47 protein-coding genes and 1 pseudogene are annotated in these 56,627 nt (G+C 74.3%); 17 read left to right on the top strand and 31 right to left on the bottom strand.

The genetic code is table 11. The annotated features are described in order from the left end of the window. Positions 1 to 14: 14 nt before the first annotated feature. Entirely contained in the window at positions 15 to 1,019 is a 1,005-nt protein-coding gene (gene gap, locus K4S16_RS07435) for a type I glyceraldehyde-3-phosphate dehydrogenase (protein ID WP_149258129.1), read from the bottom strand. A gap of 223 nt (positions 1,020 to 1,242) precedes the next feature. On the opposite strand from gap, the gene K4S16_RS44255 reads away from it, so the two are divergent. The 4 genes from K4S16_RS44255 (at position 1,243) to K4S16_RS46380 (ending at position 6,396) form a co-directional block, all read left to right on the top strand. After that, entirely contained in the window at positions 1,243 to 1,974 is a 732-nt protein-coding gene (locus tag K4S16_RS44255; RefSeq protein ID WP_160160864.1) for a hypothetical protein, read from the top strand. Then, positions 1,971 to 3,260: a hypothetical protein gene (locus K4S16_RS44250; protein ID WP_160160863.1), complete on the top strand. Its 1,290-nt coding sequence runs from the start codon at positions 1,971 to 1,973 to the stop codon at positions 3,258 to 3,260. Before K4S16_RS44255 ends, K4S16_RS44250 begins: the two co-directional genes overlap by 4 nt. Continuing rightward, the gene (locus K4S16_RS07425) at positions 3,250 to 4,458 is read left to right on the top strand and encodes a hypothetical protein (RefSeq protein WP_149258127.1); all 1,209 of its coding nucleotides are present in this window, start codon (positions 3,250 to 3,252) and stop codon (positions 4,456 to 4,458) included. The genes K4S16_RS44250 and K4S16_RS07425 overlap by 11 nt, the downstream gene beginning before the upstream one ends. 75 nt (positions 4,459 to 4,533) lie before the next feature. Next, on the top strand, positions 4,534 to 6,396 hold the full coding sequence (locus K4S16_RS46380; protein ID WP_149258126.1) for a heparinase II/III family protein: 1,863 nt from the start codon (positions 4,534 to 4,536) through the stop codon (positions 6,394 to 6,396). Positions 6,397 to 6,858: 462 nt separating this feature from the next. On the opposite strand, the gene whiA is transcribed toward K4S16_RS46380, so the two are convergent. From whiA to uvrC, 4 genes are all read right to left on the bottom strand, one after another. Next, positions 6,859 to 7,839, bottom strand: a complete 981-nt coding sequence (whiA, locus tag K4S16_RS07415; RefSeq protein ID WP_149258125.1) for a DNA-binding protein WhiA — start codon at positions 7,837 to 7,839, stop codon at positions 6,859 to 6,861. A gap of 61 nt (positions 7,840 to 7,900) precedes the next feature. After that, positions 7,901 to 8,869, bottom strand: coding sequence for a uridine diphosphate-N-acetylglucosamine-binding protein YvcK (gene yvcK / locus K4S16_RS07410; RefSeq protein WP_149258124.1), 969 nt, complete (start codon positions 8,867 to 8,869; stop codon positions 7,901 to 7,903). A 52-nt stretch (positions 8,870 to 8,921) separates the two neighbouring features. Then, entirely contained in the window at positions 8,922 to 9,800 is an 879-nt protein-coding gene (rapZ, locus tag K4S16_RS07405; protein WP_149258123.1) for an RNase adapter RapZ, read from the bottom strand. Beyond that, positions 9,797 to 11,788, bottom strand: coding sequence for an excinuclease ABC subunit UvrC (gene uvrC, locus K4S16_RS07400; RefSeq protein WP_149258122.1), 1,992 nt, complete (start codon positions 11,786 to 11,788; stop codon positions 9,797 to 9,799). Before uvrC ends, rapZ begins: the two co-directional genes overlap by 4 nt. A 171-nt stretch (positions 11,789 to 11,959) precedes the next feature. On the opposite strand from uvrC, the gene K4S16_RS07395 reads away from it, so the two are divergent. Next, positions 11,960 to 13,129: a mechanosensitive ion channel family protein gene (locus K4S16_RS07395; RefSeq protein WP_235036642.1), complete on the top strand. Its 1,170-nt coding sequence runs from the start codon at positions 11,960 to 11,962 to the stop codon at positions 13,127 to 13,129. Positions 13,130 to 13,194: 65 nt separating this feature from the next. Here K4S16_RS07395 and K4S16_RS07390 read toward each other — a convergent pair whose 3' ends face one another. The 3 genes from K4S16_RS07390 to K4S16_RS07380 all read right to left on the bottom strand — a co-directional run bounded on the left by K4S16_RS07390 (position 13,195) and on the right by K4S16_RS07380 (position 17,578). Next, the gene (locus tag K4S16_RS07390; RefSeq protein ID WP_149258121.1) at positions 13,195 to 13,635 is read right to left on the bottom strand and encodes a Rieske (2Fe-2S) protein; all 441 of its coding nucleotides are present in this window, start codon (positions 13,633 to 13,635) and stop codon (positions 13,195 to 13,197) included. A gap of 53 nt (positions 13,636 to 13,688) precedes the next feature. Further along, entirely contained in the window at positions 13,689 to 16,526 is a 2,838-nt protein-coding gene (gene uvrA / locus K4S16_RS07385) for an excinuclease ABC subunit UvrA (protein ID WP_149258120.1), read from the bottom strand. A 260-nt stretch (positions 16,527 to 16,786) separates the two neighbouring features. Continuing rightward, positions 16,787 to 17,578, bottom strand: a complete 792-nt coding sequence (locus tag K4S16_RS07380) for an MBL fold metallo-hydrolase (protein ID WP_149258119.1) — start codon at positions 17,576 to 17,578, stop codon at positions 16,787 to 16,789. 68 nt (positions 17,579 to 17,646) lie between these two features. On the opposite strand from K4S16_RS07380, the gene K4S16_RS07375 reads away from it, so the two are divergent. Beyond that, positions 17,647 to 18,411, top strand: coding sequence for a maleylpyruvate isomerase family mycothiol-dependent enzyme (locus K4S16_RS07375; protein WP_160160862.1), 765 nt, complete (start codon positions 17,647 to 17,649; stop codon positions 18,409 to 18,411). A 27-nt stretch (positions 18,412 to 18,438) separates the two neighbouring features. On the opposite strand, the gene K4S16_RS07370 is transcribed toward K4S16_RS07375, so the two are convergent. From K4S16_RS07370 to K4S16_RS07360, 3 genes are all read right to left on the bottom strand, one after another. Further along, the gene (locus K4S16_RS07370) at positions 18,439 to 19,137 is read right to left on the bottom strand and encodes a Crp/Fnr family transcriptional regulator (RefSeq protein WP_149258117.1); all 699 of its coding nucleotides are present in this window, start codon (positions 19,135 to 19,137) and stop codon (positions 18,439 to 18,441) included. 105 nt (positions 19,138 to 19,242) lie between these two features. Further along, the gene (locus K4S16_RS07365) at positions 19,243 to 23,058 is read right to left on the bottom strand and encodes a tetratricopeptide repeat protein (RefSeq protein WP_149258116.1); all 3,816 of its coding nucleotides are present in this window, start codon (positions 23,056 to 23,058) and stop codon (positions 19,243 to 19,245) included. Between the two features lie 4 nt (positions 23,059 to 23,062). After that, entirely contained in the window at positions 23,063 to 23,551 is a 489-nt protein-coding gene (locus tag K4S16_RS07360) for a hypothetical protein (RefSeq protein WP_149258115.1), read from the bottom strand. 197 nt (positions 23,552 to 23,748) lie between these two features. Between K4S16_RS07360 and K4S16_RS07355 the strand changes: the two genes are divergently transcribed. The 5 genes from K4S16_RS07355 to K4S16_RS07335 all read left to right on the top strand — a co-directional run bounded on the left by K4S16_RS07355 (position 23,749) and on the right by K4S16_RS07335 (position 27,688). Next, complete coding sequence (locus K4S16_RS07355) at positions 23,749 to 24,414, top strand: MBL fold metallo-hydrolase (RefSeq protein WP_149258114.1); 666 nt, start codon at positions 23,749 to 23,751, stop codon at positions 24,412 to 24,414. A gap of 71 nt (positions 24,415 to 24,485) precedes the next feature. Further along, positions 24,486 to 25,091, top strand: coding sequence for an AAA family ATPase (locus K4S16_RS07350; RefSeq protein ID WP_149258113.1), 606 nt, complete (start codon positions 24,486 to 24,488; stop codon positions 25,089 to 25,091). A gap of 102 nt (positions 25,092 to 25,193) precedes the next feature. Continuing rightward, positions 25,194 to 26,279 carry an S-(hydroxymethyl)mycothiol dehydrogenase gene (locus K4S16_RS07345; protein ID WP_149258112.1) on the top strand — a complete coding sequence of 362 codons (1,086 nt, stop codon included), beginning with the start codon at positions 25,194 to 25,196 and terminating at the stop codon, positions 26,277 to 26,279. Continuing rightward, entirely contained in the window at positions 26,279 to 26,908 is a 630-nt protein-coding gene (locus tag K4S16_RS07340; protein ID WP_149258111.1) for an MBL fold metallo-hydrolase, read from the top strand. Before K4S16_RS07345 ends, K4S16_RS07340 begins: the two co-directional genes overlap by 1 nt. A 51-nt stretch (positions 26,909 to 26,959) precedes the next feature. Continuing rightward, positions 26,960 to 27,688: a hypothetical protein gene (locus tag K4S16_RS07335; RefSeq protein ID WP_235036641.1), complete on the top strand. Its 729-nt coding sequence runs from the start codon at positions 26,960 to 26,962 to the stop codon at positions 27,686 to 27,688. A gap of 22 nt (positions 27,689 to 27,710) precedes the next feature. On the opposite strand, the gene K4S16_RS07330 is transcribed toward K4S16_RS07335, so the two are convergent. Together K4S16_RS07330 and K4S16_RS07325 are read right to left on the bottom strand one after the other, a co-directional pair. Then, a complete protein-coding gene (locus K4S16_RS07330) occupies positions 27,711 to 29,312 on the bottom strand; it encodes an adenylate/guanylate cyclase domain-containing protein (protein ID WP_149258110.1) in 1,602 nt (533 codons plus the stop codon). A gap of 74 nt (positions 29,313 to 29,386) precedes the next feature. Continuing rightward, positions 29,387 to 29,881, bottom strand: a complete 495-nt coding sequence (locus K4S16_RS07325; RefSeq protein WP_149258109.1) for a helix-turn-helix domain-containing protein — start codon at positions 29,879 to 29,881, stop codon at positions 29,387 to 29,389. Positions 29,882 to 29,974: 93 nt separating this feature from the next. On the opposite strand from K4S16_RS07325, the gene K4S16_RS07320 reads away from it, so the two are divergent. After that, the gene (locus K4S16_RS07320; protein WP_149258108.1) at positions 29,975 to 31,369 is read left to right on the top strand and encodes an MFS transporter; all 1,395 of its coding nucleotides are present in this window, start codon (positions 29,975 to 29,977) and stop codon (positions 31,367 to 31,369) included. Here K4S16_RS07320 and K4S16_RS07315 read toward each other — a convergent pair. Genes K4S16_RS07315 through K4S16_RS07305 form a run of 3 tightly spaced genes read right to left on the bottom strand, consistent with a single transcriptional unit; the run spans position 31,366 to position 34,062 of the window. Beyond that, entirely contained in the window at positions 31,366 to 32,763 is a 1,398-nt protein-coding gene (locus K4S16_RS07315; protein WP_149258107.1) for a VWA domain-containing protein, read from the bottom strand. The two genes, K4S16_RS07320 and K4S16_RS07315, sit on opposite strands and share 4 nt — an antisense overlap. A 1-nt stretch (position 32,764) precedes the next feature. After that, on the bottom strand, positions 32,765 to 33,634 hold the full coding sequence (locus K4S16_RS07310; RefSeq protein WP_149258106.1) for a MoxR family ATPase: 870 nt from the start codon (positions 33,632 to 33,634) through the stop codon (positions 32,765 to 32,767). After that, a complete protein-coding gene (locus tag K4S16_RS07305; protein ID WP_235036640.1) occupies positions 33,631 to 34,062 on the bottom strand; it encodes a hypothetical protein in 432 nt (143 codons plus the stop codon). The genes K4S16_RS07310 and K4S16_RS07305 overlap by 4 nt, the downstream gene beginning before the upstream one ends. 128 nt (positions 34,063 to 34,190) lie before the next feature. Between K4S16_RS07305 and K4S16_RS07300 the strand changes: the two genes are divergently transcribed. Then, the gene (locus tag K4S16_RS07300; protein ID WP_149258105.1) at positions 34,191 to 34,529 is read left to right on the top strand and encodes a hypothetical protein; all 339 of its coding nucleotides are present in this window, start codon (positions 34,191 to 34,193) and stop codon (positions 34,527 to 34,529) included. 303 nt (positions 34,530 to 34,832) lie between these two features. On the opposite strand, the gene K4S16_RS07295 is transcribed toward K4S16_RS07300, so the two are convergent. From K4S16_RS07295 to K4S16_RS07245, 11 genes and pseudogenes are all read right to left on the bottom strand, one after another. After that, entirely contained in the window at positions 34,833 to 37,013 is a 2,181-nt protein-coding gene (locus K4S16_RS07295; protein WP_149258104.1) for an acyl-CoA dehydrogenase, read from the bottom strand. Positions 37,014 to 37,089: 76 nt separating this feature from the next. After that, complete coding sequence (locus K4S16_RS07290) at positions 37,090 to 38,094, bottom strand: TerC family protein (RefSeq protein WP_149258103.1); 1,005 nt, start codon at positions 38,092 to 38,094, stop codon at positions 37,090 to 37,092. A gap of 226 nt (positions 38,095 to 38,320) precedes the next feature. After that, entirely contained in the window at positions 38,321 to 39,514 is a 1,194-nt protein-coding gene (locus K4S16_RS07285; protein ID WP_200841740.1) for a glycosyltransferase family 4 protein, read from the bottom strand. Beyond that, entirely contained in the window at positions 39,507 to 41,123 is a 1,617-nt protein-coding gene (gene murJ / locus K4S16_RS07280) for a murein biosynthesis integral membrane protein MurJ (RefSeq protein WP_149258102.1), read from the bottom strand. The genes K4S16_RS07285 and murJ overlap by 8 nt, the downstream gene beginning before the upstream one ends. Before the next feature lie 94 nt (positions 41,124 to 41,217). Continuing rightward, entirely contained in the window at positions 41,218 to 42,267 is a 1,050-nt protein-coding gene (locus K4S16_RS07275) for a hypothetical protein (RefSeq protein ID WP_235036639.1), read from the bottom strand. Between the two features lie 4 nt (positions 42,268 to 42,271). After that, positions 42,272 to 43,228, bottom strand: coding sequence for a copper transporter (locus K4S16_RS07270; RefSeq protein WP_149258101.1), 957 nt, complete (start codon positions 43,226 to 43,228; stop codon positions 42,272 to 42,274). Next, the gene (steA, locus tag K4S16_RS07265; protein ID WP_149258100.1) at positions 43,225 to 44,463 is read right to left on the bottom strand and encodes a putative cytokinetic ring protein SteA; all 1,239 of its coding nucleotides are present in this window, start codon (positions 44,461 to 44,463) and stop codon (positions 43,225 to 43,227) included. The genes K4S16_RS07270 and steA overlap by 4 nt, the downstream gene beginning before the upstream one ends. Before the next feature lie 185 nt (positions 44,464 to 44,648). Continuing rightward, positions 44,649 to 46,355, bottom strand: coding sequence for a DNA repair protein RecN (gene recN, locus K4S16_RS07260; protein WP_149258099.1), 1,707 nt, complete (start codon positions 46,353 to 46,355; stop codon positions 44,649 to 44,651). A 211-nt stretch (positions 46,356 to 46,566) separates the two neighbouring features. After that, positions 46,567 to 47,454: pseudogene (locus K4S16_RS07255) on the bottom strand (NAD kinase); the annotation flags it as partial. Between the two features lie 112 nt (positions 47,455 to 47,566). Next, a complete protein-coding gene (locus tag K4S16_RS07250) occupies positions 47,567 to 48,370 on the bottom strand; it encodes a TlyA family RNA methyltransferase (RefSeq protein WP_149258097.1) in 804 nt (267 codons plus the stop codon). After that, positions 48,363 to 48,611, bottom strand: coding sequence for a hypothetical protein (locus tag K4S16_RS07245; RefSeq protein WP_149258096.1), 249 nt, complete (start codon positions 48,609 to 48,611; stop codon positions 48,363 to 48,365). Before K4S16_RS07245 ends, K4S16_RS07250 begins: the two co-directional genes overlap by 8 nt. A 114-nt stretch (positions 48,612 to 48,725) precedes the next feature. Here K4S16_RS07245 and K4S16_RS07240 point away from each other — a divergent pair, with 114 nt between their 5' ends. Continuing rightward, positions 48,726 to 49,067 (top strand): SCP2 sterol-binding domain-containing protein, encoded by a 342-nt coding sequence (locus K4S16_RS07240; RefSeq protein ID WP_149258095.1) that lies wholly within the window; start codon positions 48,726 to 48,728, stop codon positions 49,065 to 49,067. Positions 49,068 to 49,095: 28 nt separating this feature from the next. Here K4S16_RS07240 and K4S16_RS07235 read toward each other — a convergent pair whose 3' ends face one another. Together K4S16_RS07235 and K4S16_RS07230 are read right to left on the bottom strand one after the other, a co-directional pair. Beyond that, positions 49,096 to 50,097 carry an HAD-IIA family hydrolase gene (locus tag K4S16_RS07235; protein WP_149258791.1) on the bottom strand — a complete coding sequence of 334 codons (1,002 nt, stop codon included), beginning with the start codon at positions 50,095 to 50,097 and terminating at the stop codon, positions 49,096 to 49,098. Positions 50,098 to 50,153: 56 nt separating this feature from the next. After that, the gene (locus K4S16_RS07230) at positions 50,154 to 50,597 is read right to left on the bottom strand and encodes a tetratricopeptide repeat protein (RefSeq protein WP_149258094.1); all 444 of its coding nucleotides are present in this window, start codon (positions 50,595 to 50,597) and stop codon (positions 50,154 to 50,156) included. Between the two features lie 72 nt (positions 50,598 to 50,669). On the opposite strand from K4S16_RS07230, the gene K4S16_RS07225 reads away from it, so the two are divergent. Continuing rightward, on the top strand, positions 50,670 to 52,019 hold the full coding sequence (locus K4S16_RS07225; protein ID WP_149258093.1) for a DUF1015 family protein: 1,350 nt from the start codon (positions 50,670 to 50,672) through the stop codon (positions 52,017 to 52,019). A gap of 7 nt (positions 52,020 to 52,026) precedes the next feature. Continuing rightward, positions 52,027 to 52,965 (top strand): MBL fold metallo-hydrolase, encoded by a 939-nt coding sequence (locus K4S16_RS07220; protein ID WP_149258092.1) that lies wholly within the window; start codon positions 52,027 to 52,029, stop codon positions 52,963 to 52,965. 24 nt (positions 52,966 to 52,989) lie between these two features. On the opposite strand, the gene K4S16_RS07215 is transcribed toward K4S16_RS07220, so the two are convergent. Together K4S16_RS07215 and K4S16_RS07210 are read right to left on the bottom strand one after the other, a co-directional pair. Next, positions 52,990 to 54,162 carry an alkaline phosphatase PhoX gene (locus K4S16_RS07215; RefSeq protein WP_235036638.1) on the bottom strand — a complete coding sequence of 391 codons (1,173 nt, stop codon included), beginning with the start codon at positions 54,160 to 54,162 and terminating at the stop codon, positions 52,990 to 52,992. A gap of 105 nt (positions 54,163 to 54,267) precedes the next feature. Beyond that, positions 54,268 to 55,236 (bottom strand): hypothetical protein, encoded by a 969-nt coding sequence (locus tag K4S16_RS07210; RefSeq protein WP_235036717.1) that lies wholly within the window; start codon positions 55,234 to 55,236, stop codon positions 54,268 to 54,270. Between the two features lie 6 nt (positions 55,237 to 55,242). Here K4S16_RS07210 and K4S16_RS44975 point away from each other — a divergent pair, with 6 nt between their 5' ends. After that, positions 55,243 to 56,532 carry a hypothetical protein gene (locus tag K4S16_RS44975; protein ID WP_200841826.1) on the top strand — a complete coding sequence of 430 codons (1,290 nt, stop codon included), beginning with the start codon at positions 55,243 to 55,245 and terminating at the stop codon, positions 56,530 to 56,532. Positions 56,533 to 56,627 lie beyond the last annotated feature (95 nt).

The raw sequence follows: 56,627 nt of genomic DNA, 5'->3' as shown, positions 1-56,627 counted from the left end.
GGTGGCGGCTTCGGTTACAGCTGCGAGCCGACGAGCTTGACGAGGTCGACGAGGCGGTTGGAGTAGCCCCACTCGTTGTCGTACCAGCCGACGACCTTCACCTGGTCGCCGATGACCTTGGTCAGGCCGGAGTCGAAGATGCAGGACGCCGGGTCGGTGACGATGTCGCTGGAGACGATCGGGTCCTCGGTGTAGGTGAGGTAGCCCTTCAGCGGGCCCTCGGCGGCGGCCTTGAACGCCTCGTTGACCTCCTCGACCGTCACCTCGCGGGACAGCTCGGCGGTGAGGTCGGTGGCCGAGCCCGTCGGCACCGGGACGCGCAGGGCGTAGCCGTCGAGCTTGCCCTTCAGCTCCGGCAGCACCAGGCCGATCGCCTTGGCGGCGCCGGTGGAGGTGGGCACCACGTTCAGCGCGGCGGCGCGGGCGCGGCGCAGGTCCTTGTGCGGGGCGTCCTGCAGGTTCTGGTCCTGCGTGTAGGCGTGGATCGTCGTCATCAGGCCCTTCTCGATGACGAAGCTGTCGTGCAGCACCTTGGCCAGCGGGGCCAGGCAGTTGGTGGTGCAGGACGCGTTGGAGATCACCGTGTGGTTCGCCGGGTCGTACTTGTCCTCGTTGACGCCGAGGACGACGGTGAGGTCCTCGTTCTTGGCCGGCGCCGAGATGATCACCTTCTTGGCGCCGTTGTCGGCGTGCACCCGGGCCTTGTTGGCGTCGGTGAAGAAGCCGGTGGACTCCACGACGATGTCGGCGCCGACCTCGCTCCACTTGAGGTTCGCGGGGTCGCGCTCCTCGAAGGCCTTGATGGCCTTGCCGCCCACGACGATCTCGTCCTCGGTGGCGCGCACGTCCTCGGGGAAGCGGCCGAGGATGCTGTCGTACTTCAGCAACTGGGCGAGGGTGGCGTTGTCCGTCAGGTCGTTGACCGCCACGACCTCGATGTCGGCCCCGGACGCCTTCACCGCGCGGTAGAAGTTGCGGCCGATCCGGCCGAACCCGTTGATGCCTACTCGGATGGTCACGGAACGGCTCTCCTCGTACGTCGTATCGCCCGGTGCCAGCCGGGCTGTTACCTACGGTCGATCCGGGGTTGATCCCCACCTCAGACCCTATCCAATGACCCGCGGGTAGCCGGACACCGGTTTCGTGGGATTCACGGGTGAGCCCGGCTTCCCCCGGTCGGGGGATCGCCCGCCCCGGTGCGGCTTTCCTCGCACAGCACGATCATCACTACACTCCGGGGCCATGTGGCGAGGGTGGTCGGTTCTCATGGCGGGGCTGGTGGGGGCCGTCCTGCTCGCCCGCCCGGCCGGTGCGGCACCCCCGCCGGCACGCGCCGAACCGGTGGGCCGCGCCGACGCCATCGCCGCCGCGCTCCGGCGCGATCCCGTGTACGTCACCGACCACGCGCCCCGCGTGCTGCCCCCCGACGCCGCCGCCCGGATCAGGGCGTCCGTCGCCCGGCTCGGCGCACCCTCGTACGTGGCGGTGACGCCGACCGTGGGAGTCGGCCAGGAGAACCCCGCCGACTCACTCGCGGCGCTGCTCCGCGACCGCCTGCGCAAGGACGGGATCTACATCGTGGTCGCCCCGTCCGGCGGCGACGGAGAGGTCCGGCAGTTCGGCGGCGCCCGCCGCCTGCCGCTGGAGGACGCCTGGCAGGCGGCGGACTTCGAGACCGCCTACGACGCGAGCGCGCCGGACGTGATCGCCCGGTTCGTGGACATCGCCTTGTCCGGACACGCGAGGGAGCGCCGCGACCATCCGCGTCCGGCGCCGAAGTCGAAGGTCCGCGAAGCGCTGGACGCCGACGACGCGGCGGACCGGCGCGCGGCCCGCGTCGAGTGGAGCGTGTTCGGCGGCGCCGCCGCGCTGAGCGGGGGATCGATCCTCGGGCTGCTGGTCCGCCGCCGCGTCCTGCGCTCCAGGCGGCCGAAGAGGCCGCCGAGGAAGAACACCGCGAAGGCGCGCCGATGAGGCGGGTCCCGGCGGTGCTCGCCGCCCTCGCACTCGTATTCACAGCGCTCGCGGGGCGGCCCGGTACCGCCGCCGCGGACGGACCGCCCCCGCACGCCTACCACCGGCTCGACCGGGTGGGCGCCGCGCTCGCCAAGGATCCGCTCTTCGTCGACCCCGACGTCGCGCAGGCGCTCGGCGAAGCCGACCGCGCCCGGCTCCGCACGGCCGTCGGCACGGCGGCGAGGCGGCTCGGCACACCGGCGTACGTGGTGGTGATCCCGAACCCCGGCGAGTCGGAGGCGCAGGGCCGCGACGACGCGTTCCTGTTCATGCTGCACGAGCGGTCGCGGCGCGACGGCCTCTACGTGATGGCCGATGCGCACGGCCGACTGGAGTCCGAGGCGTTCAACGTGCCGCGCCGGGGCCCCTCCCCGCTGGACGAGGAGCCGGGGGACGCGGCGCCCCGCGACCACGAGCGCCCCTTCACCGGGCTCGCCGACCGGATCGTCCGGCGGCTGGACGGCTACGCGGCCGCGCCCTCGGCGTCCCCCACCCTGCCGACGTTGTACTCCAGCCCGGACCCGTTCGGGCAGGAGAACGCGCTCACGCCCGCCGAGCCCGAGATCAAGGCCCCGCTGCTGACCGGCCTCCTGCTGGCGGGGCCGGCGGGCGCCGCCGTGCTGTACTGGCTGGGCCTCGGCGTCCTGGCGCTGCGCCGGGGCGGGCGGTCGCGCTCCCCCGTACGGCGGAAGGCCGGACGGCAGGCCCCGGCGCGCACCGAACCGAGCGTGCGCTGGCTCCACCGCCACGGGGCGAAGGACCTCGGGGCGCTTCGCCGCCTGCTCACCACGACCGGAGCCGAGCGGGGACGCCCCTACGCCGTCTCCGCCTACGACGCCGCCCAGATCCTGTACGACGACGCCAAGAACGACGACTCCAAGGCGATCGATCTGGTCGGCGCGATCGTCCTGGCCCGCCAGGGACGCGTCGCCCTCACCCGCGACGCCGAGTCCCCGCCGCCCCCGTGCCTGGTGAACCCGCTGCACGGCGGGTCGGTCGTGCGCAGGCGCGTCCCGAAGCTGGACATGAGGGACGGCGCCCTGCCCAAGCAGCTCCCGCTCTGCGAGGACTGCCGGCGGCTCGCCGAGCGGGGCGGCCTGGACGAGCGGCGCCTCCTGCGGATCCCGGGGCCGGACGGGCGCCGCCCGCACACCCTCGTCCCGGGCGTGTGGCGCGACACGGCGTGGGGCGCCCGCGGCAAGACCTTCCTCCCCCGTGTGATGAGGTACCTCGGTGTCGACTGAACCGTCCCCCGGCGAACGGCTGGCCGCCGCTCTGCGGCGCTCCCCGATCCACGTCGACCCCTCCCTGGCCTCCGCGCTGCCCCCGGCGGAGCGTCGCGCGCTCATCGCCAAGTTCCGCAAGGCGCCCGCGCCGGTCTACGTCGTGCTGGTGCCCCTGGTCAAGGGCGGCACGTGGACGGACGCCGAGCAGCTGGCGACCGTCGTCCACGACCGCCTCGGCCGCGACGGGATCTTCATCACCCTCGACGACGACAGCGGGGACCTGAAGGCGCGCGAATGGGGCGGCGACCACCGGGCCGACCGCGCCGCCTGGGCGGTCGCGCTGGACCGCGCCATGGACGACGCGCCGCTCGCCGCCCGGCTGTCCCGCATCGCCGACCTCATCGTCTCCGGCACCGGCCAGCAGGAGTACGACCGGGTCTCCGCCGAGATCGACAAGCGCTACAACGCCCGGCACGGCACCCCCCGGCCCGAGCGCGGCGGGGACGGGGGCGGGCTCGCGCTGCCCGTCGGAGCGGGCGCGGCGGGCGTCGCCGTGGCCGGCGTCGCCGGGTTCCTGCTGTGGCGGCGCAGGCGGATGGCCTCCGTCCGCCGCGAGGGCGAGGGCCTGCTGATGCCCCGCACGGTGTTCGCCACGGCGAACCGCGCCACCGAGGACCAGCTCCGCGAGCAGGCGTCCCGCGAGGTCATCGCGTTCGGGGAGCTGCTGGACGAGAGCACCGTCCCGACCTCGGGCGAGCGGACCCGCGCGCTGATGGCCCGCGCCCTGGACGCCTACCAGGCCGCCGGGAAGACGCTCGACGCGGCACGCGGCGTCCCCGACCTGGCCGGCGTCCTGGTCCTGCTCGACCAGGGCCGCGACGCCCTCGCCTCCGCGCAGGCCGTCGCGAAGGGGCGTCCCGAGATCCCCCCGGTCCCGCTGTGCTTCTTCAACCCGCTCCACGGCGACGCCACAAGCGACCTCGACTGGCGCCCCCTCGGCTCCCGCAAACGGCTGAGCGTCCGCACGTGCCGCCCCTGCGCCCGCGCAGCCCGCGAGAAGCGCCCCCCAGAGGTCCTCACCGACACCCGCGACGGCCGGGAGGTCCCCTACTACGAGGCCGACCCGTCCCGGAGCGTCTGGGCCGAGACCGGCTACGGCCAGCTCCGCGACGACCTCGTCCAGCGCGTGCTGCGCGGCGACAACGCCCCGCGCTGACCCGTCGCCCAATGTTTACCGGCCCTTCACCGGCGGCGGACCGCCGCAAGGGCGCGTCGCGTGTGTGGTTGGACTGTGGTCCATCGGCCTTCCAGAAGAGCCCGCGGCGCGTCCGGCGCCGCGCTGCTGCTGTCCTTGGCGACCGGCTGCCAAGGCGCCGCCTCGCCGCCCGCGCCCGTCGTGCCGGTGAAGGCCCGCGCCGCGGCGCCCAAGGCCGTATGCCTCGGCTACAACGGCCTCGACAGGCTGAACCCCGCGGCGCAGGTGCGCGCGGGCCGGTTCGCCGCGCCGGGCAGCGCCCCCGTCCGCGTCGCCCGCGGAACGCACGTGGACTGGGGCCTCGACCCGTACGGCGACCGGTCGTGGCAGCTCTGGTTCCACTCGCTCGAATGGCTCGGCGGCCTCATCAGGCAGTTCGAGCGGACGGGCGACCGCGCCGCGCTGGAGACGGCCGCGAGCATCGCGCGGGACTGGCTCGCCGGCAACACCGGCCCCGAACGGTTCGACGCGCACCGGCGCGAGGCGGTCGCCGAGGCCGCCAAGTTCCGCCTCGCCACCCTCGTCTGCCTCCGCCGGCACCTGCCCGGACGGTGGCTGGACGAGGCGATCGCCGACCACGCGGGGTGGCTGGCCCGCCCCGAGCACTACTCGGGCCCCTGGAACCACGGCACCGACGAGTCGATGGCGCTCATGACGGCGGGCTGCGGCATCGGCCGGGAGGACCTCGCCCGACTCGGCTACCGGCGCCTGCTCGACGCGAGCCTCGCCCCGCCCGGTGACGCGCGCCCGGCCATCGACGAGGAGGGCGCCGGAAACGAGCAGTCCGCGCACTACGCCGTGTACAACCGGGCCCGGTGGCGCCTCGCGTTCCGGGTGGTGCGCGCGTGCCGCCGCTCCGTCCCCACCGAACTCGCCCGCCGGCTCCGGCTGCTGGACGAGTTCATCGCGTTCCAGATCACGCCCGGCGGGGACCTGCTCCAGATCGGCGAGTCGTACGCGGCCAGGGCGTCCGGGATCGACTCCCCCGGAGCGGGCCCGATCAGGTACATGGCGACGCGGGGCGCGGAGGGCGCCCCGCCCGAGGAGCGGGCGCGGGTCTACCGCGCCGGGTACGTCATGGGCCGGTCCGGATGGGGACGGGAGGGCCGCCCGTTCACCGAGGAGATGTCCTACACCGCGCGCTTCGGCCCGGGCCGCTACGCGCACGGGCAGAACGACCACATGGCGCTGACCTTCCACGCGCTCGGCCGGGACGTCCTCGTTCCCAGCGGCCACATCGGCTACAGCGCCCCGTCCTGGCGGAGATGGCTGGCCTCGCCGGAGGCGCAGAACACGCTCGTGGTGCGGGGCGTCCCGTTCCGCGACAGCGCGCCGACGGCCCTGGTCGCGCACGCCTTCCGGCGCGGCGCCGACACGTTCCGGTTCTCCGACACCGCCTTCGCCGGCACGACCCGGACCCGCTCGGTGCTGGCCGCGTCCGACCCCGACGCCCTCGTGGTGCTGGACGAGGTGCGCTCCGCCGTCCGCCACCCGGTAGAGCAACTGTGGCACCTACCGCCGGCGTTCACCGCCGCCCCGGAAGGTACCGGCGCCGTAGCCACCGCCGGCCACGTCCGCGTCCACTTCATGCGACTCCCCCTCCCCGGCACGCCCCGAGGAGAGACCAAAATCGTCCGAGGCGCCCTCGACCCGCCACAGGGCTGGATCGCCCCCGCCGCCCGCAAGCGCTCCCCCGCCCCAGTGGTGTCCTTCACCACCCGCACCGGCACCCAACCAGCCCGCATCCTGACCCTGATAGCCCCCGTCCGCGGCCAGGAACCCCCAAAACTCCAGACCAGAACACTCCCAAACGGCACCCTCCACGTAGAGGCGACGTTCCCAGCCCACACCCTGACCTTCGAGGCGTCCCCAGACGGAACCCTCCACCGCCTCCCCTGAGCAAACCCACACCCAACGCTCCAGGACGGGCCACGTTGCGACGCTCTAGAACGTGCCACGTTGTGACGCTCTACGACGGGCCACGCCATAACACTCTTGGAGTGGACCTGAGCCGAGGCGCGGGTCGGGCGGCCGGAAGGCGATCTGGGCGCCTGGAGGTCGCCCGACCCGCCGAGCCGGGCGACCGCAGCGCCACGACGAAACCTGCACGGGCACAACACACCAGAACCGTGGCGTGAGGATCGCCCGGCTCGCAACGGGGGGATTGGGGGTCGCCCCCCAGAAAACCACTGCGCGGGCAGGCGCGTGGAGCGAGCGCAGCGAGCGCAACGCGCATGCCCGCCGACGCAGGCGACCGCAGCGACGCCACACCGGCCGTCACGGGCACAGTAGGCCGCAACGGCGGCGTGAGGATCGCCTGCGTCGTGACGGGGGGTATGGGGGGTCGCCCCCCCCAATTGACTACTGCGCGAGCATGTCCGCCGTGAGGTTCGCCTCGGTGCCGGGGATGCCCTGGTCGCCGGCGCGCTTGTCGGCCATGGCGAGGAGGCGGCGGATGCGGCCGGCGATGGCGTCCTTGGTGAGGGGCGGGTCGGCGAGCTGGCCGAGTTCCTCCAGGGATGCCTGCTTGTGCTCCAGGCGGAGGCGGCCGGCGTTGACGAGGTGCTCGGGGGCGTCGTCGCCGAGGATCTCCAGGGCGCGGGCGACGCGGGCGCCGGCGGCGACGGCGGCGCGGGCGGAGCGGCGCAGGTTGGCGTCGTCGAAGTTGGCGAGCCGGTTGGCGGTGGCGCGGACCTCGCGGCGCATCCGGCGCTCCTCCCAGGCGAGGACGCTGTCGTGGGCGCCGAGCCGGGTGAGCAGCGCGCTGATCGCGTCGCCGTCGCGGACGACGACGCGGTCGACGCCGCGGACCTCGCGGGCCTTGGCGTGGATCTTCAGGCGGCGGGCGGCGCCGACGAGGGCGAGGGCCGCCTCGGGGCCGGGGCAGGTCACCTCCAGCGACATGGAGCGGCCGGGCTCGGTGAGGGAGCCGTGCGCGAGGAACGCGCCGCGCCAGGCCGACTCGGCGTCGCAGGCGGCGCCCGCGACCACGTGCCGGGGCAGGCCCCGGACGGGCCGGCCGTTGTTGTCGATGAGGCCGGTCTGCCGGGCGAGCGACTCGCCGTCCCGGAAGACGCGCACGACGTAGCGGTTGCCCTTGCGCAGGCCGCTCGGCGCGAGCACGACGACCTCGGAGGTGTGCCCGAACACCTCCGCGATGTCCTTGATCAGCCGCCGGGCCGCCACGCCGGTGTCGATCTCGGCCTCGATCACGATGCGGCCGCTGACCAGGTGCAGGCCGCCCGCGAACCGCAGCAGCGTCGAGACCTCGGCCTTGCGGCAGCACGGCTTCAGCACCGTGAGCCTGCTCAGCTCGTCCTTGACCACACCGGTCATCGCCATCTGATGAACCCTCCCCCTATCGGACTTCCAGCAGTGTGGCCGATTCCGGCCCCACCGGTCGTCACTCGGTGAATATCTTGTCGAAGGCTTGGGCCAGACGGGCGGGTTCATGACGCGGCGAGCCGTCGTCGGCGGCGACGTCGGCGAGCACGAGGCGGCCGCCGAGGTCCTGGACGGCCTTGTCGAGGGCGTCCGGGTCGTCCACCACCCCGCGGTCGGCGAGGACGACGTCCACGCGCAGGTCGGGCGCGTGCGCCTGCAGGACCTCCAGGTGCGTCTGCGGCGAGAAGTCGTCGGTCTCGCCGGGCTGCGGCGCGAGGTTCAGCGCGACGACGCGGCGCGCGCGGGAGGTGGTGAGGGCGCGCGCCAGCGCGGGCACCTTCAGGTGCGGCAGGACGCTGGTGAACCAGGAGCCGGGGCCGAACACGATCCAGTCGGCGTCGTCGACGGCGGCGAGGGTCTCCGGGCAGGCGGGCGGGTCGGCGGGCACGAGCGACACCCCGAGGACGCTGCCGGGCGTCTTGGCGCACGCCACCTGCCCCTTGACATGGGTGATCTCGTCGGGCCTGGCCGGGTCGGCGCCGCGGACCTCGGCGACGATGTCCATGGGGATGGCCGCCATCGGCAGCACGCGGCCGTGCGCGCCGAGCAGCCGGCCGACCCAGTCGAGGCCGGCGACGGTGGAGCCGGGCGAGGCGCCGTCGCCGCCGAACAGCTCCCACAGCGCGACGATGAGCAGGTTGCCGACGGCGTGGCCCTGCAGGTCGCCCTCGTCGCGGAAGCGGTGCTGGACGACGTCGCGCCAGGTCTGCCCCCATTCGTCGTCGCCGCAGAGGGCGGCGAGCGCCATCCGCAGGTCGCCGGGCGGCAGCACGCCGAGTTCGCGGCGCAGCCGGCCGCTGGAGCCGCCGTCGTCGGCGACGGTGACGATCGCGGTCAGCCGGTCGGTGACCCGGCGCAGCGCCGACAGCGACGCGTAGAGGCCGTGGCCCCCGCCGAGCGCGACGACCTTCGGGCCGAGGGGCTTCACCGTGCCGTTACTCTCCTCGTCCGGGACCCCCGCCGGGTCCCGGCGCGGGCCGTCATTCGCGGCCGAGGTCACGATGGGCGACCTGCACCTCGATGCCCTCGTCCCGCAGCCGGGCGGCGATCTGTTCCGCCATGGCAACACTACGGTGTTTTCCGCCGGTACATCCCACGGCGAGCGTCACGTAGTGCTTGCCCTCGCGTTCATACCCGTCCGCGAGGAGCCGCAGCACCTCGGCATAGGCGTCCAGGAACTCCTTGGCGCCGCGCTGGCCGAGGACGTAGTCGCGCACGGCGCCGTCGCGGCCCGTCTTCGGCCGCAGCTCCGGCACCCAGTGCGGGTTCGGCAGGAACCGGCAGTCGACGACGAGGTCGGCGTCGACCGGCAGGCCGTACTTGTAGCCGAACGACACGACGGTGGCGCGCAGGCTGGACTCGCCGCTGTCGTTCCCGAAGAAGCCGATGATCTTGTTGCGCAGCTCGTGCACGTTGAGGCCGCTGGTGTCGATCACCAGGTCGGCCTCGGCGCGGACCTCCCGGACCAGCTCGCGCTCGCGGGCGATGCCGTCCACCAGGCGGCCGTCGCCCTGCAGCGGGTGGGGGCGGCGGACGCTCTCGAACCGGCGCACGAGGTCGGCGTCGCCGGCCTCCAGGAACACCACGCGCGGGTGGACCCCGCGGGCCTCCAGCTCGGCGATCGAGGAGTGCAGGTCGTCGGTGAACGCGCGGCTGCGGACGTCGACGACGACGGCGATGCGCGGCACCGCGTCCTTCACCCGGCCGCCGAGGTCGGCCATCGTGGCGAGCAGCCCGGGCGGCAGGTTGTCGACCACGAACCAGTCGAGGTCCTCCAGCGACTTGGCCGCGGTGCTGCGGCCCGCCCCGGACATGCCGGTGACGATGACGATGTCCGGAATCTTGGTCTCGCTGGTCATGCCCGTCTCCCCCTGTGCTCCCCGCCGTCCCCGCCGGGTTCCTCGCCCGCGCCGCCCGCCGGGGCGGCCCCGCCGTGCAGCGCCGCCACGATGCTCTCGGCGCTGCGCTTGCCGATTCCCGGGACCTCGGCGACCTGCTCTGGCGTCGCGTCCTTCAGCCGCTTCAGCGAACCGAAGTGTTTCAGCAGCGCCGCGCGGCGCGCCGGGCCCAGACCCGGAACGTTATCGAGTTCGCTGACCGTCATGGACCTGGACCGCCGCTGCCGGTGGAAGGTGATGGCGAAGCGGTGCGCCTCGTCGCGGACCCGCTGGACGAGGAACATGCCCTCGCTGTTGCGCGGCAGGATGACCGGGTCGGCCTCGCCGGGGAGCCAGAGCTCCTCCAGCCGCTTGGCGATCCCGCACACCGCGATGTCGTCGACGCCGAGCTCGTCGAGGGCGCGCTGCGCGGCCGCGACCTGCGGCGGGCCGCCGTCGACGAGCACCAGGTTCGGCGGGTAGGCGAACTTGCGCGGCCTGCCGGTCTCCGGGTCGATCGGCTGGTGCGCGCCGTCCTCCTCCGGGTCGCCGAGGGCGTCGAGCTCGCCGGTCTTCTCGCTCTCGGCGAGGTAGCGCCTGAACCGGCGGGTGATGACCTCGTGGATGGAGCGGACGTCGTCCTGCCCCTCCACGCCCTTGATCGTGAACCGGCGGTACTCGCTCTTGCGGGCCAGGCCGTCCTCGAACACGACCATCGACGCGACCACATCGGTGCCCTGCAGGTTGGACACGTCGTAGCACTCGATCCGCAGGGGCGCGTCGTCGAGCTCCAGGGCCTCCTGGATCTCCTGCAGGGCGCGGCTGCGGGTGGTGAGGTCGGACGCGCGGCGCGTCTTGTGCTGCTTGAGCGCCTCGTGGGCGTTGCGCGCGACCGTCTCCAGCAGGGCGCGCTTGTCGCCGCGCTGCGGGACGCGCAGCCGGACGGGCCCGCCGCGCTGCTCCGCCAGCAGCTCGGCCATGGCGTCCTCCTCGGGCGGCAGGGCCGGGACGCAGACCTCGCGGGGCACCGACTCGCTCTCGCCGTAGATCTGGATGAGGAAGTGCTCGACGAGGTCGGCGGTGGTCACGTCCTCGACCTTGTCGACGACCCAGCCGCGCTGCCCGCGGATGCGCCCGCCGCGCACGTAGAACACCTGGACGGCCGCCTCCAGCTCGTCCTCGGCGAAGGCGATCATGTCGCAGTCGGTGCGGTCGGGCAGCACGACCGCCTGCTTCTCCAGCGCGCGCTCCAGGGCGCGGATGTCGTCGCGGAGGCGTGCGGCGCGCTCGTACTCCTGGGAGGCGGCGGCCTCGCGCATGTCGCGTTCGAGGCGCTTGATGAACCGGGTGGTGTTCCCGGCCATGAAGTCGCAGAAGTCCTCGGCGAGCAGGCGGTGCTCGTCGGGCGAGACGCGGCCGACGCACGGCGCCGAGCACTTGCCGATGTAGCCGAGCAGGCAGGGCCGGTCGAGCTGGTGCTGCCGCTTGAACACGCCGGCGCTGCACGTCCGGACGGGGAACACGCGCAGCAGCTGGTCGACCGTCTCCCGGATCGCCCAGGCGTGGGAGTACGGCCCGAAGTAGCGCACGCCCTTGCGCTTGGCTCCCCGCATCACCATCACCCTCGGAAACTCCTCGTTCAGGGTGACGGCGAGATAGGGATAGGACTTGTCGTCGCGGTAGCGGACGTTGAACCTTGGGTCGAACTCCTTGATCCAGGAGTACTCCAGCTGGAGGGCCTCGACCTCGGTACCGACGACCGTCCAGTCGACGCGGGCGGCGGTCTGCACCATCGTCTGGGTGCGGGGGTGCAGGGCGGAGAAGTCGGCGAAGTAGGAGTTCAGCCGCGAGCGCAGGTTCTTCGCCTTGCCCACGTAGATGACCCGGCCGTGCTCGTCGCGGAACCGGTACACCCCCGGGGATTCCGGGATGGAGCCGGGTGCGGGTCGGTAGGTCGCCGGATCTGCCACGTTCGAAAGCCTAATGGGCGGCACCGACACGCCGTGCCCCCGCGAGCCGGGCCCGCTCCGCGGCTTCCCGGAGGGTGACGTAGATCTCTCCCCGATGCCCGGATGTTCGCAAATCCACCGGAAAGGGAGGGTCAAACGGGTCGCTGATCTTCGAAGGGGGTCGTTCCGGACGTGTCCGCACTCTGGGCATGGATCATCCTGGCCGCCGTGGTCGGGACGTCCGTGATCGTCGTGGAGGGGGGTCGCCGGCTCGTCGCGGGCCGGCTGTCGCACCGCTGGCCGGGGGCGGGCCGGGTCGCCCGGCGCTGCACCGCGCCCGCGTTCGCGTTCGCGGTGGTCGTCAGCTCCAGCACCGCGATGCCGTACCAGGTCATCGGCGGGCACGCCGAGGACGTGGTCCGGCACGCGATGCGGATCGCGGCGATCGGCGCCTCCACCTGGCTGGTGCTGCGGATCGCCTACGCGCTGAGCGACCCGCCGCTGGCGCGGCTGATGCGCGTCGAGGGCGACCGCAACCGGCGGGCCAGGCGGGCCCGCACGCAGATGCTGCTGCTGCGCCGCATCGCGGCCATGATCATCGTGGTGCTCGCCGTCGGCGCGGCGCTGTTCACCTTCCCCGCCGTGCGCGCGGTCGGCGCCGGGGTGCTGGCCTCGGCGGGCGTCGCCGGCCTGGTGGTGGGCATCGCGGCGCGGCCCACCCTCGGCAACCTGCTGGCCGGGCTCCAGCTGGCGTTCAGCGACGCGCTGCGCCTGGACGACGTCGTCGTCACGCAGGGGATCTGGGGCCGGGTCGAGGAGCTGACGCTGTCCTACGTCGTCCTGCAGCTCTGGGACGACCGGCGCATGATCTTCCCGGTTTCGCACTTCACCGAGCAGCCGTTCGAGAACTGGACCCGGCACTCCAGCCGCCTGCTCGGCTCGGTCGAGCTCCACGTGGACTGGACGGTCCCGGTGGAGGAGCTGCGCGCCGAGCTGTACACGGCGCTGAAGGAGAACCCGCTGTGGGACCGGCGGGAGTGGATGCTGCAGGTGGTGGACGTGCTGCCGAGCGGCCTCGTCACGGTCCGCGCGCTGATGAGCGCCGCCGACTCGGCGAGCACCTGGGACCTGCGCTGCGACGTGCGCGAGCACCTGGTCTCCTACATCCGCGACCGCCATCCGGAGGCCCTCCCCCGGCTCCGCATCGGCCCCGAGCCCGTCGCGGACGGCACCGGGACGGCGCTGGACGACCGGGCGCCGGCCACCGAGGAGGAGGTCGCGGAGGGGCGGCACGCGGACGGCGCGCGGGCCGTCCCCCGCGAGGACGGCCCGGCGCGCGCGAAGTCGCTCAGGCGGGCGTGAGCCGCCCGGACCCGTGCTCAGGCGACGACGTGCTCAGGCGACGACGTGCTCAGGTGACGACGTGCTCAGGTGACGACGATGCCGCCGCCCTTGGCCTGGACGGGGTACTCCTTGAGCGGCTTCGTCGCGGGGCCCTTCTGCACCGACCCGTCGGCGATCCTGAACTCGCTGCCGTGGCAGGGGCACTTGATCACCCCGTTCGACACCCCGCCGACCGTGCAGCCCTGGTGGGTGCACACCGCCGTGAACGCCTTGAAGGCGCCCTGGGTCGGCTGGGTCACCACGACCTTATCGGCCGCGTTGACCTTGCCGCCCCCGACCGGGACGTCGGCGGCCTTCGCGATCTCCTTGCCCTTGAGGTCCGCGGCGGACTTCTCCCCGCCGCCGGACGCGCATCCGGCGAGCGCCGCGGCGCCCACGGCTCCGGCCCCGCACAGCACCGCGCGCCGGCCGACTCCCCCGCCCCCGGTGGCCGCTGGGGCCCCGGGCGTCACTTCATCTCCCATGGCTCCATCTTGGTGGACGGGTCCGACCGCTCCGCACCGGCCCGGCCCCGCGGCTATCCGAGGATCTTCTTGAGGAACTGGCCGGTGTGGCTGGCCTCGACCTCGGCGACGTCCTCGGGGGTGCCGGTGGCGACGACCGTGCCGCCGCGGGAACCGCCCTCGGGGCCCATGTCGATGATCCAGTCGGCGGTCTTGACGACGTCGAGGTTGTGCTCGATGACGATGACGGTGTTGCCCTTGTCGACCAGGCCGTTCAGCACGCCGAGGAGCTTGCGGATGTCCTCGAAGTGCAGGCCCGTGGTCGGCTCGTCCAGCACGTAGACGGTGCGGCCGGTGGAGCGCTTCTGGAGCTCGGAGGCCAGCTTGACGCGCTGGGCCTCGCCGCCGGACAGGGTCGGGGCGGGCTGGCCGAGCCGCACGTAGCCGAGGCCGACGTCGTTCAGCGTCTTCAGGTGCCGGTGGATCGCCGTGATCGGCTCGAAGAACTCGGTGGCCTGCTCGATCGGCATGTCGAGCACCTCGGAGATCGTCTTGCCCTTGTAGTGGACCTCCAGGGTCTCCCGGTTGTAGCGGGCGCCGTGGCAGACCTCGCACGGGACGTAGACGTCCGGCAGGAAGTTCATCTCGATCTTGATGGTGCCGTCGCCGGAGCAGTTCTCGCAGCGGCCGCCCTTGACGTTGAAGGAGAACCGGCCGGGCTGGTAGCCGCGCACCTTCGCCTCGGTGGTCTGCGCGAACAGCTTGCGGATGTGGTCGAACACGCCGGTGTAGGTGGCCGGGTTGGACCGCGGGGTGCGGCCGATCGGCGACTGGTCGACGTGCACGACCTTGTCGAGCTGGTCGACGCCGTTGACGCGCTTGTGCTTGCCCGGGACGGTCTTCGCCCCGTTCAGCTTCTTCGCCAGCGAGTTGTAGAGGATGTCGTTGACCAGCGTCGACTTGCCGGACCCCGACACTCCGGTCACGGCGGTGAGGACGCCGAGCGGGAACGCGACGTCCACGCCGCGGAGGTTGTTCTGCTGGGCGCCCTTGACCGTCACCTCGCGGCCCTTGGTGCGCGGCCGCCGGATCTGCGGGACGGCGATCTCGCGGCGCCCGTCCAGGTAGGCGCCGGTCAGCGAGCGCTCGGACTTCTTGAGGTCCTCGACCGTGCCGGAGACGACGATCTCGCCGCCGTGCTCGCCCGCGCGCGGGCCGATGTCGACGATCCAGTCGGCGGCGGCGATGGTGTCCTCGTCGTGCTCGACGACGATCAGGGTGTTGCCCATGTCGCGCAGCCGGAGCAGCGTCTCCAGCAGCCGGTGGTTGTCGCGCTGGTGCAGGCCGATGGACGGCTCGTCAAGGACGTAAAGGACACCGACCAGGCCGGAGCCGATCTGCGTCGCCAGCCGGATGCGCTGCGCCTCGCCGCCGGCGAGCGTGGCCGACGCCCGGTCGAGGGTGAGGTAGTCGAGGCCGACGTCCAGCAGGAAGCCGAGCCGGGCGTTGACCTCCTTGAGGACGCGCTCGGCGATGTGCCGCTCGCGCTCGTTCAGCTCGAGCGCGAGCAGGAACTTCGCGGCCTCGCCGATCGGCATAGCGGCGACCTCGGCGATCGACATCCCGCCCATGGTGACCGCGAGCACGACCGGCTTGAGCCGGGCGCCCTCGCACGTCGGGCACGGGATCTCGCGCATGTAGCCCTCGAACCGCTCCCGGCTGGAGTCGCTCTCGGACTCGGCGTGCCGCCGCTGGATGTAGGGGACGACGCCCTCGTAGGCCGTGTAGTAGGACCTCGTCCGGCCGTAGCGGTTCTTGTAGCGGACGTGGACCTGCGTCTCGTGGCCGTTCAGGACGGCCTTGCGCGCCTTGGCGGGCAGCTTGTCCCACGGGGTGTTCAGGTCGAAGCCCATGGCGTCGCCCAGGGCCGACAGCAGCCGCAGGAAGTAGTCGCTCACGTGTCCGTTGGACCACGGCTGGATCGCGCCCTCGCCCAGCGTCAGCTCCCCGTCGGGGACGACGAGCTCGGGGTCGACCTCCATGCGCGTCCCGAGCCCGGTGCAGTCGGGGCAGGCGCCGTAAGGCGAGTTGAACGAGAAGGACCGCGGCTCGAGCTCCTCGAACGACAGGTCGTCGTAGGGGCAGTAGAGGTGCTCGGAGTACATCCGGGTGCGGTGCTCGTCGTCCTCGGGGAGGTCGACGAAGTCGAGGACGATCGTGCCGCCCGCCAGGCCGAGCGCCGTCTCCACCGAGTCGGCGAGCCGCTGCCGGGCCGAGTCCTTCACCGAGAGCCGGTCGACCACGACGGAGATGTCGTGCTTCTCCTGCTTCTTCAGCTTGGGCGGCTCGTCCAGCCGGATCATCCGCCCGTCGACCAGCGCCCGCGAGTAGCCCTTGGACTGCAGCTCGCGGAACAGCTCCAGGTACTCGCCCTTGCGGCCGCGGATCACCGGCGCCAGCACCTGGAACCGGGTGCCCTGCTCCAGCTCCAGCACCCGGTCGACGATCTGCTGCGGCGCCTGCCGGCTGATCGGCCGGCCGCACTCGGGGCAGTGCGGGTGCCCGATCCGCGCGTAGAGCAGCCGCAGGTAGTCGTAGACCTCGGTGATCGTCCCGACCGTGGACCGGGGGTTCTTGCTGGTGGACTTCTGGTCGATCGAGACCGCGGGCGACAGGCCCTCGATGAAGTCGACGTCGGGTTTGTCCATCTGCCCGAGGAACTGCCGGGCGTAGGCGGACAGCGACTCCACGTACCGGCGCTGCCCCTCGGCGAAGATCGTGTCGAAGGCCAGGCTGGACTTCCCCGAACCGGACAGACCGGTGAACACGATCATGGCGTCCCGCGGGAGGTCGAGCGAGACGTCCTTCAGGTTGTGCTCGCGCGCTCCACGCACGATGAGTCGGTCATGCACGGCGTACTTCCGGTTCCTCTTCTGGGCGCGGCGATCTGCGGATACGGCTCGGTATCAAGGCTAGCCACGGGGTGCGACAGGATGCCCCGAGTTCTCAACAGCGGCGCGCGCCGCTGCATTTCATGACGCTACCCGGCCGTCCGAGCGGTCCGGACGGCACCATCGCACCGTACACGTGTTCGAACGCCGCCCGCCACCGGAACACCGGGGGAACCCCGCGCCCCTCCCCGGCCGCCCGTCACGGCCCGCGTTCCCGCAGGTCACTCGTCGTCGAGCGCGAAGGAGAGGTAGCGCTCGGCGGAGCGGCGGACGGCGTCCTTGCCGTCGGTGTACACGACCTTCTTCCACCAGGCGCCGTAGACGCGGTCGAAGTCGTAAGGCTCCAGCAGGCGCAGGGCGCGGCGGACCGTGCGCGGACGCTCCGGGATGAAGTTCGGATAGGAGTACATGAAGCTCACCCAGTCGCGGTCGTTGACGACCGTCAGGATGTCGCCGGAGAAGAGCGCGCGGGCGTCGCGCCAGTGCAGCACCTGGCCCCCGGCGAAGTGGACGCCGGCGTTGACCAGCGTGAGGCCGTCGGCCAGTTCGCGGGTGTCGCCCGACCAGAAGACGACCGCGTCGTCCGGGCGGGGCACCCATCGGCGGTCGGCCTCGTGGATGTAGACGGGCGCGTCGAAGGCGCGCGCCCACTCGATCATGCTGCCGTAGAAGTGCGGGTGGCTGATCGCTATCGCGGAGACGCCTCCGAGCTCGTTCACCCGGCGCACCAGGTCGTCGTCGATGTGGGTGACCATGTCCCACAGGACGTTGCCGGAGGGGGCGCGCAGGAGGAGGGCGCGCTGGCCGATGGCGGTGGACGGCTCGGTGCCGATCCCGATGACGTCCGGGCCCTCCTCGGCGACGCGGCCGCGGTGGTCCGCGCGCAGTTCCTCCAGGGTCGTCCATTTCTGGCCTTCCCAGCCGACGTACTGCCGCTCGTCCTCGCAGATCGGGCAGTCGGGGCGGGGCCCGGCGTACTGGACGCCGCACGTCACGCAGATCGGAAGCTCCATGATCACCAGTCTGGCGCGGGCCGGGCCGGTGCGACAGGATGGAGCGTCCTTTTCGCCGAGGAGGGGTCATGGACTGGCGCGACGTGGTCGACGAGCTGGACGCGGGCGTGGAGCGGATCGCGCGGACGCTGGAGGGGCTGGCCGACGACGCCCTGCGCGGCGCGTCGGCGCTGCCGGGGTGGAGCCGCGGGCACGTGGCGACGCACATCGCGCGCAACGCCGACTCCCTGTGGAACCTGCTCAAAGGGGCCCGCACGGGGACGGAGATCCCGCAGTACCCGAGCCTGGAGCGGCGCAACGCCGACGTCGCCGCGGGCGCGGGGCGCGGCCGGGACGAGCTGGTCGCCGACGTCCGGGCGACGCAGGCGCGGTTCTCCGAGCAGGCCAGGTCGCTGCCCGGGAGCGCCTGGAACGCTCCGGTGCGGGCGATGACGGGCTGGCCCCATCCGGCCTGGTACACGGTGTTCCGCCGCTGGAACGAGGTGGAGGCCCACCACGTCGACCTCGCCGCCGGGTACGGCCCCGCCGACTGGCCCGAGCCCTACGTCCGGTGGTCCGCGGCGGCCACGCTGGCGGACATGGCGGCGCTGCCGAAGGACGCCCTCGGCGAGGTGGCCGGGCTCCGGATCACCGCGACCGACTCCGGCGAGACCGCCGAACTCGGCTGGACGCCCGGCGGCCCGGAGGCGTCCGGCTCCGCGCGGGCGCTGCTGGGCTGGCTGAGCGGGCGGTCGGACGGCGCGGGCGTGCATCTCCGCCCGGACGGGCCGCTCCCGGTGCCGCCGCCCTGGCCGCACGAGCCGTCGGGTTTCCCGGAGGAGTCGGGCTTCTGAGGGACGCCGCTCTGGGGCACGTCGGGCCTAGGGCGGGTCGTCGCCGGCGAGCCGGCGCAGGGCGTCCGCCGAGCGGACGGCGATCGCGCTGCGGGCGACGGTCACGCTGCCGCGCACGGGCTCGGTCGCGAGGATCTGCGCGACCTTGCGGCGGCCCATGCCGGCCCAGCGGCCGAGGTCCTGCTGGGTGAACGGCACCCGGACGAGGACGCCCTCCTCGGTCACGCCGTCCGGGCGCTCCCGCTTGACCGGGGAGCCGAACCGCGCCGCCAGCCGCAGGAGCCGGCCGGCGAGGCGGCGCTCGGGGTCGTCGGGGAAGTGCGCGACGCGCAGCTCGTTGGCGTCGCGGAGCCGCTCGGCGAGGACGGCGGCGACGGCCCACACCGCGCCGGGCTCGGCGTCCAGGACGCCGCGGAAGCGCGCGGCGGGCAGCACGACGGCCTCCACCCGGGTCAGCGCCTCGGCGTTGGCGTGCCGGACGCCGCCGTCCACCGCCTCCAGCTCCCCGACCAGGTCGCCCGGCCCGAGGACGTCGAGGATCGCGACGTCGCCGTCACGGTCCACCCACACCTTCACCGCCCCGGAGCGCAGGACGAAGACCTGGGACGCGCGGGTGTGCTCGCGCGTGAGGAACGCCCCGGGCCGGATCACCACCGGGGCGCCCGCCCGCCGCAGGGCCTCCCGGGCGCGGGGGGTCAGCGCGTCCCAGAACCGGGTGGTGTGCATCTCGCCTCCTCACCGGACCCGCATCCGGCCGGGCCGCGGCCTTTCATGATCGGGTGCCTCGCGGTCCAGTGAACGCGGCCCCGCGCGGACCGACCAGGTCGTCCGTCACATGTCGAGGGATCTCTCGGAGGCGAGGAGGCCGTCGAGGGCGCGGACGCGCCGGCCGCAGTCCGCGGCCGCGGCCTGGTCGCCGAGGGCCAGGTGGGATTCGCGCAGCAGTTCCAGCGCCCGCCGCAGCCCCCGCTGGTCGTCGGTGTCGCGGCGGATGGCGATCTCGGCGGTGACGTGCTCCACCGCGCGGTCGTGCTCGCCGAGCAGCTGGGACGCGCGGGCCATGGTGCGCAGGGCCTGGGCCTGCTCGCGGGTGGCGCCGAGCTCGGCGGCGAGGTCGCCGGCGCGCCGCCCGGTGGCCAGGGCCTCGCCGGCGCGGCCGAGGTCGAGGTGGATGGCGGCGAGGTGGACGAGCCCGACGGCCTCGCTGTGCCGGTCGCCGACCTCGCCGAGGATCCGCAGCGCCTCCACCTCCCGCTCCAGGGCCTCCTCGGGGCGGCCGGCGCGGCGCAGCACGGCGGCGAGCGTGTCCATGCCGACGCCGAGGCCGTACCAGTCGCCGCCGGACTCGCGGAGGCCGAGCGCCTGCCGCGCGGCGCGCTCGGCGTCCTCGGGCAGGCCGAGCGCCGAGTACGTGCGGGCCAGGCTGCCGAGCGTGCCGGCCATTCCGCCCCGCGCGCCGAGGCGGTGCCACAGGTCCAGCGCCTCCAGGCCGAGGATGAACGCCTCCTGGTGGCGTCCGAGGCGACGCATCACCACCGAGAGGTGCTCCAGGTCGTGGGCCTCGCCGTGCTGGTCGCCGATCTCCCTGCGGATCTCCAGGGCGCGCAGGAGGTGCTCGCGGGCCTCGCGGTACCGGCCGAGGCGCCAGTGGACGATCCCGATCTGCGCGAGCGTCTCGGCCTCGCCGTGCCGGTCGCTGGTGTCGCGGTGCAGCCGCAGCGCCTGCCCGCAGTAGGTGAACGCCTCGGCGAACCGCGTCGCCTCGCACATGAGCATGCCGAGGGTGGTCAGCGCGCGCGCCTCGCCGTGGCGGGCACCCAGGGCGCGGTAGGTGTGGAGCGCCTGTTCGGCGTCCTGCTGCGCCAGGTCCCGCAGACCGAGCGCGGCGTTCATCCGCGCCAGCTCCGTCAGCGCCTGCGCGGCGCCGTGCATGTCGGCGAGTTCCTGCCGGATGGCCAGCGCCTCAAGGGCGTGGGAGACCGCGCCGTGGACGTTCCCTTGGCGGCGGTGCACCTGGGCCACGGTGAGCAGGGTCTCGGCGACGCCCGGCTGGTCTTCTGTCCGGCGGCGGACGCCGAGCGCCTTCGCGGCGTGGTCCAAGGCCGTCTCGTAGGCGCCGAGGCCCAGGTGCGCCCGGGCCAGGATGTCGTGGCCCTTGGCCGTTCCCGCGTCGTCTCGCAGTTCCCCGTGGACGGCGAGGGAGCGCCGCGCGTGGTCGATCGCCGTCGGGTAGCGGCCCAGCACCACATGTACGTGGGCGAGGGTGGCGAGCGCGGCGGCCTCCCCGTAGAGGTCGGGCGGGTCGACGGCCCGGAATCCGCGCCGCGCGTCCTCCCCGTACCCGATGGCCTGGACGGAGTCGCCCACCCCGAAGTGCGCCATCGCCAGGTTGTGGAGCATGACGGCCGCGGCCGCCCAGTCCTCCTCGCTGCGGGCGGCGTGCAGGCCCGCCTGGTGGACGGCGATGGCGTCCTCGCTGTAGCGGCGGAACTCCTGGAAGTCGAACAGCGCGTCGGCGAGCTCCCAGCACGTCCGGTGCAGGCCGAGCCGGGCGGCCTGGTGCACCGCGGCGACCAGGTTGCGCCGCTCGGCCTCGAACCAGGCGAGCCCGGCGGCGCGCTCGGCGGCGGTGGAGGCGCGGCGCCGCCCCTCGACCGCGTGGGCCCTCGGCCGGGACCGCCGCGCCAGGGCGTCCCCCGCCGCGCGCGCCTCCGCGAGGTAGGAGGCCAGCAGCCGCCGCTGCGCCGCCTGGAGCTCGCCGTCGGAGTCCTCGCGCAGTCCCCTCTCCCGCGCGAATTCGCGTAGCAGGTCGTGCATCCGGTAGCGGTCCGGCCCCACGTCGTGCACCAGGTACGCCTGGCGGAGCCCCTCCAGGCATTCGCGCGCCTCGTCGACCGAGCCGTCCTGCAAGGCGGCGAGGGCGGTGGGCGTGAAGTCGGGGCCTGCGACGAGGCCGAGCCTGCGGAACGCCTCGCGCTGCCCGCGGCCCAGGCTCCGGTAGGCGACGTCGAATGTCGGGCTGAGGACGGCCAGCAGCGCCGTCCCGGACGTGCCGGGCGCCGCGCCGTCGCCCAGGCCCGCCCCCGCGAGGCCCGGCCCGTACAGCGCGGCGTCCTGCACGTCCCGGGCGGCCAGCTCCCGGACGGTCCCGGCGATCGACTCGCCGGGGTTCTCGGCCAGCCGGCCGGCCATGACGCCGAGCGCGAGCGGCAGGTGGCCGCATTCGCGGGCGAGCCGCTCGACCGCCTTGTCCTCCTCGCGGAGGCGGGGGTCGCCCGGGCCGAGGACGTTGGAGATGAGGTCCACGGCCTCCTGCGTCGCCATCTCCCGCAGCTCCAGCGTCCGGACGTCGGCGCCTTCGAGCAGGGCCGGCAGCCGCCGCCGGCTCGTCACGACCACCAGCCCGGAGGCCATCGCCGCCAGCAGCGGCCTGATCTGCTCTGGCCGCGCGGCGTTGTCGAGGATCAGCAGCATCCGGCGGTCGCCGAGCAGCGACCGGCACTGCGCCGCCAGCTCCGCCTGCGTCCGCGGGACCTGGTCGCCCGGCACGCCCGCCGCGCGCAGCACCTGCCCCATGGCCTCCGCCGGGGTGACGGGGCTGCGGGACGTGCCGCGCAGGTCGGTGAACAGGACGCCGTCGGGGAAGCGGTCGGCGACCCGGTGCGCCCAGTGCAGCGCCAGCGTGGTCTTGCCGACGCCCGCCATCCCCTGGACGACGACCGCGCGCGGCCACACCGACTGGCCGACCAGCAGGTCGAGCTTGCCCAGGCTGACCGCGCGGCCGGCGAAGTAGGGGTTGTCGGCGGGGAGCCGCACGGCGGGCGGCCCGGCCGGGGTCTCCAGGCGCACCGGTTCGCGCGCCGCGATCCCGGCGCCGGCGTCCCGGCCCGCCGCGTCCCCCGGCGACCGCTCGGGCTCGGCGGCCGGCCACTCGTCCCCCCAGGGGCTCGCGGCGCGGCGGAGCCGTTCGAGGTCGAGGACGGTCAGCGGGCGGGCCCGCTGGTCGAGGATCCCCTTCGCCCGCCACGACCGGAACCACCGCACCAGCGTCTCGCGGGAGATCCCCGCCCAGTTCGCCAGCTCCGCCTGGCTGAGCCGCAGGGGGATCCGCGTCCCCTGGCCGGCGGCGGGCTCGCCGAACCGGTGCGCCAGCTCCAGCAGGTGGTAGGCGAGCCGCTGGGGATGGTCCGCGGCCCGCACCGCGTGCCGGCGGCCCCCGTAGGTGACGCTCTCGGAGATCGCGTGCATCATCGCCTCGGCGACCTGCGGGCTCGCCGCCAGCAGGCTGCGGAACTTGCCGCGGTCCACGCGCAGCGCCGTCACGTGGTCCAGCGCGGCGACCGTGCCGCGCTGCGGGTGCCCCCACGGCGCGAGGACGCCGACCAGGTCCCCCGCGCCGAACAGCTCGATGATCGACTCGTCGCCGTCGCTGGAGTCCACGAACTCCTTGGCCACCGCGTTGCTCGCGGACCGCGGCGACGCCTTGAACACCACGTAGACGGCCGGCGCGACCGTCCCCTGGTGGCAGAGCATGCCGCCGGGCGGGATGTCGGTGCGCCGGCCCATGGCGCGCAGCGCCTGCCGGTCGGTGGGGGCGAGCCGCTCCCAGAAGCTGCCCGGCCGGACGCCCGGACCGTCACCGATCATGCGGTCACCCTCCCGCCATCGCCGCCGCCAGCGTCCAGAACAGGAACAGCACCGCGGTCGCCGCCGACCAGGCGACGGCCTGCCAGGACAGCTCCCCGCAGCGGTGCGCCGCCGACAGCAGGCGGCGCAGTTCCGCGTCGCGGACCCGCTCGTCCAGCGCGACCGCCGAACCGAACGGCGTCCACGGCACACCCGGGTCGACGGGCGACCCGGTGCGGCCGCGGACCTCGCCGAGCACGGCCAGCAGCGTCCGCCGCGACCGCACCGCGTATCCGGTGGAGACGGCGAACGCGCCGGCGAGCACCGGCAGCAGCGCCAGCGCGGCGAGTCCCGGCGGGCCCGCCGCCAGCCGGGAGACGGTCCCGACCAGGACGAGGGCGAGGACCACGGCCGCGACGGCGGAGTCCCTGCCGCACAGCCGGACCAGCGTGCAGGCCTGCCCGAGGAGGTCCTCCGGCCGCTCCTTGTCCGGTCCGGGACGGAATGCGGTCACCAACGCCTCACCGTCCTTTCGGGGGGTCGAACCTGATCTTCCAGTTCCCATGGTGCGGCCGGGAAGGGGAGAAGTCCGTCCGGCAGCGCACGGTTCGGCTGAGTCTGGTGACTCATTTCCGGCACGCCCCCGGGTCGCGGCGGAGGGCGGGCCCCGATGAGGGAGGATGGTCTTCGAACGACCGACGGGGAGGACGCATGACCTACACCGGGAACGTCGAGGCCGGCGGGCGTCCCGACGTCCGCGAACTGCCCGGGCTGCGGGTGACGAAGGTGGCGGTCGGCCCGTACGACAACAACGCCTACCTCCTGCGCTGCACCGCCACCGGCGAGCAGCTGCTCATCGACGCGGCGAACGAGGCGCCCCGGCTGCTGGAGCTCATCGGCGACGGGCCCCTCGCGCGGATCGTCACCACGCACCGCCACGAGGACCACTGGATGGCGCTGAGCGAGGTCGTGCGGGCCACCGGCGCGCCGGTGGTCGCCCACCCGCGCGACGCCGGCCCCCTCCCCGAGCCGGTCGCCGAGCCCGTCGAGCACGGCGACACCGTCACGGTGGGCCAGGCGTCCCTCGACGTCATCCACCTGCGCGGCCACACGCCCGGCTCGATCGCGCTGCTCTACGACGCGGGCGGCGAACTGGCCGACCGCCCGCACCTGTTCACCGGCGACAGCCTGTTCCCCGGCGGGGTCGGCAACACCTGGGGCGACCCGACGCGCTTCAAGCAGCTGCTCTCGGACGTGGAGGAGCGCGTCTTCGACCGCCTGCCCGACGCCACCTGGTTCTACCCGGGCCACGGCAAGGACTCCACGCTCGGCCGGGAGCGGCCCTCGCTCCCGGAGTGGCGCGCCCGCGGCTGGTGACGCTCCCGGCCCGGTCCGGAACAAGCGGTGCGGGGTGTTCGTTTGCCCCAACACACTTCCGGCCCGAGCCCATGGAGTCGACCATCCCCCAACCCGACGAGGCCGACCCGGGACCCGCGCTGCGCTATCCCGCGGGCTCCCTCGTGCTGGTCGCCGGCCTGCCGGGCGCCGGCAAGAGCACCCTGCTGAACCGCCTGTACGGACTGCGCGGCGACGAGACGGCCCCGGTGCGCGCCGGGGACGTCCGGGTCATCGACTCCCGCCAGTCCCGCAACTGGTGGGCCAGGTTCCTCGGGCCGCTGCCCGTCCGGCTGCGGACCCCGATCGTGCACGCCACCCACGTCTGGCGCATCGCCCGCGCGGTCCGCGCCGGGCACGGCGTCGTCGCCCACACCCGCGGCACCTGGCCGCACATCCTGCACTGCTTCGCGTGGCTGGCCCGCCGCCGCGGCGGGCGGCTGCACCTGATCCTCATCGACGTCGAGCCGGAGACCGCCCGCGCCGGCCAGTACGCCCGCGGCCGGGTCGTCACCTCCACCACGTTCGCCCGCCACTGCCGCCGCTGGAACCCGCTGATCGCCCGCGCTCGCGAGGGCGGCCCGCTGCCGCCCGCCGCCGGGGTCGTCGTCCTCGACCGCGACGCCGCCGACAAGCTCCAGGCCATCCGCTTCAGCTGAACCCCCCGAACCGGCGGACGGGCCCCCTCTGGTCGTGGGCCAAGGGGCGGAGGGGGCGTGTGGGTAGGGTCGGGAGGAGTCGAGACGACGAGAGGCGGCAGCATGGCGCAGCAGGTACGCGGGGTCGTCGCACCCGGCAAGGGACAGCCGGTGCGGATCGAGACGATCGTCGTTCCGGACCCGGGCCCCGGAGAGGCGGTCGTCCAGGTCCAGGCGTGCGGGGTCTGCCACACCGACCTCCACTACCGCGAGGGCGGCATCAACGACGAGTTCCCGTTCCTGCTCGGGCACGAGGCCGCCGGGGTCGTCGAGTCGGTGGGCGAGGGGGTGACCGAGGTCGCGCCGGGCGACTTCGTGGTCCTCAACTGGCGCGCGGTGTGCGGGCAGTGCCGCGCCTGCACGCGCGGACGCCCCTGGTACTGCTTCGACACGCACAACGCGAAGCAGAAGATGACCCTCGAGGACGGGACCGAGCTGTCGCCCGCGCTCGGCATCGGCGCGTTCGCCGACAAGACCCTCGTCGCGGCCGGGCAGTGCACGCGGGTCGACCCCGCGGCGCGGCCCGAGGTCGCCGGGCTGCTCGGGTGCGGCGTGATGGCGGGGCTCGGCGCCGCGATCAACACCGGCGGGGTCGGGCGCGGCGACTCGGTCGCGGTCATCGGCTGCGGCGGCGTCGGCGCGGCGGCCGTGCTCGGCGCCCGGCTGGCCGGCGCCGCCCGGATCATCGCGGTGGACCTGGACGAGCGCAAGCTCGCCACCGCCTCCTCGCTCGGCGCCACGCACACCGTCGACGGCGGGAAGCAGGACGTGGTCGAGACGGTGCGGGAGCTGACCGGCGGGTTCGGCGCCGACGTCGTCATCGACGCGGTCGGCCGCCCGGAGACCTACGAGCAGGCCTTCTACGCCCGCGACCTCGCCGGGACGGTGGTCCTGGTCGGGGTGCCGACCCCCGAGATGAGGCTGGAGCTGCCGCTGCTGGACGTCTTCGGGCGCGGCGGATCGCTCAAGTCGTCCTGGTACGGCGACTGCCTGCCGTCCCGCGACTTCCCCATGCTCATCGACCTGTACCTGCAGGGCCGCCTCGACCTGGACGCCTTCGTCTCCGAGACGATCGAGCTGGACGGCGTCGAGGCCGCGTTCGAGAAGATGCACCGCGGCGACGTGCTGCGCTCGGTGGTGGTGCTCTGATGGCGGCCCGCATCGACCACGTCGTCACGTCCGGGACGTTCTCGCTGGACGGCGGCACCTGGGACGTCGACAACAACGTCTGGATCGTCGGGGACGACAGCGAGGCGGTCGTCATCGACGCCGCGCACGACGCCGAGGCGATCGCCGCGGCGGTCGGCGGCCGGCGGCTGGTGGCGATCGTGTCCACGCACGGGCACGACGACCACATCGACGCGGCGCCCGCCCTGCGGGCCCGCACGGGCGCGCCGATCCTGCTGCACCCGGACGACCTGATGCTGTGGAAGCAGAGGCATCCGGACACCTCGCCCGACGGCGACCTTTCCGACGGGCAGGTCATCACGGTCGCGGGCACGGACCTCACCGTCCTGCACACGCCCGGCCACAGCCCCGGGGCGGTGTGCCTGCACGCGCCCGGCCTCGCGACCGTCTTCTCCGGCGACACCCTGTTCAGCGGCGGACCGGGCGCCACGGGCCGGTCCTTCTCCGACTTCCCGACGATCATCGCCTCGATCCGGGAGCGGCTGCTGACGCTCCCGCCGGAGACGACCGTGCGCACCGGGCACGGCGACTCCACCACCATCGCGGCGGAGGCCCCGCATCTGGAGGAATGGATAGCCCGGGGCCACTGACCGGGATAGTGTCCCCGGTGGCGGGCGGTCGTCCAGAGCCGGGAGGGTGCGATGCGGGGCAGGGCACCGCTGGCGCTCCTGCTCTGCGGGGCCGTCGCGGGGTGCGGCCAGAGCGCGCGCGGCGCGGACGTGCCGCCGCCGGTCGCGCCCCCCGCGTCGGCTCCCACCGCGAGCTCGCCTCCCGCCGCTCCGGTCCCCGCGGCCGCGCCTGACAGGGCCGTGCCGCTCGGACGGGTCCGGGGGTGGCGCATCACCACCTATTACACGGCGCTGGAGAGCCTCTACCACGGCGCCCGCAAGCCGGTGCGCGGCTGCGCCCGCTTCCACTGCTCGCACGGGAAGACCCCGCTCGGCTCGTACCCGAAGGACTTCCTCAAGGTCGTCCAGACCGAGGGCAGCGGGCGCATCACCGAGGGGCCGCAGGCGGGCCGGTACCTGAACTGGTCGCACAGCGTCGGCTTCTGGCTGGACGACACCACCCGCGACTCGCGCGGGCGACCGCTGCGGCCGTGGGCGTCGGCGGCGGCCGACAAGTCCGTCCTGGCGCGGGGGCAGCGGTTCGCGATCGTCGACTGCGGCAGGGACGGCAACGGCCACCCGATCGAGGACGAGGTGTGCGCGGCGTTCCGGAAGGCGAACTGGACGGTAACCGACCTGTTCCGCCCCGGATACGGCGGCGAGAACCACGCCGACGTCTACATCGGCGAGGAGAAGGGCCCGCGGCTGGCCGAGTCGCCGTTCTACACGACACTGAGCGGCGCCACCCTCGGGCCGTCCTAGCCCGGTCGCGCCCTGGAAGCGCCTAGGACGGGACGCGCTCGACCGGGCGAGGCGAGGCCAGGCGGGTCGCCTGCGTCCGGCCCCGCAGGGTGACCTCCTCGCCGAGCGACCAGTGCGCCGCCTCGTCCGGCCCCGCCCGGGCGACGAGCGAGCCCGCCGCCAGCACGCGCTCGGGGGTCGTCTTGGCCAGGTCGGTGAGGCGGGCCGCCTCGTTCACCGGGTCGCCGATCACGGTGTACTCGAACCGCTCCTCCGCGCCGATGTGCCCGGCGACGGCCTCCCCCGCCGAGACGCCGACGGCGGCGCGCAGCGCCGGGACGTCCGCGCCCAGCCGGCGGGCCAGTTCGCGGGACGCGGCAAGCGCGCGGGCGGGCGCGCCGTCCAGCGGGAGCGGCGCCCCGAAGATCGCCAGCGCGGCGTCGCCCTCGAACTTGTTGATCCAGCCGCCGTGGCGGCCGACCACCTCGACGACCACGGCGAAGAAGTCGTTCAGCAGCCGGACGACCTCGGCGGGCGGCCGGTCGGCCGCGAGCCGGGTGGAGCCGATGATGTCCACGAAGATCACCGCGACCTCGCGCAGCTCGCCGCCGAGGTCGATGCCGCGCTCCACCGCGACGCGCGCGACGTCCGCGCCGACCTGGCGGCCGAACAGGTCGCGCAGCCGCTCGTGCTCGCGCAGCCCGGCGGCCATGTGGTTGAACCCGGCCTGGAGCAGCCCGACCTCGCTGGCGTCGTAGACGGGGACCTCCACGTCCAGGTCGCCGCGCTCGATCCGGGCGAGGCCGAGCCGCACCGACTCGACCGGGTCCGCGATGGCGCGGGCGGCGCCGTAGGTGATGCCGAACCCGACGACCAGCGCGATGCCGCCGAGCGCGAGGACCGCGACGGCGAACTCCCGCACGGTGATCCTCGCGATGAGGAACGAGCCGACCGCGAGGGTGATCAGTCCGAGGATCGGGACGGCGGTCCCGAGGCCCCAGGCCAGCACCGAGCGGGCGACGACGCCGGGCAGGCCGGTCCGGCGCGGCATCTCGCTGCGCAGCGCCGTGGTCACCGCGCGCCGCAGCAGCCGCTCGGTCAGCAGGTAGACGACCGTGCAGGTGGTGAGGCCGCCGAGCAGGCTCGTCAGGCCCAGCTTGACGGCGAGCAGGCCGGAGAAGGGGGCGTTGATGACGACCCAGCCGACCGTCCCGATCCCCCAGAGCGTCAGGTGCAGGGCCATCAGCCGCAGCGGCCCGTACAGCAGCAGCGAGCGCTCGTGCCTGTCGGGCTCGTCGTGCCGCTCGACCAGGCGCCGGACGCGGCGGAAGAACCGCTCGCCGAGCAGGAGGCCGACCGGCACCGCCGCGGTGACGTAGACGGTGAAGACGACCAGGTTGACGAACCGGAGCCGCTCGGACACCGCGCCGACGGGGTCGGGGACGACGACGGCGAACGCGAGCACGACCAGCGCCCCGCCGAGGTTCGCCAGCCCGGTGGAGATCCGCACCAGCACCCTGGCCCGGTGGGCGATCTGCGCCCGGGTGTCGTCCGGGGCGCCGTCGATCAGCCGCCACAGGGGACCGAGCAGGCTCCCCGGGCGGCGCCTGGTCCGCGGAGCGGGCCTCGCCCGTTCGGTCCTCATGAGCGAGGAGGTTATCCGGTCGGATCCCCACGGACTCCACCGCCGGCGAGCGACCTCGGCGAGGGATTGCTCACTCAGGTGCGGATCGGCTCCAGGAGCCGGTGCGGGTTGCGCAGGAGCATGCTGACCGGGTCGGTGCGGCGGCGGACGCCGGGCCCGGCGTGGATCTCCAGTTCCTCCGGCCCGACGTGCGTCCCGCACGCCGCGCACTGCCCGTCCGGACCGATCTGGGTGCCGCAGGCGAGGTGGACGAAGACGCGGCACGGCTCGGCGGACAGGTGGTCCTCGGCCCAGCGGGCGAGGGTGTGGACCACGGGCCACAGCTCCTTGCCCATCTCCGTCAGCACGTAGTCGTGGCCGTCCTTGATCAGAACGCCGGCGTCGACGAGCGATTGGAGCCGCGCTGACAGCACCGCACGGGGGATGTCCAGGTGGACGAGGAAGTCGCTGAAGCGGCGGACGCCGTAGAAGGCGTCCCGGACGATGAGCAGCGTCCAGCGCTCCCCCACGACCTCCAGCGCACGGGCCAGCGAGCAGTCCTGCGCCGCGTAGTCCTTGCCGAGTGCCATGCCCACCACAGTACCCGCCCGGGGGTTCATTGATTGAACTCACTCGTGCTACGGTCACCCCATTCGGTTCGTTCAATGAACTCGGGAGACCGCATGACGACTCTGGCGACCCCCCTCGCCGCGCGCAGAGCGCCGGGCACCGCCGCCGCGCTGGCGCTGCCCGCCGCCGCCACCCTGCTCGCCTTGATGAACTACTGCGCCCCCGCAGCGACGCTGGCCGACACCGCGCGCGGGCTGCGCGCCGGGGCGACCGCGCAGATCTGGCTGATGAGCTCGATCAGCCTCGGGCTCGCGGCGGCGCTGCTCGCCGCCGGCAGCCTCGCCGACGACCACGGCCGCAAGCGCACGTTCGTGGCCGGCGCGGCGGCGCTCGCCGTCTCCAGCGTCGCGTGCGCGCTCGCGCCCAACGCCGCGGTGTTCATCGCGGGCCGCGTCGCGCAGGGCGCGGCCAGCGCCGCCCTCCTGGTGACCGGGCTCGGCATCATCGGCGCATCGTTCGCGGCGGGGCCGTCGCGGGCGCGGGCCACCGGCATGTGGGGCGCGATGGTCGGCCTCGGCATCGCGCTCGGCCCCATCGCGGCGGCCGTGCTGACCTCGGCAGGGGGCTGGCGGCTCTGGTACTGGGCCACGGTCGCCGCGTCCGTGCTGCTCGCGGCTGCGGCGTCCCGCGCGCTCACCGAGTCGCGGGCGGACCGCCCGCGCGGCGTGGACCTGCCGGGCCTTTCCACCATGAGCCTCGGCGTCGCGGCGCTGGTGGCCGCGATCACCTGGGGCCGCGCCGGCTGGACGGCCCCGGGCGTCCTCGCGCTGTTCGCAGCCGCGGCGGTCCTGCTGGCCGCGTTCGTCCTCGTCGAGTCGCGGCGCCGGGAGCCGATGGTCGATCTGGGGCTGTTCCGGCGGCCGGCGTTCCTGCTGTCGGTGACCGGGGCGCTCGTCACCGGGCTCGCCGTGATCGGCGTCATGACCTACCTGGCGACGATGATGAGCCTGGTGATGGGCCTGTCGCCCGTCGCGGCGGCGCTGGTGCTGGCGATCTGGTCCGCGCTGTCGTTCCTCGTCGCCCTGCAGGCGCACCGCCTGCCGGCGCACCTCCCGGTCCGGCGCCTGCTGGCCGCCGGGTTCGCGCTCGCCGCCGTCAGCGAGTTCGCGATGGCCGACCTGGCGCCGGGCGCGCACTGGTGGCGGCTCGTCCCCGGCCTGGCCGTCGCGGGCGTCGCGAGCGGCCTGACCAACGCGATGCTCGCCCGGCTGGCCGTGGAGAGCGTCCCCGCCGACCGCGCGAGCATGGGGGCCGGCGCCAACAACACCGCCCGCTACATCGGGGCGTCGCTGGGCGTGGCGATCGTCGGGGCCATCGCGACCGGCTCGGGGCACGACCCGGCCTCGCTGGCGCACGGCACGAACGTCGCGATGGTCGTCTCGGCCGCCACCGCCCTCGGCTACGCCGTCCTCGCCCTGGTGATCCGGGAGCGTGCCCGCCGAGGCTAGGCGAGCTCCTCGATGAAGGCGGCCAGCTGCGTCAGGTTCCGGCACTCGTACATGGGGAGCAGCTCGCCGTAGCGGGAGGCGGCGGAGTCGCCGGTGTCCCACTGGGCGCGCGGCTCGGGGTTGAGCCAGTACGCGTGCCGGGCCCGGTCCACCATCGACCGCACGATCGGCAGGGACAGCTCGCCGTAGTTGGAGCGGGCGTCCCCGAGGATCAGCAGCGACGTCCTCGGGGTGACGGCGTCGCGGTACCTGTCGTCGAACACCTTGAAGGCGTGGCCGTAGTTGGACCGGCCGGTGATCCACACGAGGTCGGCCTCGGCGGCGAGGCGGGTCATCGCGTCGGTGACGTCCGCGCCCGGCGCGAAGTACTTGGTGATCTCGTCGGTGGCGTCGATGAAGGCGAACGCTCGGACCTTGCTGAACTGCTCCCGCAGCGCGAACGTGAGCAGCAGCGTGAAGTGCGCGAACGCCGACACCGAGTCGCTGGCGTCGCACAGCACGACCAGCTCGGGCCGGTGCGGGCGGCGGGGCCGGTGGTGGGTGGTCAGCGGCACTCCCCCGCTGGCCAGGGACGCGCGGACCGTCCGGCGGAAGTCGAGCCGGCCGCGCCGCCCGTGCCGCTGCCGCTGCACGAGCCGGGACGCCAGCTTGCGCGCCAGCGGATACACCTCGCGGCGCAGCGCCTCCATCTCGGCGCGGGTCGCGCCGGCGAAGTCGAGCCGCTCCAGCGGCGGCCGGACGGCGATGCGGGCGGTGCGCTCGACGCCGGTGTCCTCGGCGATGCGGCGCCGCACCTCGCCCGCGACGAGGTCGGAGAACCGGGCGATGCGGTCGCGGAAGGTCCGGCGCGCGACGCGCTCGGCCATGCCGCCCCGCTCCCGCCCGGTCAGGACCGCCTCCAGCAGCCGCGCCATCAGCGTCTCCGGCGACAGCGCGCTCAGCACGCCCGAGGAGAACCACGACTCCTGCCCCGGCGTCTGGCCGTACTCGGCGACGGCGAGCCGGGCGAACTGCCGCAGCCCGGCGTCGTCCCCGGCGAGCAGGAGGTCGGCCAGCTCGGCGCGGCGCCGCTGGACCTGCGGGTCGAGCGCGGCCGGGACGGGACGCCCGTCGTCGTCCACCGTCCGGGCCGGGCCGTCGTCGTCCCGCACCGCTCCCGCCCCGTCCCCCACGGCCGCCGGGAACCACAGGTCGAAGAGCGTGTCGAACGTGGGGCGGTGCTGGGGCCTCTTGACGACCGTCGCGGCGTAGGCGGCGCGCACCGACTCGCGGTCGAGCAGGTCGACGGCCTGCAGGGCGCGCACCGCGTCCAGCCCCTCGGCGACCGACACCGGCAGCCCGGCCCGCCGCAGCTCCGCGACGAACCCGGTGTGCCGGTCGACGAGTGAGGCCATGTCAGCCGCGCAGCCCGAGTTCCTTGGCGGCGCGCTCCTGGTCGGAGACGTGCTTGAGGACGACGCCGAGCGTGCGGCCCACGGCGGCCTCGTCCAGGTCGTCCAGGCCGAGGGCGAGCAGGGTGCGCGCCCAGTCGACGGTCTCCGCGATCGACGGCGCCTTCTTGATCTCCAGGTCGCGCAGCGTGCCGACGGTGCGGACGAGCTGCTCGGCCAGTTCCGCCTCGATGCCCGGCACCTGCGCGAGGACGATGTCGCGCTCCCGTTCGGGCGCCGGGTAGTCCAGGTGGAGGTAGAGGCAGCGGCGCTTGAGCGCCTCCGACAGCTCCCGCGCCGCGTTCGAGGTGATCAGCACGAACGGCCGGCGGACCGCCGACACCGTCCCGAGCTCGGGGATCGTCACCTGGAAGTCCGACAGGACCTCCAGCAGCATGCCCTCGACCTCGACGTCGGCCTTGTCCGCCTCGTCGATGAGCAGGACGGTCGGGTCGCTGCGCCGGATCGCCGCCAGCAGCGGCCGCTCCAACAGGAACTCCTCGGAGAAGATGTCGTCGTGGGTCTCCTGCCAGGCGCGGTCCGACGGTGCGGCCTGGATCGCGAGGAGCTGCTTCTTGTAGTTGAACTCGTAGAGCGCGCGGGCCTCGTCCAGGCCCTCGTAGCACTGGAGCCGGATCAGCTCCGCGCCGGTCGACGCCGCCACGGCCTTCGCCAGCTCCGTCTTGCCGACGCCCGCGGGCCCCTCCACCAGCAGCGGCTTGCCGAGCGCCTGGGCGAGGAACACCGTCGTGGCGATCGACTCGTCCGCGAGATAGCGGACCTCGGCGAGCCTGCGCCCCACATCGGCGGGCGAGGCGAACATCGCGTCGGTCATCCCTTGCCCTTCCGCGCGGCGGCCTTCTTGTAGGTCTGGTTGGTCCCGGCGAAGACGAGCGACGCCTTGTCCTCGCTGAGCGCGACGCCCCAGTAGGACGCGGTCTTGGGGTCGCCGCCGTTCCACGAGAAGCGGAACTTGCCGCCCCCTTCGGGGATGGCCGTGCCGCTCCACAGCTTCTGCCGGCCCCGCACCCACACGCCGCTCCCGTCGGCCTTGAACTGGAAGTAGTCCTTGGCCGTGCCGACCCAGACTCCCACCAGCGGCTTCACGTCGGCGGGCCGCACCGCCGGCAGCGGCGCCAGCGTGGTGGGCGGCGCGGACGGGGCCGCGTCCGCGGCCTCCTTCTCGCCGCCGCAGCCCGCGAGGGCCAGCCCGGCCGCGGCGGCGCAGGCGGCGAGGACGGTCGAACGGGCCCGCACTGTCACGGAGACCTCCGGATTTCCTGGGACAAGAGCGGAATCCTACCCGCGCGTCCGCTCATCCCTGAGGGGTAGCCCGCACATGGCACCGAGGGGTGACGCCCCCGCCCGGTGGATCCGCCTATAACGGTGTCATGACGACCCCACGACTGCCGCGCGAGGACCTCACGGCGGCCATGGCGGCCCGGCGCGAGTTGGGGCCCGACTACGACGACGCCTTCATCGAGACGGTCGTCGAACGCATCGAGGAGACCCTCGACGCCCGCGCGGCCGCCGCGCCGCGCCGCCAGCGCGCCGCCCGGGCACCCGAACCCCGCCGCGGCGAGCGGGATCACAGCCTCGCCCTGGCGATACTGTCGCTGCTCGCCGCCATCCCGCTCAGCGCGATCGGCGTCGTCAACGCCGGCCTCCCTGGCCTCATCTTCGCCCTCGCGGGCATCGTCCTAATCAATTTCATCTACAACCGGCGCTAGCCCAGGGGACGACCCCTGGAACCCCCGTCACGAGCCGTCGCTCAGGTCCACTCCAAGAGCGTGATGGGGTGGCACATCCAAGAGCGTTGGACGTGCACGGTTCCCACCCTCTTGGACTGGGCCTTCGCCGGGGTGCGGGCAGGCGCGTGGAGCGAGTGCAGCGAGCGCAACGCGCATGCCCGCCGACGCAGGCGACCGCAGCGACGCCGCACCAGCCGCCACAGGCACGGCGACCGCAACGGCGGCGTGAGGATCGCCTGCGTCGCAACGGGGGTTCCAGGGGGTCGCCCCCCTGGGCCAGCACTAGTCTCTCGGGAGGCCCAGGATGCGTTCGCCGATGATGTTGAGCTGCACTTCCGTGGTGCCGCCGTAGATGGTCATCGCTCGGCTGAACAGCATCGCGCGGCCCACGATGCCGCTCTCGGCCATCGGGACCTCGGTGGCGGCGGCCGTGCCCTGCGCCGCCCAGCAGTAGTCGGCGACGTCCTGGTTGAACTGGACGCCGAGCAGCTTGCGGACGCTGGCCTCCGCGCCCGGCTCCACGCCGTTCAGCTGCTTGAGCGTGGTACGCAGGCCGAGCAGGTCGATCGACTGGCCCTGGGCGACGAGCCTGCCGACCTCGGCGGCCGCGACCGCGTCGAGCTTCCGGTCCGCGAAGAACCGCAGCAGCTCGGGGACGCCCATGCCGAGGCCGCCGCCGGTGGACAGCGACACCCGCTCGTTCGACAGGGTGTTGCGCGCGACCTGCCAGCCCTGGTTCACCTCGCCCACCACGCGGTCGTCGGGGACGAAGACGCCGTCCAGGAAGACCTCGTTGAACAGGGCGTCACCGGTCAGCTCCCGCAGCGGGCGGACGTCCACGCCCTCGGACTTCATGTCCACGAGGAAGTAGGTGATGCCGTCGTGCTTCGCGGCGGACGGGTCGGTGCGGGCGATGCAGAAGCCCCACTCGGCGTGGTGGGCGAGCGACGTCCAGATCTTCTGGCCGGTGAGCTTCCAGCCGCCCTCGACCCGCTCGGCCTTCATCGACAGCGAGGCCAGGTCCGAGCCGGCTCCCGGCTCGGAGAACAGCTGGCACCACACGATCTTCCCGCGCAGCGTCGGCCGCAGGAACCGCTCCTTCTGCTCCTCGGTCCCGTAGCGGACGAGCGAGGGCACCAGCCAGGCGCCGATCCCGAGGTTCGGGGTCTTGACCTTGGCGGCCCGCAGCTCCTGCTGGATGAGGATCTGCTCGACCGGCCCGGCCTCGCGCCCCCACGGCCTGGGGAAGTGCGGGACGGTCCAGCCCTCGTCGCCGAGGCGCTCGGCCAGGGCGTCCCGGTCCTCGACCGCGGCAAGCTCGGCGATCTCGGCGCGGATCCGCTCGCGCAGCGGCTGGGCGTCCTCGTCCAGCTCCAGCACGACCTCGCGGCGCCCGCCGGCCAGCGCCAGCTCGGCGACCTTGGCGGCCCAGCCCTTGGACGGGCCGAGCAGCGCCCGCAGCGTCAGCGCGCGGCGCAGGTAGACGTGGGCGTCGTGCTCCCAGGTGAAGCCGATGCCGCCGAGGATCTGGATGGCGTCGCGGGCGGTCTGCACGCCCGCGTCCAGCGCGATGACGGCCGAGACGGCGGTGGCGAACCCCGCTTCCTCGGTTCCCTCGTCCAGGGCGCGGGCCGCGTCCCAGGCGGCGGCGCGGGCCTGCTCCAGCGCGATCAGGCTGCGGGCGGCCTTGTGCTTGACGCCCTGGAACTGCCCGATCGGGCGGCCGAACTGCTCGCGGACCTTGGCGTACTCGGCGGCGGTGCCGACCAGCCATCCGGCGAGGCCCGCGGCCTCGGCGCCGAACAGCGCGGCCGCCAGGTCCTTCACCCGGCCGGTGGTGAGGCCGTCCAGGACGCGGTCGGCGGCCACGGCGGCGCCGGAGACCTCGACGGACGCGACGCGGCGGACCCTGTCGAGGCTCGGCACCGGGGTGACGGCGAGGTCGGCGGCGTCCACCGCGACCCACTGCTCGCCGTCGTCCACGGCGACCGGCAGGACCAGCACGTCGGCGAGCGCGGCGCCGAGGACCGCGGCCGCCGTCCCCGACACCACGAGCGAGTCGCCGTCGCGGCGGCCGGTCAGCTCGCCGTCCAGCGCGACGGCCGCCGTCCGAGACCCGTCGGCGAGGCCCGGGAGCAGCTCGGCGCGCAGCTTGGCGTTGCTGGAGGCGTCGATGACCGTGCTGGCGAGCACGGTCGGCAGGAACGGCCCGGGCGCCGCGGCGCGGCCCAGCTCCTCCAGCACGACCGACAGCTCCAGCAGGCCGAAGCCCTGGCCGCCGTGCTCCTCGTCCAGGTGCAGGCCCAGCAGGCCCTGTTCGGCGAGGGCCGGCCAGAAGCCGGGCCTGGTCTCCTCGTCCGCGTCCAGCGCGGCCCGGACGGCCGCCGCCGGAATGTTGCGCTCGGCGAAGCCGCGCACCGATTCGGCGAGCGCCTCGTGCTCCTCGGTCAGCCCGATGGCCATGCGTCAACCCTCTCTCGACCGTTTTGACCGAGATTCTAGAACAGCATTCGGATGTTGTGGGGACGCGGCCCCGCTCTCACTTCTCGCGTGTCGCGCCGGTCTCCGCCTCGGCGGCGGGCTCCGCCTTCGGGAGCGGCTCCCGGGAGACCCTGGGACCGGCGGCGAGGCTGGCGACCGTGGTGGCGACCAGGGTCCCGGCGATCACGGCCAGGGACAGCCAGGTCGGGACGTCCGGCGCCCACCCGACCCCGTACTCGTGCAGCGCGTGCAGGATCAGCTTGACGCCGATGAAGCCGAGGATGAACGCCAGCCCGTGCGCGAGGTAGACGAGCCGGTCGGTGAGGCCGCCGAGCAGGAAGTACAGCTGGACGAGGCCCATCAGCGCGAACGCGTTGGCGGTGAAGACCAGGTAGGGCTCGGTCGTCAGCCCGAAGATCGCGGGGATGGAGTCCAGCGCGAACAGCACGTCGGTGGAGCCGATCGCGATCATGACGATGGCCATCGGGGTGAGCATCCGGCGCCCGTTCCGGCGGGTGAGGAACCGGCTGCCGTCGTACTCCTCCGACGTCGGGATGACGCGCTTGGCCCACCGCAGCAGCGCGTTCTCCTTGAACTCGTCCTCGTCCCCGCCGCGCACCAGGCCGATCGCCGTCCACACGAGGACCGCGCCGAAGATGAAGAAGACCCAGGTGAAGGTCGCGATGGCGGCGGCGCCGACGGCGATGAACGCGCCGCGCAGCAGCAGCGCGATCACGATGCCCGCCATCAGCACGGTGTGCTGGGCGTGCTTCGGCACCGCGAACCGGGCGAGGATCACCATGAACACGAAGAGGTTGTCGACGCTGAGGCTCTTCTCGGTGACGAAGCCGCCCGCGTACTGCGCGGCGTACTCGCCGCCGTAGAACGCCCAGACGCCGAGGCCGAACAGCACGGCGAGGCCGATGTAGACCGCCGACCAGAACGCGGCGCGGCGGGTGGTGAACTCCCGCGTGTCGTTGCGGTGGATCAGGAACAGGTCGGCCGCGATGATCGCAAGGATCACCGCGATGGTGGCGCCCCAGACGAGGGGGGATACCGACAACGTGAACACCTCCGGCGGACATGAGACGAGCGCCGGAGGTCTCTCCCGCCCTGGGATCGGCACGGGCCGCGGAACCCGGGCCGGCATGGGCCGACCGTATTGACGAGAACCGCGCGCAGGGATACTCCCCTCCGCTTACCTGCTTCAACGCGGCCCGCACCGGGGCGGTTCCCCCGCCCCGCGATTTTTCCGGCCCCGGTCCGAACCGGAGCGCCGGAGGCCGCGTCTAAGGACCGGTCAGCTCCAGGTACAGCTCCGCGAGCTGGTCGACGGCGTCGTCCTCGCCGGGCAGCAGCGCCGACCGGCGGGCGGCGGCCGCGCCCAGCCGCGCCGCGAGGGCCGGGTCGTCCAGGACGCGGCTCACCGCACGCCCGAGCGCCTCGGCGTCGTTCGGCGGCACCAGCAGCGCCGCGTCGGACTCCGGCCCCTGCAGCAGCGGGCCCCCCTCGGACCGCTCCTGCGCGCCCAGCATGCCGGGGATCCCGCCGACGCGGGTCGCGACCAGCGGCCGGCCCGCCCGCAGGATCTCCTGGACGACCAGCGGCTGCCCCTCCCACACGCTCGGCACGACCGCGACGTCGCAGGCGGCGAACAGCCCGGCCACGTCGGAGCGGCGGCCGAGCAGCCGGACGGGCAGGTCCTCGGCCTCGATCCGGGCGCGCAGCTCGTCCTCCAGCGGCCCGTCGCCGGCGATCGCGACGAGCGGCGGCGGGGTGCGTCCCGCCCACACCGCCGCGGCGTCAAGCAGCGTCGGCAGGCCCTTCTGCGCGGCGAGCCGGCCGACGGTGACGACCAGGGGCCGCTCCCCCGCGCCCAGCTCCGCCCGCACGTCGGCGCGGACGGCCGGGCCCGGCTGCGCCTGCGGCGCGGGCGCCGGGACGATCGCGTGCCCGACCGACCGGGCGCCCAGGGCCCGCATCCGGTCCTCGAGATCGGGCGAGACGCCGAGGACGCGGGTGGCGCCGCGCGCGACGACGCGCTCCAGCAGCCCGTAGACCGCGGCCGTCATGCCGCCGGTGATGACGGCGTTGTGCAGCGTGACGACCAGCGGCGGGCCGCCCTGCGCGAACCGCAGCGGGCCCGGCACGACGCGCGCGCACGCCGCCGCCGCGAGCGCCCCGGCGCGCAGGCCGTGGGCGTGGACGACGTCGGCGCCGCGCAGCAGCCGGCGCAGCCGGGCGACGGCCCTGGCGTCGCCCGCGGGCCTGGGCCGGTCGGCGAGGTCGACCTCGGCGAAGCGGGCGCCGGCGGCGCCGAACCCGAACAGCTCCTCGGTGGCGGCGGGCCCGCACACCACGACGCGGGCGCCGCGCTCGACCAGGCCCTCGGCGACGGACCGGACGTGGCGGCCGACGCCGCCCGCGCTGGTGCCGAGGACGAGGGCGACGCGCAGCCCGTCCAGATCCTGCCTGTCAGACATTGCGGACGACCTTCCGGCTGAGGACGGCCCGCAGGTCCCGGCCGTCGATCACGAATGCGATGACCACGAAGACGGCGCCGGCGACCAGCGCGGCGAGCGCCCCGGTCCCGACGTTGCGCAGCTCCGCCGCCGGGCCCGTCCCGCCGAGGCCGAGCAGCGCGGCCGTCGCGTACCCGGCGGCGCCGCCCGCGGCGGCGCCGAGCAGCCCGGCGGCCAGCGCCCGCGGCACGCCCCGCACCGCCGCGGCGCCCCGCGCGCGCACCAGCGTCACGAGCAGCAGGACCCCGGCGACGGTCATCCCGACGGCGTTGCCGACGCCGAGGGCCGCGACGACCCACTGCCGGTCGACCGACAGCACCAGCGCGACCTCGGCGACCATGACGACGACCCAGCCCGCGACCACGGCGGTCGCGCCCATCCGCCCCTTGTGGCAGGCGTACAGGACGCGGCCGAGGTGCGCGACGAGCCCGTAGCCGAGGAGGCCGGGCGCGAACGCGAGCACCGCGCGCGACAGCACCTCCTGCTGGTCGGGGTGGCCGGGGTTGAACACCGCCGCGACGGGGACGGCGACGGCGGCCAGCGCGGCGGCGCCCGCGCACGACACCAGGATCACCGCACGGGTGGTGGACGCGGTGACCTGGTCGAACCGCTCGTGGTCCGCCGCGCTCATCCTGGCCGACAGCAGCGGGAACGCGCTGGTCGCGATCGGCACAGCGAGGATCGCCCACGGCAGCAGGTAGACCGCCCACGCGTACTGGTAGTTGGCGAGCGCGCCGCGGGTGCCCTGCGAGCTGAGCCGGACGACCAGCAGCGTCGCCAGCTGCTGCGCCGCGACCGTCGCGATCCCGGCCGCCGCGAGCCGCCGCACCCGCCGCGCCACCCCGTCCGGGAAGCGCAGGGTCGGCCGCAGCCGCAGGCGCAGCCGCCACGCGGCGACCGCCGCCGTCGCGGCCATCGCGACGCCGCCGAGCGCCGTGCCGATCGCCAGCGTCAGCTCGGCCCCGAGCGGGAGCCCGGCCAGGTCGTTCTCGAAGCCCCTGCCGAGCGGCGCGTAGACGACGTAGGCGCCGATCACCACGAGGCTGGAGACCAGCGGCGCGAGGGCGGGCGCGACGAACCGGCGGTGCGACTGCAGCAGCCCGTACAGCACGACCGCGATCCCGTACATCACCATCTGCACGGACTGGATCGCCAGCATGTCGCCGCCGACCCGCACCACCTCGCCGCGCGAGCAGCCCTGCGGGTGCTCGGCCACCGCCAGCTCCATGAGCGGGTGGGCGAGCAGCGCCATCAGCGCCGACAGCGGCACCATCAGCACGACGATCCAGGTGAGCAGCGCCGACCCGATCCGGCGGACCTCCTCCCGGTCGCCGCGCTCGGCGGGCCCGGCCAGGACGGGGACGACCATGCTCGCCAGCGCGCCGCCCGCGACGATCTCGTAGACGCTGCTGGGGAGCTGTGTGGCGCTGAAGTACGCCTGGCTCAGGCATGAGGTGGTGACCGTCTGGGAGAAGGCGTAGGTGCGGCCGAACCCCGCCAGCCGCGCCAGCACGGTGATGACCGCGATGACGACGGCGGCGCCGGCGAGCCCGCCGGTCAGCCGGCGCATGCCCGGCCGCCGCCGGGCCGGCGGTGGCGCTTGTGACGGGGGCACGGTAGGCGAAGGCACGCTCGTGGACGTCTGCGGGGGGCCGTGGGGCGGGCTAGGCGGGATCGGTGACGCCGTCGCCCACCGGGCCCGCCTGCGGCGGGACGGCCGGGCGGAACGCGTCCTCGGTGTGGGGCTTCTCGGAGTCCGCCTTCACGGAGTCCGCCTTATCGGGGTCCGCCTTCCCGGTGCCGGCCTCGGCGCCCGGCCGCGTGGTCTCGGCGGGGGCCGGCGCGGGGACGGCGGCGGGGCGGCGGCCCAGCATGTCGATGCGGTTCAGCACCGGGTTGCCCGCGATGACCTTGGTGAAGCTGACGAACTCGCTGGCGGCGTTCAGCCCGGCGATCCCGGCGAGGACGGCGAGCCGCGGCCTGCGGCCGAGGCGGGTCGCGGCGAGGCCGAGCAGCGCGCCGAGCGCGTTGGCGCCGGTGTCGCCGAGCATCGCGCGCTCGCCGAGGTCCTCGGGCAGCAGCGCGGCGGCGGCGCCGAGCGGGGCGGCGACCACGGCGGAGCCGGACCGCGTCAGCGCCAGCGGCGTCCCCGCGATGAGGCCGACCTTCACGGCCCGCCCGGGGCGCAGGTCGAACAGGTTCATCAGGTTCGCGGACCCGGCGATGACGGCGCCGTTGACGAGGGTGTCGAAGGCCCGGCCCGTCCGGGTCGGGGCGGGCGAGCCGGCCACGGCGGCGGCGGCCAGCCCCGTCGCGCCGATGCCGAGGATCTTCACCGCGCCGCTGGTCACCTCGCCGCGCGCGAGCGCGGCCAGGTGGCCCTTGAAGCCGCGGGAGGACGCCGAGCCGGCGAGGTCGTCGTAGCCGCCGAGGGCGCCGGCGCCGGCGCCGGCGAGCAGCGCGGCGGCGCGCATCCGGCCGGTGGCGCCGGGGGCGAGCAGCCCGGCCGCGGCGGCGCCCGCGACGAACGCGGGCCCCTCCAGCAGGGTGACCGGCTCGCCGCGGTGGTTGGTGCGGCCCCAGACCTGCTCGCCGGGCAGCCCGTTCAGGCCGGGCGGGCGCTGCGTCAGCGCCGCGTACGCGGCGCGCGCGGCCACCGCGCCCAGGCCGACGCCGACCGCCAGCCGCGTGCTCCTGGCGATGCCTCGTCCCATCAGGTCACCCGCTCTTCCCCGCCGTGGGCGCGGGCGAGGGCAGGTAGCCGCTCGCGCCGGCGCCCGTGCCGTACTGCCCGGACTTGCCGCCGATCTCGTTCTGCAGCGCCAGGATCGTGACGACCTGGCCGGCCGCGGTGTCCACCACGTCGACGGTGGAGACCGAGTCGGCGGCGTCGGAGTCGCGCAGCGCCGCGATCAGCCCGCCCTCCTGAGCGGAGGTCGGCGGGCCACCGACGACGGTACCGCGCCCGGCGGCGTCGAGTGCGGAGGCCAGCGAGATCAGTGCCTTGTTGTCGTCGCCGCCGCCCGCGTAGGCGTACGCGGCGGCGGGCGCGACCATGACGGCGAGGGTGGCGTGCTGGCCGGGCTTGCCGCTGGTGGTGACGTATCCGGCCTGCTTGAAGCCGTTGAGGACGGCGCCCCCGGCGGCGTCCTCGCGGCCGGACTTGGCCGGGTCCCTGGTGACGAGCGCGGCCGCGAGGACGGCGCCCGCCTTGCCGTAGGCGCCCGCGTTCTCCGGGAACTTCACCTCGTCGGTCTTGAGCTGGGTGGCGAGCTCGTCGACGGTGGTCTGCTGGTCGTCGTCCAGGAGCTTCTTCTGGATCGTGACGCGCCCGGTGACGGCGGCGCCGGAGTCCTTGGCCAGCCGGCTGACCTGCTCGATGCTGTCGTTGCCGGCGCCCGGCGTCTCGACCAGCACCACGGACTGGCCCTTGAGCCGGTCGGCGACGATCTGCGGCGAGAGCGCCTTGGTGAACTGCTCCTCGCCGTCCAGCTGGTGCCGCAGGGTGCGCTGGTCGAGCCGCGCCTGCTGGGCCGTCTTGGCGGCCGAGTTCGCCTGCTGGCGCAGGGTGTCGCTCACCGAGTTGGACAGCGTGGTGGAGCCCAGGACGATGCCGAGCGCCAGCGCGAGGAAGATCGCGACGATGGAGACGAGGTGGTAGCGGAAATCGATCACGTGAAGAGTCCGGTCAGCCAGAAGAGGAAGGCGTGCCAGCGGTCGGCGAGCAGGGGACTGATGACGTCCCCCGCCGGGGACATGGCGACGGCGGTGACGATGGCGATGAACGCGCCGAGGACGAGGAACAGCAGCGACCAGGTGGAGATCCGGCTGCGGTAGAGCCGGCTGACGCCCTTGGCGTCGACGAGCTTGCTGCCGACGCGGAGCCGGGTGAGGAACGTGCTGGCCATGCCGGCGCGCCCCTTGTCGAAGAACTCCTCCATGTTGGCGTGCGTGCCGACCGCGACGATCAGGGTGGCGCCCTTGTCGTCGGCGAGGAGCATCGCGATGTCCTCGCTGGTGGCGGCGGCGGGGAACACCACGGCGTCCTTGCCCAGCTCGTGCACGCGCTTCAGGCCCGGCGCGCGGCCGTCGCGGTAGGCGTGCACGACGAGCTCGGCGCCGCAGGTGAGCGCGTCGTCGGAGACCGAGTCCATGTCCCCGACGATCATGTCGGGGCGGTAGCCGGCCTCCATCAGCGCGTCGGCGCCGCCGTCCACCCCGATCAGCACGGGGCGGTACTCGCGGATGTAGGGGCGCAGGGTCGCGATGTCCTCGCGGTAGTGGTAGCCGCGCACCACGATCAGGGCGTGCCGCCCGCCGATCCTCGTGGCCACGTCGGGGACGCCGACGCCGTCGATGAGCAGGTCGCGCTCGCGCTTGACGTACTCCATCGTGTTGGCGACGAACGCCTCCAGCTGGGAGGCGAGCCCGGCCTTGGCCTCGGTCAGCGCCTCCTCGATGGACTCGGCGGTCTGCTCGGTGCCCTTGGCGACGACCTCCTCGCCCCGGTGCACGGCGGGCCCCTCGACGCGGACCTGGTCGCCCTCCTGCAGCTTGCTGAAGATCTCGGGGCCGACGTCGTCGACCAGCGGGATGCCCGCCTCGATCAGGATCTGCGGGCCGAGGTTCGGGTACCGGCCTGAGATGCTGGGCGCGACGTTGACGACGGCGCCGACCTCGCGCGAGACCAGCGCCTCGGCGCTGACGCGGTCGAGGTCGACGTGGTCGATCACCGCGACCTCGCCGGGCTGCAGCCGCTTGGTCAGGTCCTTGGTGCGGCGGTCGAGCCGGACCGTGGCGCTGACCCCGGGCCGCCCGTCGTCGCGGCCGCGGCCCAGCGTGAGCACGCGCCGGGGCAGCCTCTGGGCCAGCCGGGCGCGTCGCTCCGCGGTGGGTGATGACTCGTTCATCAACTGCCATCCTGCCAGAGCACGGGAGCGGACGCCGGGAACCGACGACTGTCCAGGCGTGTCCGTTCACGCACTCTCTGTAATCTTTGCCGGAGCGGGCGGCGGCCCGCGGCGGCCCGCGGCGGCGCCGACAGGGTCCGATGTGGGTCTGACGTGCGGTCTGACGTGGGATCCCGGGGCCGCCGCTACCGTTCCTCGGCGGCCATGGCGAGCAGCTCCTCGGCGTGCGCGCGGCCGAGCTCGGAGTCCTCCAGGCCGGCCAGCATGCGCGAGAGCTCCCGGACGCGGCCCTCCCTGTCCAGGGCGGTGACGCCGCTGCTGGTGACGGTGCCGTCGTCGGACTTCTCCACCAGCAGGTGCTGGTCGGCGAACGCGGCGACCTGCGGCAGGTGCGTGACGACGATCACCTGGGCGTTGCGGGCCAGCCGCGCCAGCCGCCGCCCGATCTCCACCGCGGCCTTGCCGCCGACGCCCGCGTCGACCTCGTCGAACACGAACGTCGGAACGGGGTCGGCGCCCGCGAACACGACCTCGATCGCCAGCATCACGCGGGACAGCTCGCCGCCCGAGGCGCCCTTGTGCAGCGGCAGCGGCGGCGACCCCGGGTGCGGGGCGAGCCGCACCTCGACCTCGTCGACGCCGTGGGGGCCGTGGTCGCCGGTCGGGGTGACGGTGACGACGACGCGGGCGTGCGGCATCGCCAGCGCGGTCAGCTCCTCGGTGACGGCCTCGGAGAACCGCTCGGCGGCCCGGGTCCGGACCGCGGTCAGCTCCGCGGCCTCGGCGGCGAGGCGCTCGGTCAGCTCGGCGTGCTCGGACCGCAGCTCGTCGATGCGGTCGTCGTCGCCCTCCAGCTCGGCGAGCCGGGCCGCGGACCGGCGCGCCCACTCCAGGACCTCGGTGACCGTCCCCTCCGTCCCGCCGTACTTGCGGGTGAGCGCGGTCAGCTCGGCGCGCCGCTCCTGGACGGCCGCGAGCCGCGCCGGGTCGGCGTCCACGGACTCGGCGTAGGACGCCAGGTCGGTGCCGACGTCGGAGACCAGGTAGCCGGCCTCGGCGAGCCGGTCGGCGAGGGCCGCGAGCTCCGGGTCGTGGTCGCGGACGGCGTCCAGCGCGTTGCGGGCCTGGCCGAGCAGGCCGGTCACGTTCGCGGCCTCGAACGCGGCGGCAGGGTCGCCGAGCAGGGCCTCGTGCGCGGTGTCGGCCGCGCCGCGCAGCGCGTCGGCGTGCCCGAGGCGCTCCTCCTCGGCGGCGAGGTCGGTGTCCTCGCCGTCCTTGGGGTCGACCTTCTCGATCTCCTCCAGGCCGAAGCGGAGCACGTCCGCCTCCTGGGCCCGCTCGCGCGCCCGCGTGGTCAGCTCCTCCAGCAGCGCGCTGACCTGGCGGTGCCGCTGGTAGGTCTTGGTGTAGGCGCGCATCGGCTTGGTCAGCGAGCCGCCCGCGTACCGGTCGAGCGCGCCGCGCTGCCGCGACGACTGCAGCAGCCGCTGCTGGTCGGACTGCCCGTGCACGGCGACCAGGTCGTCCGCCAGGGTGATCAGCACGCTGACGGGGACGGACCGGCCGCCGAGGAACGCGCGGGACCGGCCCTCCGCCGACACCGAGCGCGTGACGATCAGCGCGCCGTCGTCGAGTTCGCCGCCGGCGTCCTCGACCCGCTCGACCACGCGGCCGCCCGGGTCGACGACGATGCGGCCCTCGACCGTGGCGCGTCCCGCGCCGGGCCTGACCCGCTGCGGGTCGGCGCGGCCGCCGAACATCAGCCCGAGGCTGGTGACCACCATGGTCTTGCCCGCCCCGGTCTCCCCCGTCACCACGTTGAAGCCCGGCGACAGATCGAGCACGGCCTCGTCGATCACCCCGAGGCCCTGGATCCGCACCTCATCGACCATCGGACGCACCAGCGTCACAACCCTCCGCAACCAGATCCCCGATCAGCGCCTGTGGAGATTATCTCCTCTGCCCGTCCGCCGCCTCCCCGTCCGGCCCCGGAGACGCCCCCTCGGGCGGGAAGCCGGGCCCCGGGTAGCCGGCGATGCCCCCGGCCGCCGGGGCGTCCCCGACCTGCGAGTCGCCGAGCGGCGGGGACGGCCGGGACGGCTGGCGGACCCGGCCGCGCCAGCCCGTCACGGGCAGCCCGAACTTGGTGACCAGCCGGTCGGTGAACGGGGTGAGGTGCAGCCGCGCGAGCCGGACCGGCTCGGCGCCGCGGCGGACCTCGACCCGCGCGCCCGGCGGCAGGTCGAGCGTGCGCCGCCCGTCGCACCACAGCACCGCGCGGGGCGTGTCGGGCAGCACCTCCACCGCGACCGACGAGCGCGGCGAGACCACCAGCGGGCGCGCGAACAGCGAGTGCGCGCTGATCGGCACGACGAGCATCGCCTCCACCTCCGGCCACACGACCGGGCCGCCGGCGGAGAACGCGTAGGCGGTGGAGCCGGTCGGGGTGGCGCACACCACACCGTCGCAGCCCCAGTTGGACAGGGGCCGGCCGTCGATCTCGGCGACGACCTCCAGCATCCGCTCCCGCTCGGCCTTCTCGATGCTGGCCTCGTTCAGCGCCCACGTCGTGCCGAGGACGGTGCCGTTGCGGCGGGCGGTGACGTCGACGGTCATGCGCTCCTCGACGTCGTAGCGGCGGGTCACGACCCGGTCGACGGTGGCGGCGAGGTCGTCGCGCTCGGCCTCGGCGAGGAACCCGACATGGCCGAGGTTCACGCCGAGGAGCGGGGTGCCGGAGCTGCGGGTCAGGTCGGCGGCGCGCAGCAGCGTCCCGTCGCCGCCGAGGACCATGACGACCTCGGCCTCGTCGGCGGCCGCCGCGTTGCTGGGCATGACCTCGACGCCCGTGCAGCCGATGTCGTCGGCCTCGCCGTCCAGGACCCGGACGCAGATCCCGGCCTCGCTGAGCCGCTCGATGACCAGTTGGGCGCTGCGGACCGCCTCGGGCCGCCCGGTGTGCGTCACGACCAGCACCGACCTTGTGCTCATGCTCTCGCCCCACTCCCCGACGCTCTCCGGCGTACAGACGTCTGGACGAACGCCCCCGCGCGGGGGGTTCCCGGTTCGGACGCCCTCTGTACGCGCGGCGCGGCGCCGCCGCTCACTGCGGGCCCTCCGCGATGGCCTTCGCCAGGGCGTCCTCGTCCAGCGGAGGGGCTCCCGCGCGCAGCCACAGGAAGTACTCCACGTTGCCGGACGGCCCCGGAAGCGGGCTCGCCGCCACCCCGAGGACGCCGAGGCCGAGGGTCGCCGCGTGCCCGGCCACGCCGCGCACGGCGTCGGCGCGCAACTCCGGGTCGCGGACGACGCCGCCCGCGCCGACGCGGTCCTTGCCGACCTCGAACTGCGGCTTCACCATGACCGCGTAGTCGGCCTCGGGGGCCGCGCACCGCTGGACCGGCCCGAGGACGAGCTTCAACGAGATGAACGACAGGTCGCCGACGACGAGACTCGGCGGCGCGCCGCCGAGCATCCGGGGCTCCAGGTCGCGGATGTTGACCCTCTCCATGACGGTGACCCGGTCGTCGGTGCGCAGCGACCAGGCGATCTGCCCGTACCCGACGTCGACCGCGTACACGTGCGCGGCGCCGGCGCGGAGCAGGACGTCGGTGAACCCGCCGGTCGAGGCGCCCGCGTCCAGGCAGACGCGGCCCTTGGCCTCCAGGCCCTGGAACGCCTCCAGCGCGCCGGCGAGCTTGTGGCCGCCGCGCGACACGTACTCGGGGCCGCCGCCGGCGTCGGCCACGACGATCGCGGACCCGGTCTCGACCTGCGTGGCCGCCTTCGCCGCGGTCTGCCCGCCGACGCGGACCCGCCCGTCGGCGATCAGCTGCCCGGCCTGCTCGCGCGAGCGGGCCAGCCCGCGGCGCACCAGTTCGGCGTCCAGGCGGCGCCGGCTACTCACGGGGGCGCAGGGCGTCGGGGAAGGCGGGCCGGGGCGGCGCGGGCCGCTCGTCCTGGCCGGCGGCCGCGAGGAGCTCCTGGAGCCGCTGGTGGACGTCCTCGAAGACCTCCACGTGCGCGGGGACGGGCCGCCCGCCGAGCTCGCCGAGGAGGGCGACGGCCGCGTCCACGCGCGGGTCGCCGGTCGGGTCGGGCGGCGGCACGGCCGGGAACTCCGGCTCCTCCGCGGCCTCGTCGGACATCACGTTTACCTCCCAGTGCTCCCGGAGCGCACGCGACGAGTCGCCTCCGGCTCACCATGAACGCTACCGTCCCTGAACGACATCGATGCCGGACGAACGGGGAACGGCCTGACCATGGCGAACGAGGAGGAGTGCCGTGCGGCGCTGGAGCGTATCGCGGCGCGCCTGGGGGAGGTCGACGCCGACCGGCTCGCCGAGCACGTCGTCGAGCGGACGATCAGCTGCCGTGTCGCGGACCTCGGGCTGGCCTACCGGACCCGGCTCCACGGGGGCGGCCTCGACCCGTTCGAGCACGACGACGACCCCAGGGCCGCGCAGGTGCGCCTCACCGTGGAGAGCGACGACCTCGTCGCGATGGCGTTCGACGAGCTGAACCCGGCCAAGGCGTGGACCGCCGGCCGCCTGAAGATCGAGGCGAGCATCTTCGACCTCCTCCGCCTGCGCAAGCTCCTCTGACCGCGGCCTTCCCGCAGGGCCCAGGCCTTCAGAGCGAAAGGGTCTCCAGGGCCTCGGTGAACGCCTCTGCCGGCGGCGGCTCCTCGCTCTCCCAGGCGGCGGAGGCGAGGGCGCGGAGGCCGTCGTAGGGATCGCCGGATCCGCTGAGCGCGAACGTTCCGCCGTCGCGCTGCGCCGTCCAGCCGCCGCAGCGGTGGGCGCCGCCCTCCCGGACGGTCTCGGGATGCGGCACGAGCAGGCCGGAGAGGTCGGGCGCGAGATAGGTGGGGCGCCGGTGGGGCGGGGCGGTGAGCGCCTGCAGACGGCCGGTGACGCCGGTGAAGACGAGCAGGCTGTCGGCGCCGCCGTTGAAGGCGCCCTCGATGTCGGTGTCGAGGCGGTCGCCGACCACCAGCGGGCGCTCGGCGCCGGTGCGCAGGATCGACTCCTGGTGCAGCGGCCGCTCGGGCTTGCCGGTGACGACCGGCTCCACGCCGGTGGCGGAGCTGATCACGCGGAGGAGGGCTCCGTTCCCGGGGTGCGGCGGCCCCTCGCCGCCGGGGATGGTCAGGTCGCCGTTGGACCCGACGAACAGGGCGCCCATGCTGACCGCCTGCGCGCCTTCGGACAGCAGCCCGTAGCCGAGGTCGGGGTGGTAGCCCTGGACGACGGCGGCGGGGCGCCGCGACGCCGTCGACACCGGGCGGAGGCCCTGCTGGTAGAGGGCGTGGCGCAGGCCCATGCCGCCCACCACCAGCACCTCCGACCCGGCGGGCAGGCGCTCGGCCAGCAGCCGGGCGGCGGCCTGGGCCGAGGTCACCACGTCCTCCGCCTCCGCGGGGACGCCGACCTCGGTTAGCAGCGCGGCGACCGCCGACGGCGTCCGCGACGCGTTGTTGGTCACGAACGCCAGGCGCTGCCCGGCCGCGCGGGCCTTGGCGAGCGACTCCGCCGCCGCCGGGACGGGCCTGCGGCCGACGTACACGACCCCGTCGAGGTCGAGCAGGGCGACGTCGTACGCCTCGCTCAGGGGGCGTTCGCTGCCTTTCATCGGGCTCCTCATGCCTGGGATCGTACGGGGGTTGTTACCAACGGGTAAGGGGCGGGTCAGCGCCGGGCGGCGAGGGTGGCTCTGGCGTGCTGCAAGGCCCGCGCGTAGTCCTTGTTCTCGGGCCGCATGGCCGCGGCGAGCGCGAGATGCTCGACGGCGGCCTCGAAGTCGCCCATCCGGCTGAGCGAAAGCCCGAGCCCGAACCGCGCGTAGTCCTCGGCGGGCTCCTCCTCCACGATCCCGCGGAAGCTCTCGGCGGCCGCGTCGAACTGCCGTGCCCCGAACTGGGCGCGGGCGAGCGCCTCCCGGATGCTGTGCGACTGCGGTTCGGCCTCGGCGGCCCTGGTCAGCAGCTGGAGCGCCGCCGCGGCGCTGCCCGCCCGCAGCAGCTCCAGGCCCCGCGTGTACCACTCGTAGACGCCGCCCTGCGGCGGGGCCGCGTGCTCGTCCGGGTCGTCGCCTGGGGAATCCTCCGGCCGTCCGGGTCCTTGAGTACTCATGTGGACCTCCCCTCGGACATCGATCACTACGACCGTACCCGCCGCGCCTCCGGACGCCCTCCGCTGAATAGCATGCCCAGCGTGGACGACGACCTCTCCTCCGGCCTGGACCCCGAGGAGTTCAGCGCACGGATCTTCGGGACGGCGGCTCCGCGCACGGGCGGCGGCCTGGAGTTGGCGCCGTTCCGCGGCGTCCGCTTCGTCCCCGAGGTGGCCGGCGACCTGGCCTCGGTGACCATGCCGCCGTACGACCTGATCGACGAGGCGGCGGCGCTGCGGCTGCTGGCGGAGGGCGGCCACAACATCATCCGGCTCAACCTCCCGCGCGCCGCCGGGGAGACCTACGCCGAGGCCGGCCGGCGGCTGCGCCGCTGGCTGGAGCGCGGCGCGCTGACCGTCGACCCCGAGCCGGCCCTGTACGTCTACGAGGCCGCCCGCGGCGCGGCGGTCCTGCAGCGCGGCCTGATCGGCGGCCTCGGCCTGCGCGCGGAGTCCGACGGCGTCGTGCTGCCGCACGAGAACGTCTTCCCCGGCCCGGTCCGCGACCGGCTCGCGCTGATGGCGGCGGCGAACGCCAACCTGGAGCCGATCTTCCTGGTGTACGAGGGCGGCGGCGACGCGGCCGGCGTCGTCGACGACGCCGCGGCCGGGACGCCGCTGATGGAGTTCGACGCCGACGACGGGCTGACCCACCGGCTGTGGCGCGTCACCGACCCCGCCCTGCACGCGCGGGTGGACGCCGACCTCCGCGGCAAGCAGGCCCTCATCGCCGACGGGCACCACCGCTACGCCACCTACCGCGCCCTCCAGGCGCGCCGCCACGCGGCCGGCGACGGCCCCGGCCCCTGGGACGCGGGCCTCGCCCTTCTGGTCGACTCGACGCGCTACCCGCCGCACCTCGGCGCCATCCACCGCGTGCTCCCCGGCCTCCGTCCGGACGTCGCGCTGGACAAGGCGCGCCAGGTCTTCCGCGTGTCCGCCTTCCCGGACGAGGAGGCGGCCCTGGGCGCCCTCGCCCGCGCGGAGGGTCCCGCGTTCCTCCTCGGCGGCGGCGACTCCCTCCACCTGCTCACGGGCCCGGACCCGGACGCCCTGCGCGACGCCATGCCGTCCGGGCACTCGGCGCGCTGGTCCGCACTCGACACCGCCGTCCTCGACCACCTCCTGATCGGCGGCGTATGGGGCGTCCCGGAGAACGAGAACACCGTCGAGGTGGTGCACGACGACCCGTCCGCGGCCGTCGCCCGCGCCCGGCGCAGCGGCGGAACGGCCGTGATCCTCAACCCGCTCCGGGTGGAGGACGTGCTGGCCATCGCGGGCGGGGGCGAACGCGTGCCGCGCAAGTCGACCTCGTTCGGCCCCAAGCCCCGCACGGGCCTCGTCCTGCGGCTGCTCGACCCCGACGCCCCGCGGAGGCCATGATCGGGGAATGGACACCACGACCACCATCACGCCGCTCGGCGGAGACGTCTACGAGATCGACACGCGGATGGCCGGGTACTCCGGCATCACCGCCGGATATCTGATCCTCTCCGACCGGCCATGCCTGGTGGAGCCGGGAACGTCCGGCTCGGCGCCCGTCGTGCAGGCCGCGCTGCGGGAACTGGGCGTCGGACCCGGCGACCTGGCGAGCGTGGTCGTGACGCACATCCACCTCGACCACGCGGGCGGCGTCGGCGACATCGCCGGGATGTACCCGCGGGCGGAGATCGTCGTCCACGAGAAGGGCGCGCGGCACCTGGCGGACCCGTCCCGCCTCATGCGCAGCGCCCGCATGGTCTACGGGGACAGCCTCGACACCCTCTTCGGCGAGCTGAAGCCGACGGACGCGGCCCGCATCCGGGCCGTCGAGGACACCGGCGTGATCGACCTCGGCGGCGGGCGGCGGCTGGAGTCGCACTACTCCCCCGGCCACGCCAAGCACCACGTCGGGCTGATGGACTCGCAGACCGGCGACCTCTACGTGGGCGACGCCGCGGGCATCTACATCCCGGAGACGGCCGACGTGCGGCCCGCCACGCCTCCCCCGGACTTCGACCTCGACACGGCGCTGGAGTCGCTCGGCAAGTTCCGGTCCCTGGGCCCGCAGCGCCTGCTGTTCGCGCACTACGGGCCCGTGCAGGAGGTCCAGGACACGCTGGAGCGCTCCGCGGAGGAACTGCGCATCTGGGTGGACGCCGTCCAGGACGCCCACGACCGGGGCCTCGACCTGGACCACGCCGTCGCCATGGTCGTCGACCGCACCAGGGACCGCTACGCGATCACCAAGGACGGCGTCGATCCGGAGCTGGCCGCCAAGTACGAGGTCCTGAACAGCACCGAGAGCAACGTCGCCGGGATCATGCACGCCCTGAGCAGGCACGCGTGACGGCACCCGGCACGCCGGGGCCCGTCAGCGGCGGAAGGGGCCGGTCACCTCGAAGGTGCAGCCGTCCGTCCCGGCGATGAACCCGCTCTTGCCGCGCTGGGAGGAGAAGTACAGGCGCGACCCGTCCGGGCTGAACGCGGTCCCGGTGATCTCCGACTCGTCGTGGCCGACGACGCGCAGGAACGGAGTCACGATCCCGCCGGTCGTGATGAGGTTGATCTCCATGTTGTCGCCGTCCTCGGCGACGTAGAGGTCACCGGACGCCGTCGCGGTCACGGCGTCGACGCCGTGCAGCGGGGCCTCGCCTGTGGTGACGAGGTCGTCGTCATAGGCGATGTCCAGCCGCCCGCCCGCCGCGTCGTACGCCCACACGCGGTTGTCGCCCTTGGTGGTGAAGTAGCAGACGCCGTGCGTGTAGTAGCAGCCCTCGCCGCCGTCGAAGCGCATGGCGCCGTCCACCTGGTCCCGGGTCGGTGTGAGCCAGACCTCGGGGTTCGGCACCTTCGCCCACTGGACGGGCCCCGTCCCGGAGCCGACCAGCACTTCGAGCGTGCCGGACGACAGGTCGCCCCACGTCCGGGGCCGGAACCTGTAGAAGCAGCCGTCCGGCTGGTCCTCGGTGAGGTAGACGACCTTCCGCTCGGGGTCGGAGGCCGCCGCCTCGTGCTTGAACCGGCCCAGCGCCGGGCGGGCGACCGCCCCCTTCTGGCCGCGCGGGTCCGTCTCGTGGACGAGGCCGAGGTCGTGCTCCTCGCACGACAGCCACGTGCCCCACGGGGTCGCCCCGCCGGAGCAGTTCAGCGTCGTGCCGTTCAGGATCCGGTACGCCGAGGCGACCTTCCCGGACGCGTCGAACCGCAGGGCCGACACGCCGCCGACGACGGGCACCTCAGAGTTGCTGACATAGATCCAGCCGTCGCCGTCGCCGTCGCGGAAGCAAGCGCCCCCGTCCGGGGCGGGATGCCACGTGTACCTCGTCCCCTCGACGCGCTGGAGCGAGCGCGCCACGACCCGGCTGGTGAACCCCTCCGGCAACTGCACCCCGTTGCCGTCCGCGGGCCGCAGCGGGCCGTAGGGGCTCGGACCGGGCTGGGCCGGGCCCGAGGCGAAGGCCCGCTGCCACAGCGCGCCCGAGAAGGCGGTCGTCCCGCCCGCGACGGCGGTGGCGCGCAGGAACGTGCGTCGGTCCAGGGGCATGGCAACTCCAAAGAGTCGATCACCGCCGGACGCGTCCGACGGCCCCCCGAACGGCGCGGTCCCGTGAATATCCGGGAAACCTACCCGCCAGTCAAGTACCGGCCGTCATTCCTCCGGCGCTGGCCGCTCCTCGTCGGCCTGCCTCGGCTCCAGGAACAGCATCGGGGCCTGCGGGGCGCTCTCGTCCGTCGTCTCCCGCACCTCGGGCTCGGCGGGCCGGAACTCGATGTCCGTGGCCGACGCCTCGCCCGGCTCCCGCGGCTCCTCCGCGTCACCGTGTTCGGCCTCGGGCACGTCGACAGGCTCGGTCTCCCCCGCCTCTACGGCATCCTCGGCCTGAACACCGTCGATCTCCCCTGCCTGGACGCCGTCGGCCTCCCCTGCCTGGGCGCCGTCGGCCTCATCCGCCTGAACTTCGTCGCTCTCCTCGGCCTGGAGGTCGTGAGTGTCCTCCACCGCAACGTCGTGGGTCTCCTCCATATGGACGTCGTCGGTGTCCTCCTCCTCGGTGTCGAGGATGTGGAGGCCTTCGAGTTCGGCGTACCGTTCGGCGGCGTCGGTGTCCCCGTCCCGGTCGGCAGCGGCGGCCCGCGCGAACCAGTCGGACGCCTCGCTTTCGCGTCCCGCCTCGACGAGCGCGTCCGCGTAGGCGTAGAACAGCCGCACCGACCACGGGCGGAGCCGCCGGTCGCGCAGTTCGGGGATCTGCAGGGTGACCACGGCCGCGTCGGTCTGGCCCATGTCGCGCCGCACGCCCGACTCCACGATGCGCAGTTCGACGCGCCCCATCGGGTCGAGCTTCTCCGCCTCCGGCGACTTGATCAGGTCGAGGGCGCGCTCGGGCCGCCCGAGACCGCGCTCGCAGTCGGCCATCAGTGGCAGGTAGGAGTGGTCGCCGGCGCCCAGCCGCCGCGCGGCCCGCAGCTCGGCGAGCGCCTCCGCCCACTCTCCCGCGTGGTACGCCGCGATCCCGGCGGCCTCCCGGACGATCCCGACGCGGGACGCGAGCCGCCGCGCCGCCTTGGCGTGCCGGTAGGACTGCTCCGGCTCGTCCTCGGCGAGGCGGCCCGCCATCACCAAGTGCCGGGCGACCTTCGTCGCCAGCTCCTTCGGCAGGGTGCGCAGCTCCTCGCGCGCCTCGACGTCCAGCTCGTCGCCGGTGACGTCCTCGGGCAGCAGCGGATCGTCGTGCTTGGGCGCCGGCCGCTCACGCTCCTCGTACCGTGCGGGCCGTTCCCCGCGATCGCGAGGCGGTCCGTAGGAGCGCCCGCCGTCCTGGGGGCGCCGCGGCCCGCCGCGGCCCTTGAACGGCTTCTCACGGTCTCCGGGACGCCCTTCGCGTCGGCCTTCGAACCGCTGCCCGCCCGTACGGCGGTCGTCGCGGTCATCACGGCGGCCCCGGAACGGACGGTCCTGAGGACGCCCCTCAGTGCGCCGCTCGCCCTGACCGCCGCGGCCCTGGAACCCGCCGGGACGCCCTTCACGGCGCGGCCCGCCGCCCTGGCCCGCGCGGGGCCCGCGGCTCTCGAAGGGCCGCCCTTCCCGCCGCTCGCCGCGCTGCCCAGAGAAACGATTGTCCCTGCGCTCACCGCGCTGCCCGGAGAAGCCGCTGTCCCGACGCTCCTCGCGCTGGCCCGAGAACCGGCTGTCGCGACGCTCACCGCCCTGACCGGAGAACCGGCCTTCCTTGCGCTCGCCACGCTGCGCGGAGAAACGGCTGTCCCGACGCTCGCCACCCTGGCCAGAGGGCCGACCGTCCCGACGCTCATCGCGCTGGCCGGAGAAACGGCTGTCCCGACGCTCGCCGCCTTGGCCCGAGAACCGGCCCTCCTTGCGCTCACCGCGCTGCCCGGAGAACCGACTGTCCCGACGCTCATCGCGCTGGCCCGAGAATCGACTGTCCCGGCGCTCACCGCCCTGACCAGAGGGTCGGCTGTCCCGACGCTCGCCGCCCTGACCGGAGAACCGGCCTTCCTTGCGCTCGCCGCGCTGGCCCGAGAACCGGGTGTCTCTGCGCTCACCGCCGCGCTGGCCGCCGAAGCGACTGTCCGAGCGGCCCTCACGGGATTCGGGACGCCCCTCCTCGGAACGCTTGAAAGGGCGGCCGGGCTTGCGGTCATCGCGCTTACCGCGCGCGTCCCGCTCCTGCCCGCCGCCAGGACGGCCGCGCCCGCCCTGCGGGCCACCGGCGCGGAACGCCCCGCCGCGAGGACCACCGCCCTTGCGGGCCCCGGGCCCTCCCTGGCCGCCGCGGGAACCGCCCCCACGCCGGGCCGGCGTGTTCCGCCGCCCGTTGTCGCCCCGCCGCTCGCGGCTGTCGTCGCCGCGGCCGTCCTCTTCCGCGCTCATCACGTCCGTCACTGTTCTTGATGTGGTTCGGTGGACTCTTCAGCCTACTTTGGCCTGGCCACGACATGCGTCGAGGGCCGCCCCGCACAATCCGGGGCGACCCTCGACCAATTCAA

The sequence above is a fragment of the Actinomadura sp. K4S16 genome (assembly GCF_008327685.1).
In the GTDB taxonomy this organism is placed as follows: Bacteria; Actinomycetota; Actinomycetes; order Streptosporangiales; family Streptosporangiaceae; genus Spirillospora.
The sequence above is the reverse complement of the archived record's forward strand: the minus strand, read 5'-3'. Positions and strand labels throughout refer to the sequence as shown.

What these genes read in the sequence shown, in the direction of transcription:
- K4S16_RS07225 (WP_149258093.1), top strand. Translation starts at nt 50,670, where the DNA reads ATGCCCAGCGTGGACGACGACCTCTCCTCCGGCCTGGACCCCGAGGAG.
- K4S16_RS07335 (WP_235036641.1), top strand. Translation starts at nt 26,960, where the DNA reads ATGCGGGGCAGGGCACCGCTGGCGCTCCTGCTCTGCGGGGCCGTCGCG.
- K4S16_RS07240 (WP_149258095.1), top strand. Translation starts at nt 48,726, where the DNA reads ATGGCGAACGAGGAGGAGTGCCGTGCGGCGCTGGAGCGTATCGCGGCG.
- K4S16_RS07310 (WP_149258106.1), bottom strand. Translation starts at nt 33,634, where the DNA reads ATGACCGACGCGATGTTCGCCTCGCCCGCCGATGTGGGGCGCAGGCTC.
- murJ (WP_149258102.1), bottom strand. Translation starts at nt 41,123, where the DNA reads ATGCGCCGGCTGACCGGCGGGCTCGCCGGCGCCGCCGTCGTCATCGCG.
- K4S16_RS07230 (WP_149258094.1), bottom strand. Translation starts at nt 50,597, where the DNA reads ATGAGTACTCAAGGACCCGGACGGCCGGAGGATTCCCCAGGCGACGAC.
- K4S16_RS07390 (WP_149258121.1), bottom strand. Translation starts at nt 13,635, where the DNA reads ATGGGAGATGAAGTGACGCCCGGGGCCCCAGCGGCCACCGGGGGCGGG.
- K4S16_RS07235 (WP_149258791.1), bottom strand. Translation starts at nt 50,097, where the DNA reads ATGAAAGGCAGCGAACGCCCCCTGAGCGAGGCGTACGACGTCGCCCTG.
- K4S16_RS07285 (WP_200841740.1), bottom strand. Translation starts at nt 39,514, where the DNA reads ATGTCTGACAGGCAGGATCTGGACGGGCTGCGCGTCGCCCTCGTCCTC.
- K4S16_RS07370 (WP_149258117.1), bottom strand. Translation starts at nt 19,137, where the DNA reads ATGCACACCACCCGGTTCTGGGACGCGCTGACCCCCCGCGCCCGGGAG.
- whiA (WP_149258125.1), bottom strand. Translation starts at nt 7,839, where the DNA reads ATGGCGATGACCGGTGTGGTCAAGGACGAGCTGAGCAGGCTCACGGTG.
- steA (WP_149258100.1), bottom strand. Translation starts at nt 44,463, where the DNA reads ATGAACGAGTCATCACCCACCGCGGAGCGACGCGCCCGGCTGGCCCAG.
- K4S16_RS07325 (WP_149258109.1), bottom strand. Translation starts at nt 29,881, where the DNA reads ATGGCACTCGGCAAGGACTACGCGGCGCAGGACTGCTCGCTGGCCCGT.
- K4S16_RS44250 (WP_160160863.1), top strand. Translation starts at nt 1,971, where the DNA reads ATGAGGCGGGTCCCGGCGGTGCTCGCCGCCCTCGCACTCGTATTCACA.
- K4S16_RS07375 (WP_160160862.1), top strand. Translation starts at nt 17,647, where the DNA reads ATGGACTGGCGCGACGTGGTCGACGAGCTGGACGCGGGCGTGGAGCGG.
- K4S16_RS07350 (WP_149258113.1), top strand. Translation starts at nt 24,486, where the DNA reads ATGGAGTCGACCATCCCCCAACCCGACGAGGCCGACCCGGGACCCGCG.
- rapZ (WP_149258123.1), bottom strand. Translation starts at nt 9,800, where the DNA reads ATGACCAGCGAGACCAAGATTCCGGACATCGTCATCGTCACCGGCATG.
- K4S16_RS07215 (WP_235036638.1), bottom strand. Translation starts at nt 54,162, where the DNA reads ATGCCCCTGGACCGACGCACGTTCCTGCGCGCCACCGCCGTCGCGGGC.
- recN (WP_149258099.1), bottom strand. Translation starts at nt 46,355, where the DNA reads ATGGTCGATGAGGTGCGGATCCAGGGCCTCGGGGTGATCGACGAGGCC.
- K4S16_RS07275 (WP_235036639.1), bottom strand. Translation starts at nt 42,267, where the DNA reads ATGGGACGAGGCATCGCCAGGAGCACGCGGCTGGCGGTCGGCGTCGGC.
- K4S16_RS07355 (WP_149258114.1), top strand. Translation starts at nt 23,749, where the DNA reads ATGACCTACACCGGGAACGTCGAGGCCGGCGGGCGTCCCGACGTCCGC.
- K4S16_RS07210 (WP_235036717.1), bottom strand. Translation starts at nt 55,236, where the DNA reads ATGGCGGGCCGCCTCGCCGAGGACGAGCCGGAGCAGTCCTACCGGCAC.
- K4S16_RS07220 (WP_149258092.1), top strand. Translation starts at nt 52,027, where the DNA reads ATGGACACCACGACCACCATCACGCCGCTCGGCGGAGACGTCTACGAG.
- K4S16_RS07245 (WP_149258096.1), bottom strand. Translation starts at nt 48,611, where the DNA reads ATGTCCGACGAGGCCGCGGAGGAGCCGGAGTTCCCGGCCGTGCCGCCG.
- K4S16_RS07320 (WP_149258108.1), top strand. Translation starts at nt 29,975, where the DNA reads ATGACGACTCTGGCGACCCCCCTCGCCGCGCGCAGAGCGCCGGGCACC.
- K4S16_RS07345 (WP_149258112.1), top strand. Translation starts at nt 25,194, where the DNA reads ATGGCGCAGCAGGTACGCGGGGTCGTCGCACCCGGCAAGGGACAGCCG.
- K4S16_RS07295 (WP_149258104.1), bottom strand. Translation starts at nt 37,013, where the DNA reads ATGGCCATCGGGCTGACCGAGGAGCACGAGGCGCTCGCCGAATCGGTG.
- K4S16_RS07315 (WP_149258107.1), bottom strand. Translation starts at nt 32,763, where the DNA reads ATGGCCTCACTCGTCGACCGGCACACCGGGTTCGTCGCGGAGCTGCGG.
- K4S16_RS07340 (WP_149258111.1), top strand. Translation starts at nt 26,279, where the DNA reads ATGGCGGCCCGCATCGACCACGTCGTCACGTCCGGGACGTTCTCGCTG.
- K4S16_RS44255 (WP_160160864.1), top strand. Translation starts at nt 1,243, where the DNA reads ATGTGGCGAGGGTGGTCGGTTCTCATGGCGGGGCTGGTGGGGGCCGTC.
- K4S16_RS07380 (WP_149258119.1), bottom strand. Translation starts at nt 17,578, where the DNA reads ATGGAGCTTCCGATCTGCGTGACGTGCGGCGTCCAGTACGCCGGGCCC.
- K4S16_RS07330 (WP_149258110.1), bottom strand. Translation starts at nt 29,312, where the DNA reads ATGAGGACCGAACGGGCGAGGCCCGCTCCGCGGACCAGGCGCCGCCCG.
- K4S16_RS07300 (WP_149258105.1), top strand. Translation starts at nt 34,191, where the DNA reads ATGACGACCCCACGACTGCCGCGCGAGGACCTCACGGCGGCCATGGCG.
- K4S16_RS07365 (WP_149258116.1), bottom strand. Translation starts at nt 23,058, where the DNA reads ATGATCGGTGACGGTCCGGGCGTCCGGCCGGGCAGCTTCTGGGAGCGG.